Source organism: Oceanobacillus luteolus (assembly GCF_023715655.1).
GTDB classification, from domain to species: domain Bacteria; phylum Bacillota; class Bacilli; order Bacillales; family Amphibacillaceae; genus Oceanobacillus; species Oceanobacillus luteolus.
In genome coordinates this window covers 1-57,671 of record NZ_JAMBON010000011.1, presented here as the reverse complement: position 1 = coordinate 57,671, position 57,671 = coordinate 1, and the positions used below count along the sequence as shown (strand labels likewise).

At 39.3% G+C, this 57,671-nt stretch carries 53 protein-coding genes and 1 pseudogene; 30 read left to right on the top strand and 24 right to left on the bottom strand.

Features of this window, described 5'->3' with window-relative positions:
- The first annotated feature begins 127 nt into the window (after positions 1 to 127).
- Together M3210_RS20410 and M3210_RS09045 are read left to right on the top strand one after the other, a co-directional pair.
- Positions 128 to 253 (top strand): hypothetical protein, encoded by a 126-nt coding sequence (locus M3210_RS20410; protein ID WP_285853682.1) that lies wholly within the window; start codon positions 128 to 130, stop codon positions 251 to 253.
- Between the two features lie 210 nt (positions 254 to 463).
- The gene (locus M3210_RS09045; protein ID WP_251513504.1) at positions 464 to 1,957 is read left to right on the top strand and encodes a peptide MFS transporter; all 1,494 of its coding nucleotides are present in this window, start codon (positions 464 to 466) and stop codon (positions 1,955 to 1,957) included.
- A 148-nt stretch (positions 1,958 to 2,105) separates the two neighbouring features.
- On the opposite strand, the gene M3210_RS09040 is transcribed toward M3210_RS09045, so the two are convergent.
- Both M3210_RS09040 and M3210_RS09035 read right to left on the bottom strand, forming a co-directional pair.
- Positions 2,106 to 2,438, bottom strand: a complete 333-nt coding sequence (locus tag M3210_RS09040; protein WP_251513500.1) for a DMT family transporter — start codon at positions 2,436 to 2,438, stop codon at positions 2,106 to 2,108.
- A 36-nt stretch (positions 2,439 to 2,474) separates the two neighbouring features.
- Positions 2,475 to 2,786 carry a DMT family transporter gene (locus M3210_RS09035; RefSeq protein ID WP_251513496.1) on the bottom strand — a complete coding sequence of 104 codons (312 nt, stop codon included), beginning with the start codon at positions 2,784 to 2,786 and terminating at the stop codon, positions 2,475 to 2,477.
- 235 nt (positions 2,787 to 3,021) lie between these two features.
- On the opposite strand from M3210_RS09035, the gene modA reads away from it, so the two are divergent.
- The 7 genes from modA to M3210_RS09000 all read left to right on the top strand — a co-directional run bounded on the left by modA (position 3,022) and on the right by M3210_RS09000 (position 8,023).
- Entirely contained in the window at positions 3,022 to 3,717 is a 696-nt protein-coding gene (gene modA / locus M3210_RS09030; RefSeq protein ID WP_251513492.1) for a molybdate ABC transporter substrate-binding protein, read from the top strand.
- Between the two features lie 5 nt (positions 3,718 to 3,722).
- A complete protein-coding gene (gene modB, locus M3210_RS09025) occupies positions 3,723 to 4,394 on the top strand; it encodes a molybdate ABC transporter permease subunit (protein WP_251513624.1) in 672 nt (223 codons plus the stop codon).
- A gap of 14 nt (positions 4,395 to 4,408) precedes the next feature.
- On the top strand, positions 4,409 to 5,023 hold the full coding sequence (locus tag M3210_RS09020) for an ATP-binding cassette domain-containing protein (protein ID WP_251513489.1): 615 nt from the start codon (positions 4,409 to 4,411) through the stop codon (positions 5,021 to 5,023).
- 124 nt (positions 5,024 to 5,147) lie between these two features.
- Complete coding sequence (locus M3210_RS09015) at positions 5,148 to 5,291, top strand: hypothetical protein (protein ID WP_251513486.1); 144 nt, start codon at positions 5,148 to 5,150, stop codon at positions 5,289 to 5,291.
- Positions 5,292 to 5,302: 11 nt separating this feature from the next.
- Complete coding sequence (locus M3210_RS09010) at positions 5,303 to 5,971, top strand: uracil-DNA glycosylase (RefSeq protein ID WP_251513483.1); 669 nt, start codon at positions 5,303 to 5,305, stop codon at positions 5,969 to 5,971.
- A 146-nt stretch (positions 5,972 to 6,117) separates the two neighbouring features.
- Complete coding sequence (gene serC / locus M3210_RS09005; protein WP_251513479.1) at positions 6,118 to 7,206, top strand: 3-phosphoserine/phosphohydroxythreonine transaminase; 1,089 nt, start codon at positions 6,118 to 6,120, stop codon at positions 7,204 to 7,206.
- A gap of 211 nt (positions 7,207 to 7,417) precedes the next feature.
- Positions 7,418 to 8,023, top strand: coding sequence for a class I SAM-dependent methyltransferase (locus tag M3210_RS09000; protein ID WP_251513475.1), 606 nt, complete (start codon positions 7,418 to 7,420; stop codon positions 8,021 to 8,023).
- Between the two features lie 45 nt (positions 8,024 to 8,068).
- Here M3210_RS09000 and M3210_RS08995 read toward each other — a convergent pair whose 3' ends face one another.
- The 3 genes from M3210_RS08995 to pulA all read right to left on the bottom strand — a co-directional run bounded on the left by M3210_RS08995 (position 8,069) and on the right by pulA (position 12,381).
- A complete protein-coding gene (locus tag M3210_RS08995) occupies positions 8,069 to 9,055 on the bottom strand; it encodes a diaminopimelate dehydrogenase (RefSeq protein WP_251513472.1) in 987 nt (328 codons plus the stop codon).
- A gap of 55 nt (positions 9,056 to 9,110) precedes the next feature.
- Complete coding sequence (locus tag M3210_RS08990; protein ID WP_251513470.1) at positions 9,111 to 10,061, bottom strand: ketopantoate reductase family protein; 951 nt, start codon at positions 10,059 to 10,061, stop codon at positions 9,111 to 9,113.
- A gap of 220 nt (positions 10,062 to 10,281) precedes the next feature.
- Entirely contained in the window at positions 10,282 to 12,381 is a 2,100-nt protein-coding gene (gene pulA, locus M3210_RS08985; protein WP_251513469.1) for a type I pullulanase, read from the bottom strand.
- A gap of 426 nt (positions 12,382 to 12,807) precedes the next feature.
- Between pulA and glgB the strand changes: the two genes are divergently transcribed.
- The 6 genes and pseudogenes from glgB to brnQ all read left to right on the top strand — a co-directional run bounded on the left by glgB (position 12,808) and on the right by brnQ (position 22,519).
- Positions 12,808 to 14,709, top strand: coding sequence for a 1,4-alpha-glucan branching protein GlgB (glgB, locus tag M3210_RS08980; protein WP_251513468.1), 1,902 nt, complete (start codon positions 12,808 to 12,810; stop codon positions 14,707 to 14,709).
- A complete protein-coding gene (locus tag M3210_RS08975) occupies positions 14,706 to 15,872 on the top strand; it encodes a glucose-1-phosphate adenylyltransferase (RefSeq protein ID WP_251513467.1) in 1,167 nt (388 codons plus the stop codon). The genes glgB and M3210_RS08975 overlap by 4 nt, the downstream gene beginning before the upstream one ends.
- Complete coding sequence (glgD, locus tag M3210_RS08970) at positions 15,872 to 16,975, top strand: glucose-1-phosphate adenylyltransferase subunit GlgD (protein WP_251513466.1); 1,104 nt, start codon at positions 15,872 to 15,874, stop codon at positions 16,973 to 16,975. The genes M3210_RS08975 and glgD overlap by 1 nt, the downstream gene beginning before the upstream one ends.
- A gap of 67 nt (positions 16,976 to 17,042) precedes the next feature.
- Entirely contained in the window at positions 17,043 to 18,497 is a 1,455-nt protein-coding gene (glgA, locus tag M3210_RS08965) for a glycogen synthase GlgA (protein WP_251513464.1), read from the top strand.
- Positions 18,494 to 20,920: pseudogene (locus tag M3210_RS08960) on the top strand (glycogen/starch/alpha-glucan phosphorylase). The gene glgA and the pseudogene M3210_RS08960 overlap by 4 nt, the downstream one beginning before the upstream one ends.
- Before the next feature lie 240 nt (positions 20,921 to 21,160).
- Entirely contained in the window at positions 21,161 to 22,519 is a 1,359-nt protein-coding gene (gene brnQ, locus M3210_RS08955) for a branched-chain amino acid transport system II carrier protein (protein ID WP_251513462.1), read from the top strand.
- A gap of 60 nt (positions 22,520 to 22,579) precedes the next feature.
- Here brnQ and M3210_RS08950 read toward each other — a convergent pair whose 3' ends face one another.
- Positions 22,580 to 23,230 carry a GntR family transcriptional regulator gene (locus M3210_RS08950; protein ID WP_251513461.1) on the bottom strand — a complete coding sequence of 217 codons (651 nt, stop codon included), beginning with the start codon at positions 23,228 to 23,230 and terminating at the stop codon, positions 22,580 to 22,582.
- A gap of 323 nt (positions 23,231 to 23,553) precedes the next feature.
- On the opposite strand from M3210_RS08950, the gene aroD reads away from it, so the two are divergent.
- The 4 genes from aroD (at position 23,554) to M3210_RS08930 (ending at position 27,599) form a co-directional block, all read left to right on the top strand.
- A complete protein-coding gene (gene aroD, locus M3210_RS08945) occupies positions 23,554 to 24,318 on the top strand; it encodes a type I 3-dehydroquinate dehydratase (RefSeq protein WP_251513459.1) in 765 nt (254 codons plus the stop codon).
- A gap of 155 nt (positions 24,319 to 24,473) precedes the next feature.
- Positions 24,474 to 25,586, top strand: coding sequence for a mechanosensitive ion channel family protein (locus M3210_RS08940; RefSeq protein ID WP_251513458.1), 1,113 nt, complete (start codon positions 24,474 to 24,476; stop codon positions 25,584 to 25,586).
- A 365-nt stretch (positions 25,587 to 25,951) separates the two neighbouring features.
- Positions 25,952 to 26,545 carry a lysophospholipid acyltransferase family protein gene (locus M3210_RS08935; protein ID WP_251513457.1) on the top strand — a complete coding sequence of 198 codons (594 nt, stop codon included), beginning with the start codon at positions 25,952 to 25,954 and terminating at the stop codon, positions 26,543 to 26,545.
- Positions 26,546 to 26,738: 193 nt separating this feature from the next.
- Positions 26,739 to 27,599: a VOC family protein gene (locus tag M3210_RS08930; RefSeq protein WP_251513456.1), complete on the top strand. Its 861-nt coding sequence runs from the start codon at positions 26,739 to 26,741 to the stop codon at positions 27,597 to 27,599.
- 62 nt (positions 27,600 to 27,661) lie between these two features.
- On the opposite strand, the gene M3210_RS08925 is transcribed toward M3210_RS08930, so the two are convergent.
- From M3210_RS08925 to M3210_RS08905, 5 genes are all read right to left on the bottom strand, one after another.
- Positions 27,662 to 28,258: an alpha/beta hydrolase gene (locus M3210_RS08925; RefSeq protein ID WP_251513455.1), complete on the bottom strand. Its 597-nt coding sequence runs from the start codon at positions 28,256 to 28,258 to the stop codon at positions 27,662 to 27,664.
- Between the two features lie 14 nt (positions 28,259 to 28,272).
- Positions 28,273 to 28,881: a flavin reductase family protein gene (locus M3210_RS08920; protein ID WP_251513454.1), complete on the bottom strand. Its 609-nt coding sequence runs from the start codon at positions 28,879 to 28,881 to the stop codon at positions 28,273 to 28,275.
- Between the two features lie 25 nt (positions 28,882 to 28,906).
- The gene (locus tag M3210_RS08915; RefSeq protein WP_251513453.1) at positions 28,907 to 29,341 is read right to left on the bottom strand and encodes a MarR family winged helix-turn-helix transcriptional regulator; all 435 of its coding nucleotides are present in this window, start codon (positions 29,339 to 29,341) and stop codon (positions 28,907 to 28,909) included.
- 157 nt (positions 29,342 to 29,498) lie between these two features.
- Positions 29,499 to 30,245 (bottom strand): ABC transporter permease, encoded by a 747-nt coding sequence (locus tag M3210_RS08910; protein WP_251513452.1) that lies wholly within the window; start codon positions 30,243 to 30,245, stop codon positions 29,499 to 29,501.
- On the bottom strand, positions 30,242 to 30,973 hold the full coding sequence (locus M3210_RS08905) for an ABC transporter ATP-binding protein (protein WP_251513451.1): 732 nt from the start codon (positions 30,971 to 30,973) through the stop codon (positions 30,242 to 30,244). The genes M3210_RS08910 and M3210_RS08905 overlap by 4 nt, the downstream gene beginning before the upstream one ends.
- A 203-nt stretch (positions 30,974 to 31,176) precedes the next feature.
- Here M3210_RS08905 and M3210_RS08900 point away from each other — a divergent pair, with 203 nt between their 5' ends.
- Positions 31,177 to 31,947, top strand: a complete 771-nt coding sequence (locus tag M3210_RS08900; protein ID WP_251513450.1) for an SDR family NAD(P)-dependent oxidoreductase — start codon at positions 31,177 to 31,179, stop codon at positions 31,945 to 31,947.
- Between the two features lie 172 nt (positions 31,948 to 32,119).
- The gene (locus tag M3210_RS08895) at positions 32,120 to 32,770 is read left to right on the top strand and encodes an SIMPL domain-containing protein (protein ID WP_251513449.1); all 651 of its coding nucleotides are present in this window, start codon (positions 32,120 to 32,122) and stop codon (positions 32,768 to 32,770) included.
- Positions 32,771 to 32,803: 33 nt separating this feature from the next.
- On the opposite strand, the gene M3210_RS08890 is transcribed toward M3210_RS08895, so the two are convergent.
- Positions 32,804 to 34,378, bottom strand: coding sequence for a Vga family ABC-F type ribosomal protection protein (locus M3210_RS08890; RefSeq protein ID WP_251513620.1), 1,575 nt, complete (start codon positions 34,376 to 34,378; stop codon positions 32,804 to 32,806).
- A gap of 773 nt (positions 34,379 to 35,151) precedes the next feature.
- Here M3210_RS08890 and M3210_RS08885 point away from each other — a divergent pair.
- From M3210_RS08885 to uppS, 4 genes are all read left to right on the top strand, one after another.
- A complete protein-coding gene (locus M3210_RS08885) occupies positions 35,152 to 35,484 on the top strand; it encodes a PadR family transcriptional regulator (protein ID WP_251513448.1) in 333 nt (110 codons plus the stop codon).
- Complete coding sequence (locus tag M3210_RS08880) at positions 35,481 to 36,107, top strand: HAAS signaling domain-containing protein (protein WP_251513447.1); 627 nt, start codon at positions 35,481 to 35,483, stop codon at positions 36,105 to 36,107. The genes M3210_RS08885 and M3210_RS08880 overlap by 4 nt, the downstream gene beginning before the upstream one ends.
- Before the next feature lie 113 nt (positions 36,108 to 36,220).
- On the top strand, positions 36,221 to 37,675 hold the full coding sequence (locus tag M3210_RS08875; protein WP_251513446.1) for a DUF4153 domain-containing protein: 1,455 nt from the start codon (positions 36,221 to 36,223) through the stop codon (positions 37,673 to 37,675).
- A 19-nt stretch (positions 37,676 to 37,694) separates the two neighbouring features.
- The gene (gene uppS, locus M3210_RS08870; protein ID WP_251513445.1) at positions 37,695 to 38,411 is read left to right on the top strand and encodes a polyprenyl diphosphate synthase; all 717 of its coding nucleotides are present in this window, start codon (positions 37,695 to 37,697) and stop codon (positions 38,409 to 38,411) included.
- Between the two features lie 38 nt (positions 38,412 to 38,449).
- On the opposite strand, the gene M3210_RS08865 is transcribed toward uppS, so the two are convergent.
- The 3 genes from M3210_RS08865 to M3210_RS08855 form a co-directional block, all read right to left on the bottom strand.
- The gene (locus M3210_RS08865; protein ID WP_251513444.1) at positions 38,450 to 38,893 is read right to left on the bottom strand and encodes a YaiI/YqxD family protein; all 444 of its coding nucleotides are present in this window, start codon (positions 38,891 to 38,893) and stop codon (positions 38,450 to 38,452) included.
- Between the two features lie 231 nt (positions 38,894 to 39,124).
- Positions 39,125 to 40,243: an ethanolamine utilization protein EutH gene (eutH, locus tag M3210_RS08860; protein ID WP_251513442.1), complete on the bottom strand. Its 1,119-nt coding sequence runs from the start codon at positions 40,241 to 40,243 to the stop codon at positions 39,125 to 39,127.
- 141 nt (positions 40,244 to 40,384) lie between these two features.
- A complete protein-coding gene (locus tag M3210_RS08855; RefSeq protein ID WP_251513440.1) occupies positions 40,385 to 41,761 on the bottom strand; it encodes an FAD-dependent oxidoreductase in 1,377 nt (458 codons plus the stop codon).
- 211 nt (positions 41,762 to 41,972) lie between these two features.
- On the opposite strand from M3210_RS08855, the gene argF reads away from it, so the two are divergent.
- Positions 41,973 to 42,938 (top strand): ornithine carbamoyltransferase, encoded by a 966-nt coding sequence (gene argF, locus M3210_RS08850; RefSeq protein WP_251513437.1) that lies wholly within the window; start codon positions 41,973 to 41,975, stop codon positions 42,936 to 42,938.
- Positions 42,939 to 43,018: 80 nt separating this feature from the next.
- On the opposite strand, the gene thrB is transcribed toward argF, so the two are convergent.
- Genes thrB through M3210_RS08835 form a run of 3 tightly spaced genes read right to left on the bottom strand, consistent with a single transcriptional unit; the run spans position 43,019 to position 46,261 of the window.
- Complete coding sequence (gene thrB / locus M3210_RS08845; RefSeq protein WP_251513435.1) at positions 43,019 to 43,906, bottom strand: homoserine kinase; 888 nt, start codon at positions 43,904 to 43,906, stop codon at positions 43,019 to 43,021.
- Complete coding sequence (gene thrC / locus M3210_RS08840; protein WP_251513433.1) at positions 43,899 to 44,963, bottom strand: threonine synthase; 1,065 nt, start codon at positions 44,961 to 44,963, stop codon at positions 43,899 to 43,901. Before thrC ends, thrB begins: the two co-directional genes overlap by 8 nt.
- Entirely contained in the window at positions 44,960 to 46,261 is a 1,302-nt protein-coding gene (locus M3210_RS08835) for a homoserine dehydrogenase (protein ID WP_251513430.1), read from the bottom strand. Before M3210_RS08835 ends, thrC begins: the two co-directional genes overlap by 4 nt.
- A gap of 195 nt (positions 46,262 to 46,456) precedes the next feature.
- On the opposite strand from M3210_RS08835, the gene M3210_RS08830 reads away from it, so the two are divergent.
- On the top strand, positions 46,457 to 46,609 hold the full coding sequence (locus M3210_RS08830) for a hypothetical protein (protein WP_251513427.1): 153 nt from the start codon (positions 46,457 to 46,459) through the stop codon (positions 46,607 to 46,609).
- Between the two features lie 49 nt (positions 46,610 to 46,658).
- Here the strand turns inward: M3210_RS08830 and M3210_RS08825 are convergent, their stop codons facing one another.
- From M3210_RS08825 to M3210_RS08815, 3 genes are all read right to left on the bottom strand, one after another.
- Entirely contained in the window at positions 46,659 to 47,192 is a 534-nt protein-coding gene (locus M3210_RS08825; RefSeq protein WP_251513424.1) for a methylated-DNA--[protein]-cysteine S-methyltransferase, read from the bottom strand.
- Positions 47,193 to 47,205: 13 nt separating this feature from the next.
- Positions 47,206 to 48,375 (bottom strand): AI-2E family transporter, encoded by a 1,170-nt coding sequence (locus tag M3210_RS08820; RefSeq protein ID WP_251513422.1) that lies wholly within the window; start codon positions 48,373 to 48,375, stop codon positions 47,206 to 47,208.
- An 85-nt stretch (positions 48,376 to 48,460) separates the two neighbouring features.
- Positions 48,461 to 49,624 (bottom strand): MFS transporter, encoded by a 1,164-nt coding sequence (locus M3210_RS08815; RefSeq protein WP_251513419.1) that lies wholly within the window; start codon positions 49,622 to 49,624, stop codon positions 48,461 to 48,463.
- 185 nt (positions 49,625 to 49,809) lie between these two features.
- Here M3210_RS08815 and M3210_RS08810 point away from each other — a divergent pair, with 185 nt between their 5' ends.
- The gene (locus tag M3210_RS08810) at positions 49,810 to 50,637 is read left to right on the top strand and encodes a squalene/phytoene synthase family protein (RefSeq protein WP_251513417.1); all 828 of its coding nucleotides are present in this window, start codon (positions 49,810 to 49,812) and stop codon (positions 50,635 to 50,637) included.
- Between the two features lie 38 nt (positions 50,638 to 50,675).
- On the opposite strand, the gene M3210_RS08805 is transcribed toward M3210_RS08810, so the two are convergent.
- The 3 genes from M3210_RS08805 to M3210_RS08795 form a co-directional block, all read right to left on the bottom strand.
- Positions 50,676 to 51,356 (bottom strand): DUF4956 domain-containing protein, encoded by a 681-nt coding sequence (locus M3210_RS08805; RefSeq protein WP_251513415.1) that lies wholly within the window; start codon positions 51,354 to 51,356, stop codon positions 50,676 to 50,678.
- A gap of 1 nt (position 51,357) precedes the next feature.
- A complete protein-coding gene (locus M3210_RS08800; protein ID WP_251513412.1) occupies positions 51,358 to 52,116 on the bottom strand; it encodes a polyphosphate polymerase domain-containing protein in 759 nt (252 codons plus the stop codon).
- Between the two features lie 182 nt (positions 52,117 to 52,298).
- Complete coding sequence (locus M3210_RS08795) at positions 52,299 to 52,841, bottom strand: hypothetical protein (RefSeq protein WP_251513616.1); 543 nt, start codon at positions 52,839 to 52,841, stop codon at positions 52,299 to 52,301.
- Between the two features lie 159 nt (positions 52,842 to 53,000).
- Here M3210_RS08795 and M3210_RS08790 point away from each other — a divergent pair, with 159 nt between their 5' ends.
- Complete coding sequence (locus M3210_RS08790; protein ID WP_251513410.1) at positions 53,001 to 53,747, top strand: MerR family transcriptional regulator; 747 nt, start codon at positions 53,001 to 53,003, stop codon at positions 53,745 to 53,747.
- 222 nt (positions 53,748 to 53,969) lie between these two features.
- Positions 53,970 to 56,720, top strand: a complete 2,751-nt coding sequence (ppc, locus tag M3210_RS08785; protein WP_251513408.1) for a phosphoenolpyruvate carboxylase — start codon at positions 53,970 to 53,972, stop codon at positions 56,718 to 56,720.
- Positions 56,721 to 57,671 lie beyond the last annotated feature (951 nt).

Sequence of the window (57,671 nt, the reverse complement as noted above, 5' to 3'; positions counted from 1 at the left end):
TCACACTGGGTTCGTCCTAACCATACAGGTTTGTTTACATAAGAGATAAAGATGGTAAAATGGTATCATTAAAAGGAAAAGCCGGTTTAGAAATACACCATCGTGGTAAGAAGAAAGGTTGTCAAAATTGAATCAAAAGAAATCGAATCTAGTTGTAATTGCTGTGGTTGGTCTTATTTTTGCCTTACTGTTGGATATTAAATATAAAGGATTGGTTTATCAAATATTACAACCGAAAAAGGTACAGTCCTGACAAAGGGAATACGGATTCAGAGAATGCGGCAAAATAGATGCATACTCTGCTACCGTATTCTTTTTTTTCTAGATATTGGTTTTGTTGGTTTTCAAATTATCTTTACAATGTTCCTACTTTGGATAAAATATTGAATGTTGTTCTTTTTTTAGGCAACAGCGTTGTCAGTTAAATAGTCACAACTTTACAACTTAGAGGAGGCTTACATCAATGGACTCGAAAGAGCGGGATGCCATACTGAAAACTGTGCCACAAAAAGGTTTCTTTGGACATCCTAAAGGTTTATCTACACTGTTTTTTACAGAGTTTTGGGAGCGATTCTCTTATTACGGGATGCGCGCCATATTACTCTACTATATGTATTATGAAATTTATCAAGGAGGACTAGGAATCGAGCTAACTACAGCTAACTCGATTATGGCGATATACGGTTCCTTAGTATATATGTCAGGTATTATTGGCGGATGGATTGCCGACCGAGTACTTGGAATGAACCAGACGGTATTTTATGGCGGCGTATTGATCATGATTGGTCATATTATTTTAGCGTTGCCAGGTGGTTTCACTGCATTATTAATTTCCATGCTTTTCATCATCATTGGGACAGGCTTACTAAAGCCGAATGTTGGTGGAATGGTTGGAGAACTATATACGAAGACAGATCCACGTCGTGATTCCGGATTCAGCATCTATTACATGGGTATCAACATGGGTGGTTTTCTTGCACCTTTAATTGTTGGTACGATTGGTGAGAAGTATAGCTTCCATCTTGGTTTCGGTATTGCGGCAGTAGGTATGTTTGCTGGGTTAGTTGTATACTTATTCACTCGTAAAAAATTTATGGGTCTTGCAGGGATGCAGGTGCCGAACCCACTCTCTGCGCGAGATAAGGGCTTATACGGTAGAATCTTTATTTTTGGTGCTTTAATAATTGGTCTACTTGGATGGGTAGGTTTTTCTATTGGCATACTAACTATTGAGCGTGTCATCTTCTCTATCAGTATTCTAGGAATTATTATTCCAGCTGCTTACTTCATTGTAATGTATCGCAGTAAAAAGACTACAGATGATGAGCGTTCACGTTTAATAGCCTATATACCTTTGTTTATTGCTGCAATGATGTTCTGGGCGATTGCGGAACAAGGTTCAAACATCCTTGCAACATATGCGAATACACGGGTAGAACTTAGTTTTCTAGGCTTTGAAATACAATCTTCATGGTTCCAATCGTTGAATCCATTGTTTATTATTACGCTTGCACCGGTATTCGCTTGGCTATGGGTTAAATTAGGAGATCGTCAGCCTAGTACTCCACAGAAGTTCTCGTTAGCTTTGATTTTCGCGGGTCTTTCATTTATTATTATGATCTTCCCGGCGGTATTTGCTGGAGCGGAAGCCTTGGTTAGCCCTCTATGGCTTGTAATGAGCTTCTTCTTGGTTGTTCTTGGTGAGTTACTATTATCTCCTGTTGGATTATCCGCTTCAACTAAACTTGCTCCCGCTGCGTTTGCGGCTCAAATGATGAGTCTTTGGAATCTATCCAACGCATCTGCGCAAGCGATCAACGCACAAGTGGTACGTTTCTATTCTGCTGAAACGGAAGCTGTTTATTTTGGTGCCATTGGTGGATTTGCAATCCTGTTAGGGATTGGATTAATGCTTCTTGCACCGAAGTTGAAGAAATATATGCGTGGTATCAACTAATATAATAAAAAGCCAACCAGTTCAAATTGGTTGGCTTTTTATTTATATTTAAGGCTTTTATTGTAATAAAAAAAAGGAATATGTTTGAGAGCCGTTCGATTGTAGAAGGCTATCTCCAGATGAACAACTTCCTATATTTAGCCCGGTATCAGTCTTTTACAGGGGAATCACTTGTGTTTAAAGCGATGATGCCACCGATGATAAGCGCGATACCAAGTAACTTCACAAGGTCTAGTGCTTCATTCCAAAACATAAAACCGACTAATGCAGTTAATGCCGTCCCAGCTCCCGACCAAATGGCGTATACGAGGCTTAGAGGAAGGGTACGGAGGCACAGGGATAATAAGTAAAATGAAACACCATAGCCGACAGCAACCCCGATAGACGGAGCGAGTACTGTAAAACCATCGGATAACTTCAACATGGAGGTGCCGAAAACTTCTGCTATAATTGAAATGATGAGTAAAGCAAAACCTTTCATGACAAAAGATCAACCTCTTTTCATCCTGTCTATACTTTAAATGTTTAGTAAAACAACCCCTGCGATAATAAGAAAGATTCCAGTTAATTTTTTCATATTAAAAATCTCTTTATAGACTAAAACACCTACTAATGAGGTTAGTGCTGTCCCTACTCCTGCCCAGATAGCATAAACCATACCTATCGGCAATTCTGTGAGTGTCAAGGATAGACTATAAAAAGCGATTGAATACCCAATGATGACTCCTAGAGTCGGGATTATTCGCTTAAAACCATTTGTTAGTTTCAGTAAAGAACTGCCAAATACTTCACCTAAGATGGAAATGATAAGCAGTACGTATGCATTCAACTGTATACACCTTCCAATACTTGCTGTTCTAAACAATTATAGCTTTTTCATATGCATTCTGCAGTGTTGACGCTCCTCTTTGGCTCTATGATTTTTACAACAATTAGAAAAAATCTTATAATGAAAGTATATAAATAATGAAGCGACGATGGTGATGGAGTTGAAGAGACTAAATATATGGTTGCTGTTCTTTGCAATTTTTTTAACAAGTTGCTCCCAAGCGGGGGAGGGGAAGGTGCAGACAACATTGAATGTTGCGGCTGCCGTTAGTTTACAAGATGCATTAATGGAATTAAAGGAGATTTATGAAAAGGAAAGCGATGTCGAAGTTCTTTTTCAGTTGGGTGGGTCGGGCACACTTGCCCGTCAGTTGGAACAAGGGATGGATGCAGATGTTTTTTTATCGAGTAATATCACCTGGATGGATAACTTAGAAGAAAAAGACCTCATTATAAAAGAAACCCGAAAAGACATCCTACAAAATCGTTTAGTACTGGTGACGAATAAGGATGATGTTCCTTCTATTGATAATCTAATATATTTTAATTGGGAAGATGTAAATCGAATTGCGATAGGAAACCCGGAAAGTGTCCCTGCCGGAGAATATGCTAAGGAAGCGTTGATGGAACTGGAGATATGGGATGAGTGGGAGAACCAATTTGTATTTGCAAAGGATGTCCGACAGGTAATGGCATATGTTGAATCGGGAAATGCAGACTATGGGCTTGTATACGGTAGTGATATAGTAGTGTCAGAACAATTACACGTGGTGGCCACAATAGATTCTAGCCTACATACACAAATTATTTATCCTGGAGCAGTAATAAAGAATTCGGAACATGTAGAAGAAGCTACAGGTTTTTTACAGTTTCTGCAAACTGATGTGGCACAGGAAGTGTTCAAACATTATGGCTTTGGAGGTAATCCCTAATGGATATGGATCTTTTTCCTTTATGGATATCTCTGAAAACAGCAAGTGTTGCCACGATAATTGTATTTTTGCTCGGTGTTTTCCTTGCTTGGACTTTTTCTAGGCGGAATTTTTTGGGGAAGACGGTTGTAGAAGCATTGTTTTTATTACCTATGGTCTTACCGCCAACGGTTGTTGGATTTGGTTTATTATATCTTTTTGGCAGAAATGCTTTTTTAGGGAACATCTTGAGTGAATTCTTTGGCATACAAATTGTATTCACTTGGTATGCTGTCGTCTTGGCAGCCATTGTTGTATCCTTTCCGTTGATGTTTCAGAGCGCAAAAGCGGCATTTCAACAATATGACTCCAATTTAGAAAGGGTTGCTTATACAATGGGGGCTTCTCGTATCCGTGTATTTTGGACGATATCTTTACCGCTTGCTTGGCCAGGTTTATTGGCGGGTCTTGTTTTGACATTTGCGCGTGCCCTAGGTGAGTTCGGTGCAACGTTGATGGTGGCTGGTTTTGTTCCCGGAGTGACCGAAACCATACCTTTAGCCATTTACTTTGCAGTTGAGAGCGGGGACATGGCAACCGCGGGAATTTGGGTTACAATCATTAGTATGGTAGGATTTGTTGCACTACTCTGGCTGAATTGGTGGAATAAACGGAGCATGCAGCGATTTCATAAGTGATGGGTGGAAATAATATGTTGCAAGTTGATATAAATAAACGTTTGTTTCATTTTGAATTGGAAGCTAAATTCGTTCTCCAGAGTCAAATCATGGTACTTGTCGGGAAATCGGGCTCTGGAAAAACAAGTCTTTTAAATTGTATTGCAGGAATTATACAACCGGATTCAGGAAATATTTTATTAAATGAACAAACATTCTTTTCCTCTGCCGGTTCCCTCCCGATTCAAAGGCGGAAAATCGGTTATCTTTTTCAAGATTATGCTTTATTTCCTCATATGACTGTAGGAAAAAATATCATATATGGAATGAAAGACGAAAAGCTCACCCGCAGACTTATGAAGGAGCTGCAAATAGAGCATTTGGAAGAATATTATCCCCATGAGATTTCAGGAGGGGAAAAACAACGGGTTGCATTAGTGCGGGCGCTCGCAACGGAACCGAGGTTGCTTATGTTGGACGAGCCGTTTGCTGCACTTGATGATGACACGAGAGATCTTGCTCATCAACAACTTCTCGAGCTCCATACTCAATGGAAGATACCTATAATTCTCGTAACGCATAGTAAACGTGAAGCTGAAAAGTTAGGAGATGTGATATATACAATGGAGGATGGGAAGTTGGTGATTTGAACCGGATTGCTTCTATTGAATAGTATTAGAGGCATGTTTGAAATTTAGGTGTAATGATTCGGTCAGGAACTGGTTTTCTGTAAACGCACAGTTTTACACTACTCTCAGGAATGGAGGGAATATATTGGGAGCAAGGAAGCAAAAGAGGAAACGAAAAATAGAGGACCGTATCGAAAGGTTTGATTGGATTCTTACAATTGGGGAAATCATTTTATATCTGCCCCGGATATTTGGCCGTTCGATTCGGAAGCTATTTGATTGGTTTTAGGAGGTATTGTGATGACGGTGTTAAACAATGATTGGGCTCCGTTACTGGAAGAGGAGTTTTCAAAAGAGTATTATCAGAATTTGAGACAATTTCTGAAGGAGGAATACTGCAGCAGGACAATTTATCCTGGAATGGACGACATATTCAATGCGTTACATTATACAGGCTATAAAGAGACGAAGGTTGTGATTCTTGGGCAAGATCCTTATCATGGTCCTAATCAAGCCCATGGCTTAAGTTTCTCCGTTCAAAAGGGTGTGGCGGTTCCTCCTTCTTTAAGGAATATTTATAAAGAAATTCAAGATGATTTAGGTATCGAACCCCCTGACCATGGTTATCTAAAGAAATGGGCTGATGAGGGTGTACTCTTATTAAATACTGTTCTGACCGTCAGGGAGAAGCAACCCGCTTCCCATCGGGGGAAAGGTTGGGAGAACTTCACAAATAAAGTGATAGGACTTGTAAATGAAAAATCGGATCCGGTTGTCTTTATTCTTTGGGGCCGTCACGCTCAGGAAAAAGAGACCTTACTGACAAATCCGCAGCATCTTATTATTAAATCTCCACACCCAAGCCCGTTCTCTGCAAATCGGGGCTTTTTTGGAAGCAAGCCTTTTTCAAGAGCGAATGATTTTCTGAAAGCGAATGGTCGTCATCCGGTTAATTGGAATTTGACATAGACATGGTGTACATTTTGTAATGTAGGCGAAGGATGTATAGAAATAATGGATATTAAGCTGCATTGCAACTAGTCTTTATATTACTTATAATAGTTGATAATTATCATAATTTAATCATATTACTTCATCTAAAGGGGCGAGAATGAATGGACCGTGTCTACAACTTTTCAGCAGGGCCTTCTGTTTTACCACAGTCTGTGCTGGCAAAGGCGCAAGCGGAACTATTGAATTATGCAGATTCTGGAATGTCAGTAATGGAGCTTAGTCATCGATCTAGTCTATTTAACGACATTATTGAAAAAGCAGAGAAGGACTTACGTGATTTGATGGATATTCCTGATAATTATCAAATCCTATTTCTACAAGGTGGAGCAACACTTCAATTTTCCATGATACCATTGAATTTGATGGTAAAGGGGAAGGCTGGATATATCCATACGGGCTCTTGGTCGAAAAAAGCGATACAAGAAGCAAAGAAATATGGAGAAATTGATGTTATTGCCTCTAGTGAGGATAAAGGATTCACATACATACCAAAGCTGGATCAAGTACAATTCGACCAAGTTTACGATTATATCCATATAACAACAAATAATACGATTGAAGGTACTGCTTATTCCGATATACCTGACACAGGTGATATTCCACTTGTTGCAGACATGTCCTCGAATATTCTTTCAGAGGTTATTGATGTGAAGAAATTTGGAGTCATTTATGCAGGTGCTCAGAAAAATATAGGACCTGCAGGACTGACCCTTGTTATTATCCGGGAAGATTTGATTGGGAAAGCTAAAAAAAATTGCCCGGTCATGTTGGATTATAAGACTCACAGTGATAGCAATTCTCTATACAATACTCCGCCAACCTTTGCTATTTATATGGCTTCCCTTGTTTTCGAATGGTTAAAGGAGCTTGGCGGTGTGAAGAAAATGGAAGAACTCAATCGTGAGAAAGCGGCTATATTGTATGGTTATCTTGAACAGTCGAAGCTATTCTCAAGTCCGGTAGAAAAAGAAAGCCGTTCGCTCATGAATATTCCTTTTGCAACTTCGACTGCAGCACTTGATGCGGAGTTTTTAGCAAAAGCACAAGCTGCAGGACTTGTGACGTTGAAAGGGCACCGTTCGGTTGGTGGAATGCGTGCGAGCATTTATAATGCGATGCCGGTTGAAGGTGTGAAAAGACTCGTTGAAGTAATGGAAATTTTCGAGAACAGCCATAAAGTAAATGTGTAATGAGGATTATGTGATGGGACTTGCGGTAACAGTGACTGCGAATTTAAGGTATTTTCTACCCATGTATCTTCACCGATGAATACCGAGTTGTTGATGACTGGGATAAAGATTCTTTGACTTTATGATAATTAGTGTTCCGCTTCGAATACGATTGTTTGTTGTCTTGAATCTCTGTATTTCCCATTATAGATTGATGAAAAGAGACGATGTAATGAAGCAATATAAATATGATAAGTTACTAGGGATACGGACGGGGGAGGACCGTTTCGTCTCCCCATCGTTCAATACCCATTATAATCCGTATGAACCAACATCCTATGAAACATTGGAAACGTTAATAGAACACTACCCTATTGATAAAAACGATCATATCGTTGATTTTGGGTGTGGCAAAGGTAGAGTTAATTTCTTTCTCCATCATTTCACTGGAGCATCGGTAAAAGGTATTGAGATGAAGGATGAATTTTTTGAAGGCGCTCAGATCAATTTAGAGAAATATAAAAAAAATTTCCCTGACAGTACCAGCACCATAGAGTTTCTAGTTTGTTTAGCGGAAGAATATCGAATTACGGAAAGAGACAATCGATTTTATTTCTTCAATCCGTTTTCTGTACAAATCTTTCAAAAGGTCGTAAATAATATACTTCATTCTGTTGAGGAATACCCACGTTCCGTAGATATTATTCTTTATTATCCACATGAAGATTATATCTATTACCTTGAGAAAAACACTGCCTTTGAATTGATACAAGAAATTAAGATTGATTGTTTTTATAAAAATGATTCTGATGAGCGGATATTAATCTATCGAAAATAGAAGTACCCGTGTCATATTTACATGACACGGGTACTTGATTTTGTTCTATAGAAGATCTCTTCTTAAATCACTTGCTGAACGTGGAGATAAGTAACCTGGTGCAATGTCAAAAACGGTCTTGGCACCAACTGCCCCTTCTTTACTTAAACGATGTGCCGCTCGAGCATACGCGACGAGCACGCTGGAAGTGAATTCTGGATTACTTTCCAATTTGAGGGAGAACTCAATGAGCTGTTTATTATCCTCACCTGTTTTTCCAGAGCGAATCACAAATCCTCCATGAGGTGCTTTAGAATGCTCTTTTTTCAGTTCTTCTTCCGTAATGAAATGAACTTCTGTCTGATAGTCGGCAAAGTAGTTAGGCATTGTTTTAATCGTATTTTCAATTTCGTTTGTATCCGCGCCTTCTTCAGGAACGATATAACAAACACGGCGATGCTTTTCTGCTGTTTCTAATGTTGGGTTTTCTCCGCTGCGAACCCGTTCCATCGCTTCATCTGATGGAATCGTATATTGGACTCCGGCTTTAACACCTTCAACACGACGGACTGCATCAGAGTGTCCTTGGCTTAATCCTTTACCCCAGAATGTGTATGTTTCTCCGTTAGGGATAATCGCTTCACTGACTAAGCGGTTAATGGAAAACAACCCCGGATCCCAACCGACAGCAATAATGGAAATATTTCCACCTTGCTTGGCAGCTTCATCGACTGCTTCAAAGTATTCTGGAATCTTTGCATGTGTATCATAGCTGTCAATGGTATTAAAGAGTTTAGTATATTTCGGTCCTTGTCCTGGTAAATCTGTTGCCGAACCACCACATAGAATCATAACGTCGATCTTATCTTTATAACTTTCAACTTCATCGATATGTACTGCTTTAATAGATGGATCCTCCAGTTCAAGAGAAGCAGGATCTCTTCTGGTGAAGACGGCAACGATCTCCATATCGGAGGTTTGTTTCACAGCCTTTACCGTACCTTTTCCTAAGTTACCATATCCTAAAATACCTACTTTTATTGGATTGCTCATGAAAAATCCTCCTTGTTATTTTATGGGTTCATTCTACAGAAAAATAAACGATTCCTCAAATGTTAACACTAGAAGCTTTTACGTCCAGGGCATTCATTTTTTCCATGATTGTGATCATGCGAAGCAGCTGTTCATTAATTGGAGTTGGAACATGATACTTCTTTCCCAGCTCAACTACCGTACCAGCAAAATATTCCACCTCGGTCTTCCTGTTTCCTTCTATATCTTGGAGCATTGAAGTTTTCCCCTTAGGAGATAGCGCGTGCAGTATTGGACGAAAGTTTTTAACATCCTCATCCGTAAGACCGACACCAGCCTTTTTCGAAATTTCCACGACTTCATACATCGCGTCCTCCATCCAGCTGTATAGGGAAGGGACTTTATGAAAGTATTCATATGGTGCGCGCATTACTGCAGAAACCTGATTCACACCAACGTTAAGCATGAATTTGGCCCAAATTGCATGCCAAATGTCTTGAGGAATTTCATAAGGTATCGCAGCTGCATCAAATAGTGTTTTGACTGCCTGCGCATCTTCTTCTGTCCCAAAATCCTCTCGGTAACCGAAACATATCTTACCTAAGCTGGAGAATCGGATCTGTTGATTTTCACGTACAGCATCGATTCCTACACACATACTATGAAGGATATGTGCATTTTCAGTTGCTTCGTATATCTCCTCTTCGCTGGAAATCCCATTCAGTAGCGATAATATTATTGTGTCAGGGCCGATATGGTGCTTTATTTCTTGAATAGCTTGCTTTAATTCTGCATTTTTCACTGAAAAAATTACTAAGTCGCGTGGTCCACTGTCTGTTTCAGGTGTTTCGTAACGAAAATTATATGTTTCCTCCAATACTTTTATTCCGCTTTGTTGATAGCGGGAAATTCTTTCCTCGTTCGCAACAACAGTAAAATCATCACCAAGATATTGATGTAACTTGCTTCCGTATGCAGCTCCAATTGCACCTAAGCCAATTAAAGAGACGGTACGAATTTTTTTCATTTTTAGAATCCCCCCAAATCTTATAAAGAAGAGCCATGATAAGATGTACTCAAAAAAACTAATGAATATATTAAAGTATTATATCAAAAAAGAGACGCATTCTAAAATATTCAGAAATATGAATAGGTAATGATAGAGTGATAATTATACTAATAGAATGAAATAACAACGATGAGCCGATAGTTGCTTACATCGGCCCATCGTTGTTATTGATTCTATCTTAGCGATTTTTTTCAAACACTACTGCTTCATAACCTAATACAGTAATAAATTCTCCGCTAATTTCCGAGTGATTGGTTCTTTCTTTTGAAAGGTTTGATACGGAAATTTTCCAATTCCCTGGTGCTGGTAATTTGACCCGTTTTTCAAGAGCTGTAGGGTTGATGAATATGGCAAAGTCCTTCTTATCCCCTAGAAGAGTGAAGTTGAATAGGGGCTCATTCTCATTGGATGGATGAAAACGTCTAGAAATTTCTTCCTTCGTGCGCAAACGGAATTCAGGATTCTCTTTTCTTAATAGAATCAGCTTTTTAACAAACTGAACATTATCATCTTCCAGCTCACGACGGCTCCAATCCAACTGATTAATCGCATCTCCTGAAATATAACTGTTTTCAACTCCGTATTTTGTCCGGAAAAATTCCTGTCCGGCGTGTAGGAATGGAACTCCTTGGCTTAAAATAGTAAGAGCAGTTGCGAGTTGGTGCATCTTTTTTCGGGTATCAGAATCTTCCTTATTTGTAAGTGCCAAGCGATCCCATAGGGTGTGGTTGTCATGGCATTCTACATAATTAATCGTCTGACCAATGTCATGCTGGTCCATTCCTTCCACTAAAGTTCCACCGCTTAGCAGTGCTGGAAGTCGTTCATAATTATGACCGTTCCCATTTACATAACCGGTATCGTGGGCATCAAATAACTTCCCCTTTAACGTGTCCCGGAAATAATCGTTAAAGAAACCAATTCCTTTTACTCGGTCCGCATGAGCGGAAATTGCTTTATCATTTCGAGGAATAGCAGTAGCTAGATCCCAGCCTTCACCGAACAGCAGAATTGTACGCTTCTCTTTGAGGCAACGTTTTTTTATTTGCTGCATAGTCTCTATATCCATATTTCCCATTAAATCAAAACGAAAGCCATCTACTTTATATTCTCTTAACCAAAAATCAATTGTATCGAGAATAAATTTACGGACCATTTTGCGTTCCGTTGCCAAATCATTTCCTACACCAGTGCCATTACTGAGAGTTCCATTTTCATGATAGCGGAAAAAGTATCCTGGGACGAGCTTCTCAAAAACTGATTCCTCCATAATAAATACATGATTAAGGACGACATCTTGAATTATCCCCAATTCTTCGTCATGAAATGCCTGAATCACTTTCTTCAGCTCATTTATTCTTGCGGTTGCCCTATCAGGGAGAACAGAGTAACTTCCTTCAGGAACTTGAAAAAATAGTGGGTCATATCCCCAGTTATAGTCGGATTCGGACTCTAAATCGGATACTCGAGCAAAATCATTGATGGGAAGCAGTTGGATGTGTGTGACACTTAGCTCTTTTATATAAGTTAAACCAGTCGAATAGCCGTTTTTAGTAGTCGTATTTTTCTCAGTCAAACCTAAATATTTTCCTTTGTTGACTATTCCACTGTTTGGATGGATAGTAGCATCACGTACATGAAGTTCATAAATAACGGCATCCACTGGATGTTCGATCGGAGTTTGAAATTCATCAAGCTGCATGGTACGCGAAAAGTCAACAAGTATGGAAGTTTCACTATTGGCCGACAAGCCTTTTGCATAGGGGTCATGAACGTTTATCTTTTTACCATGAATGATGGCCTCAAAATGATAACTGCAGCCATGCCAGTCCCCCGCTAGAGAAAGCGTCCATACTCCCTTTTCAGAACGATTCATTGGATAGAGGTTTCCTTCGACATTGACTTCAACACTGGTCGCAATTGGGGTCCATACGCGAAAGACCGCTTCTTGCTCCGTGCATAATGGACCTAATTCAACATCCAGTACTGCAAACCTTTCGTCGAACTCCTTCGTACGGACGATATTTCTTGGATGGATCGGTATTTGTTTTTCACCCCAAAGCAATACCAAATCTTCCCCGATTGGGAGCTCTTCATGATGTTTTACTTGCACTGCGTGGCTGTATGTCTCCTCGATAAACTCTGTTTGAAAATAGGTTTGCTTTTTCTCCCAATAGATAATGGGAGGATTATTGGTTTGTTTCCTCAAAGGGTCCAATTCATCAATTGGAATGGTGATGAGATGATAATCATCCATCCATGCCGTGTATTCGCTCATGAAACTATCTCCTTTTATGACTATAATTACCGAATTGTCATCTAAACAAAGTAATAGCCCTCTTTGTTCACATTTAAACCAATTGCTTCCTAATCATATTTACCTGTTCTTAATAGTATAGACGCTACGTTCTGATTGGTTTCTTACAAGGTTGTTAAGTTTTCTATAAGATTAGAGAAATAAACAGAAATGACAATTTATTTGTAATATATTTATAATATAGTTCTTTACGTCTGGATTATAGGTTCATCACAATGTTCAAAACTTAAGGAAAGACTAGGTTTAACCTCAAATTTGGCTACTTCTTGAACTTTCCTATGCAATCGACAAAAAGCTACAATAAAGTATAAAAAATATTCAAAATTCACCTTGCATTTATCTTGAAATGGTGATAATGTTTTTTGGTATATAAGGGAGGGAATCTAGTTGTACCGCATCGCTGAAGAAGATATTTTTTTATTTCATCAAGGAACAAATTACCAGAGTTATCAGCTGCTTGGCTGTCATTTTATTGATTGGGAAGAGGAGCAGGGTTACCGATTCGTTGTATGGGCTCCTCATGCCAAGCATGTCGCTATTGCGAGTGAATTAAATGGTTGGCAAGGGAATACACATGAACTAAAACGATGGAATGAGGAAGGATTATGGGTTGGTTTTTTCACTGATATACCTCCTTGTACCGCTTATAAATATCAAATTACTACAGTTGATAACGAAAGGATTTTAAAAGCAGATCCATATGCGACTCAAGCTGAAATTCGTCCACAAACCGCCTCTATGACCCCTTCACTTCAATCTTATGAGTGGAACGATGATGCTTGGCAAGAGCAAATGAAAATATATAATCCTTATACTTCTCCGATAACCATCTATGAAGTCCACCTCGGTTCCTGGAGAATCAAGGATAATGGAGATTTTTACACTTACACAGAGCTTGCACAAATACTAATCCCCTATGTAAAAGATTTAGGTTATACCCATATTGAGCTATTGCCGATTGCAGAGCATCCCCTTGATTTATCTTGGGGCTATCAAATCACTGGGTATTATGCCGTTACATCAAGATATGGCACACCAGAAGAATTTAAATATTTTATTGATTGCTGTCATCAGGCAGGAATTGGCGTCATTATGGATTGGGTTCCTGGTCACTTCTGTAAAGACGATTTTGGTCTGCGTGAGTTTGATGGAAGGCCGCTCTATGAATATCAAGATCCGAAAAAAGCCGAAAAAAGAAACTGGGGAACGCTGGCCTTCGATTTTGGTCGCCCGGAAGTCCAAAGTTTCCTAGTGTCAAATGCTATTTATTGGCTTAAAGAATTCCATATTGACGGTCTTCGTGTAGATGCTGTTGCCAGCATGTTGTATTTGAATTTTGATCGTCCTGATGATGAAGAAAAGATTTTCAATTCCTACGGTGGAGAAGAGAATCTAGAAGCCAGTGCGTTTTTGCAGAAGTTGAATGAAACGGTTTTTCGCTATCGACCCAATGCATTAGTAATGGCTGAAGATAGTTCTGATCTTCCGATGATCACGTCGCCAACTTATCTTGGTGGGTTAGGTTTCAATTTCAAATGGAATATGGGATGGATGAACGACATGCTGGAATTCATGAAGTTGGATCCAATTCATCGGAAATGGCATCACAATTTAGTAACCTTTTCATTTATGTATACGTTCGCGGAGAATTTTTTGTTACCACTGTCCCATGATGAAGTGGTACATGGAAAAAAATCATTACTCGATAAGATGCCGGGAGATCAATGGCAGCAATTTGCGAGTCTACGTTTATTAATCGGCTATATGTACACACATCCCGGAAAAAAGTTGTTATTCATGGGAACGGAGCTCGCACTTTATTCCGAGTGGAAAGACCAGGAACAATTAGACTGGCATCTATTGGATTACCCACTACATAAAGGAATTTTTCATTATGTTAAAAAGTTAAATCACTTTTTAAAGGACCAACCAGCTTTATATGAATTGGATCATGAATCATCTGGTTTTGAATGGATTGATCCACATAATATCGATCAAAGCATTATTGCATTTAGAAGACGAGCAAGAAACAAACAGGAGGAGTTGATTATTGTTTGTAACTTCACGCCAAAGGTTTATTACGACTATAAAGTCGGGGTACCAGAACCCGGAGTACATGAAGAAATCTTCAATTCGGATCACGAATCGTTTGGAGGTTCCGGCCAATTGAATGGGATGCATTTTAGCTTCCCTGATAAATGGCATGGAATGAAACAACACATCAAAGTAAAAATTGCTCCATTAGCTGTAATGATTTTTAAAAGAAGAGTTGAGGAGGATGCGAAGTGAAAGAATGTCTTGGAATGTTACTGGCTGGAGGAGAAGGAAAGCGATTAGGTCCATTGACGAGTGAAAATGCTAAGCCTGCTGTCCCTTTTGGCGGGAAATATCGAATCATCGATTTTACATTAAGTAATTGTGCAAATTCTTCCATTCCGACACTCGGTGTTTTGACGCAGTATTCACCAATCATGCTAAATCGTCACATAGGAACTGGAAAACCATGGGATATGGATCGACGGGATGGTGGTGTAACGACACTTTCTCCAGCGATTGGGAAGCATGGGGGAGATTGGTATTCTGGAACGGCTGATGCGATTTATCAAAATATACATTTTATCGATCAATATAATCCGAAATACGTCCTCGTAATCTCTGGTGATCATATTTATCAAATGAACTATCAATCCATTCTTAGACAGCATAAGGAAACAGCAGCTGATGCAACGATTTCAGTAATTGAAGTTCCCTGGGATGAGGCATCCCGCTTTGGAATTTTAAATACAGAAGATGGTTTAAGAATCTATGAATTTGATGAAAAGCCGGCTGAACCGAAAAATAATCTGGCATCAATGGGGATTTATATGTTTACCTGGTCTACACTACGCAAATATTTAATCGAGGATGCTGAGAATAAGAATTCGAGTCATGACTTCGGTAAAGATATTATACCGGCAATGCTTGAAGATAATAAGCCGCTATTTGGTTATCAGTTCGATGGTTACTGGAAGGATGTCGGGACCATCCGAAGTTATTGGGAAGCGACAATGGATTTGCTGGATGAGAATTCCGGTTCTCCGATTTCCGTTGCAAGAGAGGATATGAGTAAGCAAATTTATACAAATGAAGCTAATTTGCCACCTCATTTCATAGGAACTTCAGGGACAGTAATAAATTCATTAATCAATTCAGGTTGCTTTATCTATGGGCATATTTTGAATTCTGTGATCTTCCAAAAAGTGCTTGTAAAGAAAAACGCATATATAAATGAATCGATTTTACATCCAGGTGTATGTGTTGGCGAGGATGTCCACCTTGAACGGGTGATTGTGATGGAAAATACGGAGATTGCTGACGGGGTAAGAATACATGCATTAGAGGAAGAAGAGCCGATTGTGATTAATCAGGAAAATCTCTCAGAGTATGTTGCTGTAAGGGAGGAGATTGTGTAATGGAGCGAATGATGGGACTGATTAATTTGGAACATGAACACCATGTGTTTAATGAGTTGACCTATTTTCGGAACAATGCATCGCTTCCATTTGCCGGACGTTATCGTCTGATTGATTTTGCTTTATCGAATATGACGAATTCAGGTATTGAAGAAGTTGCTGTATTTGTACGGAATAAGTACCGCTCGTTACTTGATCATCTGGGAACAGGTGATAGTTGGGATTTGGACCGAAGACATGGGGGGTTGTTCATTTTACCTCCTGACTGGAATGATCCCACTGATCGATCTCTAGGTGATTTAAGCTTCTTCCATAATAATCGGGATTATTTTTATAGAGGAAAGGCAAATCATGTTTTGGTGAGTGGTAGTCAGTTTATCGCTAATACAGATTATAAAGATGCTTTCAAACGGCATCTCATCCACGATGCAGATGTGACAGTCATCTACACTGATGTTGATACCATCGGACCTGAACATCAAGCATACTATCGAGTCGAGACGGATCAGGATGGTTGGGTAACCCAGATGACGAATGACCACCGGAACCCGAATGTATTTACTGGGGTTTATATTATTAAAAAGGAACTTCTACTAGATATTGTGGATTATTGTATTGCCTATAACTATGACAATTTGTTTATGAATGGAATTAAGGAGCGGCTTCAGGAATTAAAAGTATATTCGTACCGTTTTGAGGGATACCACGCGTTTATCAATACAACTGAAAGTTATTATCGGGAAAATATGAAACTCTTGCAAGAACAGAATTTTTTAAGGTTATTTCAAAAACCATTTATCCGGACCAAGGTTTCGAGCAACCCGCCGGTGAAATATCAGGCACAAGCGGTGGTGAATAATTCAATTATAGCGAATGGTTGCATAATCAACGGTGACGTGGAGAACAGTATTCTTTTCCGTGGAGTGGAGGTAAGTGAACACTCACAAATAAGGAACTCCATTATTATGCAGCGCTGCAAAATTGAGGAAGATGTGTATTTGGAAAATGTCATTTTAGATAAAGATGTGCATGTAAAAAGTGGCCAGCGGATCATCGGCACAAAAGAGAAACCATATATCGTGGCAAAACGTCAGGTCGTATAGTTGTGAATAAGATTGTGGCAACTGGTAAACAACACACTATGTAAAATCAAGTTGAGGAGAGGTAGTAATGGAAAAAGTATTATTCGTCGCTTCGGAGGGAACACCATTCATTAAAACAGGAGGTCTTGCCGACGTCATCGGGTCCCTTCCGCAAGCTCTAAAGACATTTGAAGATCTGGACGTACGTGTCATGCTTCCATACTACGATGAAATCAGTGAGGAATGGAAAGATAACATGACCTATCTTACTTCCCTGGATGTGCAAGTAGGCTGGAGAAATCAAGAAGCAACGATTTATACGCTCAACTATCAAGATTGTATCTATTACTTTATTGAAAATGACTATTATTTTACAAGGAAAGGGATTTATGGTTATTACGATGATGGAGAAAGATTTGTTTTCTTTTGTCATGCCGTCATCGAAGCGTTGAAGCATCTTGATTTTCAACCGGATATTCTCCATGCGCATGATTGGCAAGCGGCACTTTCTGTGATGCTGGCGAAGATTACACAGCCGGTACCTAATTTAAAAACGGTGTTGACTATCCATAATTTGAAATATCAAGGACTCATGCCTGTCGATATTTACGATGATTTTTTCCAATTAGGGCGTGAACACATAGCTGGTATGGAGTGGAACGGGATGTTGAATAGTTTGAAAGGCGGGCTTTTCCATGCAGATAAAATTACAACAGTGAGTCCGACTTATGCGGTGGAAATTAAGGATCCTTATTATGGAGAAAATTTGGATCGCATTATTAAAGACCGTGAGAAAGATTTGATTGGTATCCTGAATGGAATTGACACAAAGGAATACAATCCAATGACAGACACACATCTACCCGTCAATTATCGTACCGCCCGAAGTAAAAAGCAGGAGAATCGTCTGCTTTTGCATGAAGAACTTAATTTTACGTATCAACCAGAAGCTCCGTTATATATTATGGTAACGAGATTAGTCGAGCAAAAAGGGCTTCATCTTGTGCAGCATATTTTGGAGGATTTTTTGCAGGAGGATATTCAATTCATCGTTCTTGGAACAGGTGAGCAAGAATTTGAAGACTACTTCCGTTATTTGGAGGACAAATATCCGGAAAAGGTGAAATCATTGCTGACATTTAGCGAAGCATTAGCTCGTCGTCTCTATGCAAGTGCAGACTTTTTAGTCATGCCGTCCCAATTTGAACCATGTGGTCTCTCGCAATTAATTGCCCTGCAATATAAAACAGTTCCAATTGTAAGGGAAACTGGCGGACTTAAGGATACAGTCACCGCTTTTAATGAGGAAACCGGTGAGGGGAATGGTTTTAGTTTCACTAATTATAATGCACATGAATTATTACATGTATTACACTATTCCTTATCCACTTACAAGGACGAGGAGAAGTGGAAGCAGCTCATAAAAAATGTGAATAAAGGTGCGTTTACTTGGAAACAATCAGCAAAGCAATATAGCAAACTATATCAAGAACTTACCGGTTCAGTGAAACAATTAGTAAGTGCAGGGAGCGATTCTTTTTGAAACGATTAACGGCCAAAGAGCTGGCAGCGCAAATAACCCAATTTATAAATACTAGCTATAACGTCGAGGTCCAAGAAGCAACGAATGAAGAAATATTCTATTCATTAGCTGCGGTTGTAAATGAACAAATAAAGCCTCTTTGGTTTGATACGAAAAATCGGTATAAATCTGAGCAGGCAAAGCAGGTTTACTATCTCTCTATGGAGTTTTTAATTGGCCGGTTAATAAAAAGCAATTTATTGAATACCGGAATGTTGGACGTTGCGAACCAAGCATTAGCGGAGCTTGGGTTTGATGCTGAAGAAGTTTACGCAGTGGAACATGACGCAGGACTGGGGAATGGGGGACTTGGCCGGCTTGCTGCTTGTTTTCTTGATTCTCTCGCATCGCTTGGTCTTCCAGGTCATGGCTATGGTATCCGCTATCGCTACGGATTATTTGAACAGCGGATCATTCATGGCAATCAAGTGGAGCTGCCGGACTATTGGCTGAAAAAACCGTATGCTTGGGAAGTGCGCAGAGAAGATGAAATCTGTGTTGTCCAATTTCAAGGTAACGTATTGATGCATCAACGGAACGATGGATCACTTGAGTTCAAATATGAACATACGGATAAAGTTTTAGCTGTACCCTATGATATCCCTATCATTGGATATGAAAATGAGACGGTAAATACATTGCGATTGTGGAGTGCAGAACCTATAACAGAAGAGCCGAATCATTCGACAGATCAGGATGAATTTTACCGTCATCTTGATTTTGAACACTCAATTGAACAACTATCGGGATTTCTCTATCCAGATGACTCAAGCTACGAGGGTAAAGAATTACGGTTGAAACAACAATACTTCCTTGTTTCAGCAAGTATACAAAACATTATGAAGCAGTTTAAGAAAAATTATCGTTTATCCCTGAAACATTTACCGGAAAAGGTTGTCATTCAGATTAACGATACGCATCCGAGTCTAAGCATCCCGGAACTGATGCGGATTCTAATGGATGAAGAGAGACTGGGTTGGGATGAAGCTTGGGACATAACGACGAAGGTGTTTGCGTATACCAATCATACGACGTTGAGTGAAGCCCTCGAAACATGGCCAAAACAAATGATGCAAAGTCTGCTTCCGAGGATTTACATGATCATTGAGGAAATAAATGAAAGGTTCTGTCAGGGGATTTGGTTTGAACACAAGGAACTGCGCGATAAGATTCCCGAGCTTGCGGTAATCGCCGATGATCAGGTCCATATGGCCCGCCTTGCAATCGTCGGCAGTTTCAGTGTTAATGGCGTAGCGAATATCCATACAGAAATTCTAAAGAAAAAAGAAATGAAAAATTTTTATTCACTTTATCCGGAACGATTTAATAATAAAACAAATGGCATTACCCACCGCCGCTGGTTAATGCAGGTAAACCCAAAGCTCACAACATTAATTAATGAGATGATTGGTGACTAATGGGTGAAAAGGCCGAAACAGTTGATCAATTTATTGCGATTTCAAAATGATAGGAACGTACTTGAAGAATTTGCCAAAGTGAAGCGTGAAAATAAAATTCTACTTGCTAATTTTATCCATGATCAAATGGGGATTACTATCGATGACCAATCCATTTTTGACGTGCAGATCAAGCGGCTGCATGAATATAAAAGGCAACTGTTAAATGTCTTTCATATCATTTATCTATATAATGAGCTGAAAGAAAATCCGAATTTAGATATGACTCCACGCACTTTCATTTTTGGTGCAAAAGCAGCACCAAGCTATCATTTAGCAAAAGAGACGATTAAGCTTATTAATACCGTTGCATCCATCATTAATTATGATAAAAGTATCCATGGTAAATTAAAAGTAATATTTATGGAGAATTATAATGTAAGCTTGGCAGAGAAGATTATTCCTGCCACAGATATAAGCGAGCAAATCTCAACTGCCAGTAAAGAAGCTTCTGGAACTGGAAATATGAAGCTTATGATGAATGGTGCCCTTACGATGGGGACAATGGATGGCGCTAATGTAGAAATTCATGATTTGGTTGGTCCACAAAATATGTTCATATTTGGCTTGCGTGCAGATGAAGTGTTGCATTATTATCAACATGGTGGATACAATGCTCGTGAAATCTATAATAACGATGATCGAGTGAAAAGAATCTTGGACCAGCTGCAAAAAGGTGAATTTGGTACACAAGATATAGAGTTTAAGGATATCTATTATAACATCCTGTATCATAATGACCCGTATTTCGTATTAAAGGATTTTGAGCCGTATATCGAAGCTCATGAATATGCAGAAAGTGTCTATCGTGACGAATATAAATGGCAGCAAATGAGTTTGATCAACATTGCCCACTCCGGTAAATTTTCAAGTGATCGTACGATAAGAGAGTACGTCAGTGATATATGGCAGATTAAACCGATATAATATATAGCGAAAGAAGCATTATTCGAATGCTTCTTTTTTTTGGCGAAAATAGTAGGCGTATCATGTCGAAATGAAAACGCTTTATGGAAAAAATCAAAAAATTTGTAGTTTAGCTATTGTTTTTTAATTTAAAAGATAGTATAGTAGGTCTCAGCTAATATATTGCATATGACATATTAGATTAAATTATTTGATAATTCAATAAAAAACACGAAGAAATCTCATCTGGGGGTAATGACAATGAAAGAAAAAGTATCGAAGTCGGCATATGTAGCAATAGGCTTTATGTTATTTGCACTATTTTTTGGAGCAGGGAACCTAATCTTCCCAGCACAGCTTGGCCAGTACGCAGGAGAAAATCTATGGCCGGCAATCATTGGATTTCTAGTAACAGGAGTAGGACTTCCATTATTAGGGGTTATTGCTATCGCGTTCTCTGGAAGTTCAAACTTACAGGAGTTGGCCAGTAGGGTTCATCCCGCATACGGCGTGTTTTTCACAGCTTTACTTTACTTAACAATAGGACCGTTCTTTGCAGCACCAAGAACAGGTACCGTTGCATACGAAGTAGGAATTTTGACGTTCGTTCCTGAAGGATCAGAGCAACTTGGCTTATTAATTTTTACTATTCTTTTCTTTGCTGTTGCGTTACTATTTTCGCTCTATCCTACAAAGATCGTAGATACTGTCGGTAAACTCTTGGCACCAGCTCTAGTATTGTTAATTGTTGTTCTACTAGCTGCTGCGTTTATCAACCCAATGAGTTCAGCTGGGGAAGCTCAGGAAGGCTATTCAAGCGGTGCATTTGTAACAGGATTCTTGGAAGGCTATAATACGATGGATGCACTGGCATCACTTGTGTTCGCAATTATTGTTATTAATGCAATTAAAGCATTGGGCATTAAAGACAAAGGTAGTATTCTATCTGCTGCCTCAAAATCAGGTATTATTGCTATTACACTACTTGGAGTTATTTATATCGGAATTGCATATTTGGGGTCTACATCAGTTGGAGCGTTAGGGCTGTTTGACAACGGTGGCCCTGTTCTAAGTGGAGCAGCAGCTCATTACTTTGGAAATGTAGGTTCTATTTTGTTGGCTGTTATGATCATCTTAGCTTGTTTGACAACAGCAATTGGATTGATTACAGCAAACGCAGAGTATTTCCATACTCTATTCCCTAAAATCAGCTATAAGAAATTGGTTGTATTCTTTGCAACGATTACGTTTATTATCGCTAATTTCGGACTAACAAATATTATCTCGTTCTCTATTCCAGTATTAATGTTCTTATATCCATTAGCAATCGTGTTAATGCTATTGACGTTTGCATCACCGTTATTTAATAACGCACGCCTCGTCTATGTAGCAACCATTGGAGTTACATTCTTGATTGCTATCGTTGATGGAATAACAACACTTTCTGGAACAATTGGAGTTGAATTTGGATTCATTGCACCAGTAGTTGATTTCTATGATGCAGCTTTACCTCTTTATAATCAAGGTTTAGGCTGGCTCGTACCGGCACTTGTAGTAATGATCATCACTGGTATAATCTCTAGAGTTTCAGGTGGCTCAACAGCTGCAGAAACAAACTGATTAGTATAAAGAAACCCCGTATGAAATAGTTTCATACGGGGTTTTTATAATTGCTGATGACTAGGATACTAGTGCATCCAGCGTACGAATCCAGTTTTTCTCCATAACTTCAGCAGCAGATTCTGCTTTACCTTCTTTTAAAAACTGAATGATTGCGTGATGTTCCGAGATTGATTCTTCTGTAAGGTCGATTGCATTGTGAAAGAAATGCCTTCTTACATGGGCTTGCAGCATGCGAAGAATCTGTTTAATATATGCGTTTTCCGCAGCGTCTACAATAAGTTGGTGAAAGGACTCATCAATTTTTAAAGCAGAATAATAGCTCTTTGAATTAATTGCTTGCTCAAATTTCTGATTCACTTCTTCCAACTCTTCTATAACGGATGAATCTATTTGCTCAGTTGCTATTTTTGTAGCAAGTGCTTGTAAAACGGCAAGAGGTGGTAGTAAGTCATTAATGGATTCACGTTCTATTTCTGTGACTTGTGTAGCTTTTCCAGGATACATTCTTACAAACCCTTCCATCTGAAGGAGCTGCAATGCTTCTCTGACAGGAGTACGACTGACTCCGAGCGATTCTGCAAGTTCGGAATCATTTAGTTTTTCGCCAGGAAGGAGGGTGCCGTCTATAATCCATTGTTGGATTTGGTTGTAGGCATGATCCTTGGCAGTCAATCTTGTAGTTGTGGAATGATTCTCAGGAATCGGCATCCTTTAACCCCCTTATTTTCCTAATACTTCTAGTATATACTAAGTGAAATGGAAAAGAAATATGTAGTATATCGCAAACTGAAAATGAACGGTATGACCCAAACCAAGTTTACTATATGGAAAAAATAGGAAGTATAATTACCTAAATATGTAAAATACATATCGGCTGTTTCTCAAAAAACGCAGAATTACTTTGCCTAAGCTTCTATTGTTTGTTTCTTTGGTTTGGATAATTTAGAATGATAGTAATATAGGTAAGGAAGGCATTGGGGAAGTAGTCGTAATATAATGACAGGCAATGTTGAGAATTGGAGGAACTAACTTTGACACAGACATATAAAGTTGGAAATGTATCTATCGGGGAAGGGATGCCTAAAATTTGTGCTCCATTGACGGGTACCAATGTGGATGAAATATTGGAAGAATGCAAGATGATTCGTGCATCAGCTGTTGATCTTGTAGAATGGCGTGTAGATTTCTTCGATGATGCTCTTCTTACGGACCGTGTACTGGCTACGTTACCAAAGATAAAAGAAGTTCTGGAAGATTTACCGCTTATCTTCAGCTTCCGCACTGCGGAGGAAGGTGGAGAAAAGAAGATTACTGATAAGCAATATGTTTCGCTTAATAAAGCCGTTGCAGTATCTGGTCATGTTCATATCATCGATATCGAATTGTTCCGTGGAAAGAATGTAGTGGAAGAACTAGTGACAGCTGCTAAGGAGAGCCAAATATACACGATCATTTCGAATCATGATTTTAATAGAACGCCTGAAATGGAAGAACTCATACGAAGGGTAACAAGCGCGATAGAGTTAGGAGGAGACTTCCCTAAATTAGCCGTTATGCCGCAGAGAGAAGAAGATCTTCTCACTGTGCTTAAGGCGAGCTTACAAATGAAACGTACATATCCAGAACAAGCTATTATTATGATTGCTATGGGGTCTTTAGGAATGATTTCACGGTTGAGTGGGGAAATATTTGGCTCAGCTATTACCTTTGCTTCTGTGAGAAATGCTTCAGCACCAGGTCAAATTTCCGTGACGGATATGAAATCAATTTTACAGCTCATTCATGATGCAAAGTAGATAAAAGTCGACTACATATTGTAGAGTGATTATCTGTTTAGAACATTAGTTATAAAAGTTCTTTATAAATGGAGTCTCACTTTACAATTGAAAAAATCAGTTGTAAAATGACCTACATTGCTTCATGTAGCTTTAATGGAGTTGGAGGTTTTATCATGTTTACAAGAAAAACGTTAGAATTTCTTATATCATCGGAACACTTGCAGAACTTAGGAATCGCCATCGGGATCTTTTTGTTATTTTTGCTTTTTCGCGGGCTGTTTACAAAGTATGTTTTTCGCCTCATCATGCGAATGATCAATAAGACAAAAATTAATTTTCTAGCGAACATATTCAAATCTTTTCAAAAGCCGATGGAATGGCTGTTCACAATTGTTGGATTGTATTTAGCCGTTCGTTTTTATCCTTACATCGATATTGCTGCTGATGGACTGTTCATGCGATTGATTAGAGTATCGTTCATTGTATTATTCACTTGGGGAATGTTAAATCTATCTTCATCTTCTTCCAATCTATTTCATAAAATTAATGAACGCACGAATTTGAGGATTGACGAAATTCTTATTCCGTTATTATCTAGGACCGTTCAAGTAGTTATTGTTGCCATCAGTTTGACGATTATTTTACAAGCGTTCGGGTACAATATTGAAGGTTTAATTGCTGGTTTAGGACTGGGTGGACTTGCAATTTCCCTTGCTGCTAGAGATGCGCTCGCTAATATTTTAGGTGGAATAGTAATTATTTCGGAAAAACCATTTGATCTTGGAGATTGGATTTTAACACCGTCTGTTGAAGGAACTGTAGAGGATATCAGTTTCCGAAGTACTAGAGTCCGAACTTTTGCCCATGCACTTGTCACCGTTCCTAACAATACGTTGGCGAATGAAAATATAACAAACTGGAGTAAAATGGGTAAACGAAGGATTAATTTCACCATACGTATTATTTATGGTACCCCTCCAGAGAAAATCAAACGTGTTATTGAACGGATCAAAACGTTGCTTCAAGAACATAAAGAGGTCCATCCGGAAACGATTATGGTGAATTGGGAACAATATAGAGAAGATGGTTTGGAAATTATGCTATATTTCTTTACCAATACAACGGTTTGGGCAGAACATTTAGATGTTCGTGAAGAGATCAATTTCAAAATCCTTGAGATTCTTGAAGAAGAGAACGTAGAGATTGCTATACCATCGCGACGCCTTATGATGGAAGGGGAAGCGGGGGAAATTATACAAAAAGAGAAACAAAGAGGTACAGAGTAAATCCTTCCGGAGACGGAGAAGCCCTACTACAATGGTAGGGCATTTTTTTGTTCAAAAATCAATCGCTTATCCGATTTCAATCATTAACATTTCCTTTATGATTAACTTAACAGCAATCGAAAGGGGAAATGAATGATGCAGTTGATCGATCGCTCGTTATATCGTTGTCTTATGGAAGAGCGCTTAGAGAACATAAGAACTTCTACGGTGAAAGCCAGCAGGAGAAGAAAAAGGAAGTAATTTATAAATATGGGGAAGTAGTTGATAGCCCAGTGAACCTCCCGCATTGCTGCAAATAAACAATTCCAGTTCTAAAAGCTTTATGATAAAATAAAGTAGATTGCAGGAGTGTAGGAGGAAGAACGATGTATAATTTTGCGGCAAATGTAGTAAAAATTATTTTAAGCATATTTGGCAGAATTAAAGTTTATCAAAAAGATAAGTTACCAGAAAAGGGTGGGTATATTATTGCCTGTACTCATACTGGTTGGGTAGATATTTTATGGCTCGGAGTAGCTTTGTTGCCAAATCAAATTCATTATATGGCGAAAAAGGAATTGTTCCAAACTAAATTTACAAAATGGTTGATGACCGTTCTTAATGCATTTCCGGTTGATCGGGAAAACCCGGGGCCAAGTACAATAAAAATACCTCGTAAACTATTGAAGGAAAAGAAAATCATCGGTATATTCCCTAGTGGAACGAGAACGACAGAAGAAGTTCCATTGAAACGTGGTGCGGTCACTATCGCAGCTTATGGAAAAGCGCCGATTGTGCCAGCGGCGTATGTCGGACCGAATAATTTTAAAGACTTGCTAAAATTTCAGAAGCCGAAATTGATTTTTGGTGATCCAATATACTTGCCTGAAGGGCAAGACAGAAGAGAAGCCATGGATATCATGATGAACGAATTAAATGATACAATGTATGGTTTGCAGAAACAATTGGCGGATAAATAAATGAGTGGAGAGACCTTATGAAAAACATGGAAGATGTTTATCATAAGGTCTTTTATATATGTATAGTCAGGGTATATGAAGCTTTCACGAGGGGAAACTAGAAGAAATGATTGACAATTATTATAATATGTATTAAACTTACATAAAGTAACTTAGTTTATAATTGTAATATATCCAGAAGGGATGAATATAAATGGAAAAGAAATTCTTTCAAGATCCGACGATTTATGTGGGAGAAGTAAATATCAATGTCACAAATATAGAAAGATCATTGGATTTCTATCGTGATTTTCTTGGATTTAAAGTTCTTGAACAAACAGAAACAAAAGCAAAATTAACAGCTGATGGCAAAAATACATTGCTGACTATCGTTCAACCAGAAGGTGTACAGCCAAAAGCTCCAAGAACATCTGGTTTGTATCACTTTGCAATTCTGCTTCCAAACCGCAGTGACCTTGCTTCACTACTTCAACACATTGCAGAGAAGTCAGGAGGAAATATGCGTTTAGGAGCTTCTGATCACTTTGTAAGTGAGGCACTATACTTTGACGATCCAGACGGAAATGGAATTGAAGTGGCTGTGGACCGCGATTCTTCTATCTGGAAGTGGCAGGGAGACAAGGTGGACATGGGTACGGTCGCTCTGGATGCTCAAGGACTAATGGCTGAATTGAAAGGGCCATGGCAAGGGATGCCAGAGGATACCATTATGGGTCATATTCATCTACATGTAGCAGATATTGAAGAATCCCGTAACTTTTACGTGAATGGTATTGGCTATGATATTGTAACAGAGATGCCGAGTGCCCTATTTGCTTCTCATAATGGATACCACCACCATATCGGGATGAACGTTTGGAACGGTGTGGGTGCTCCTCAGCCCCCGGAAAACAGTGTTGGATTAAATTGGTTCTCACTCGTATTCCCTAATGAATCAGTTCGTGAATCAACGGTGGAAAAGGTCCGCAACTTGGATGCACCTGTTCGGGAAGCAGATGGAGATTACTTTGTAGATGACCCTGCAGGAAATACCATCCGTTTTGTAATTGGATAAGAAATAACATTAAACAAAGTAAAAGCAGATCAACCAGATGAAAATCTGACTGATCTGCTTTATTATTTATACCAAGCAGTGGCAGCTTGCACTTCGCTCATGGTTAATTGGTGACCACGATTTTCCCAGTGTAATTCCACATCCGCACCAGCATTGGCTAATAGTTCATTTAATTCCTCAGATTCCTGTGGAGCACAAATTGGATCGTTCGTTCCTGCAGCGATAAACACACGTTTACCTGACAAGTCTGGAAGCTCAATACCTCTTCTAGGAACCATCGGATGGTGGAGGATTGCTGTTTTGAGAGCATCTTCATAATGGAACATCAAACTTGCAGCAATATTTGCGCCATTGGAGTACCCGACTGCAGTAATATTATTTCGGTCAAAACCGTATTTTTCAGCAGCTTCATCAAGGAATTCATTTAATTCCTTAGTGCGAAAAACTAAATCCTCTTCATCGAATACACCCTCAGCTAATCTCTTGAAAAAGCGTGGCATTCCGTTTTCAGATACATTTCCGCGTACGCTCAGCACATTTGCTTCTTTATCGATAATTTCCGCAAGTGGCAGCAAATCTTGTTCGTTGCCACCAGTTCCGTGGAGTAAAAGTATAGTAGGTCTTGATTCATCTGTGCCTTTCTGGAAAATATGCTTCATAAAATTCTTCCTCTCTATTTTGGTCTCTTGATGGTGAATATGTCTCCGATGTTTGCATAGTCATGTCCAGCAAGACGGCTTACCGCTCGGAGGTTTTCATAATTTATTTTTCCAGCTTCATAGATTTCTTCCGCAATATGAAACCTTTCTATTTTGCCGATAATCAAATCTGTTGTGATATGTTGTCCGTTACCGAGTTCAACTGTCTTTTCTAAAGAGCATTCATATCTTGCTTTTGCTTGTTTAATGGCAGGAGTCTGAACGATCTGACTGGCCACTACATCCAGGTCGGTCAAATCAATTTCACTTTCATCTGGTGGCAAAGTAGCAGCTGTTTTGTTGATTTCGGCCACATTATCAGCATCTACAATATGAATGACAAATTCACCAGTATCGAGGATATTTTTTGCTGTATCCTTTTGCTCGCCATTCTTGCGTTGAATCGAAACAGAAAGCATAGGTGGGTCTATGGCGGCGATATTAAAATAGCTGAAAGGAGCTGCGTTTACAATCCCGTCTTTAGACTTACTAGTTATAAAAGCAATTGGGCGCGGAATGACCGTACCGATCATCAACTTATAATTTTCTCTTTCTGTATTATCTTTTGGATCAAAGGAAAGCATAAAGCACCTCCATTTCGTCATAGAACTAGATAATTCTTCCAGCTTTCTTCCCGATTGTTTTTACTGTTTCAATGAGGATGCGTTTATGCTCATCGGGGACATCGGAGAAGATTTCCTCGATTCTAGCTTGGTGTTTTGGAAAAATTTCATTCATTACCTGATTCCCTTTTTCCGTGATTTCAATATAAATGACACGGCGGTCGTCTTTACAATTAGAACGGCGTAATAAATCATTTTTTTCTAACTTGTCAATTACATAAGTTATCGATCCAGTATTAATGAGAACGGCTTCAGATATTTGCTTGATTGTTTGTCTACCTTTGTGGTATAGTGCTTCCAGAATAGCAAAATCAGATGTTTTCATCCCATGATCGGCAATGTCTTGTTTTACTAATTCTTCTAACGTTTTAGATGCCTTCATGACAACGACAAAAGCTTTCAACGATAAGTTTTCACTCATGACTCTTTCTCCTTCATTACATATACTGAATTAAGATATATTTAATTAATTGTATTATAGATGTAAAAGTTCATACTGTCAAGGAATCTATTGGGTTTCCTGAGAAACAAGTTCCCCACCTAGATCATGTTTTAGGTGGGGAAACTGCATAATTGGCTCACTTCAGCAATTGCATTCTGGTATTAAACAGTGTCGGGTAAGATAGAAAGCCGAGCATGATACTTGTTACAGCTGCAGTTGTCAAAAGAAGAAAGAGAATGAGCAACTGGAACTGCACAGCTTGAATCGGGTCAGCTCCGGCGATGATTTGACCGCTCATCATTCCTGGCAATTGTACAAGTCCTATCGTCTTTTGACTTTCCACTATAGGAATTAAACTTGCCTTAATTGCTGTAATAAGTGAATAGTGGATAGCTTGTTTTGGTGTACCTCCCAAAGAAAGAATGAGCTCCGTTTCGTCTCGTCTTGATTCGATTTCAGCTGTGAAGCGATTTAGAAACAAAATGGATAAAACCATGGAATTTCCAATAACCATCCCACTGATTGGGATGATATATTGTGCCTCAGCCGGTGTGATTTTAAATCCAATAAGTATTCCTTGAGTCAAAGCTTCAACAAATACAAAGGTAATTACAAGCTTCCAAGTGATTCCTCGGATGGTAGCCCCCTTTTTCCTCGCGTTATGGGTTGCAGCGGTAATCATAAGAATAATCATAAGCAGGATATAGATAAAATGATCAGCAGCGAAAACAAATGTTAAAACATAACCAACAGCAAGCAGCTGAATAATGGAACGAATGGTTGCGATTATGGTGTCCTTTTCCAAGCCGAGCTTTAAAGTCTTAGATAGAAAAAGGGGGATGAGGACGAATACGAGTGCCAAAGATAAAGTCAGGAAACTCATTTAATTTCCCCCTCTACAAATTGTTTTACCCTCTGATCTTTCGGTTCCAGCAGCAGACTGCTTGGTCCGTATTCCACAAGTTCACCTTTCATCATAACCCACGTATCATCTCCAATTTGAATAGCTTGATTTAAATTATGGGTGATCCAAATGATTGTTACGCCAAACTCTTTATTTATTCTTTCTATTAATTTCTCTATATCATCTCTAGAAACTCGATCAAGAGAAGAGGTGATTTCATCCAATAGCAAGATTTCCGGTCGGTTGACAAGTGTTCTGGCAATGGATACCTTTTGCCTTTGGCCACCGGAAAGGTCGGTGACTTTTCTCTTTAACATGTCTTTATCAAGGCCCACTTTAGTGAGCAATATTTCAGCCTCCTCTTCGGTTAACATTTCTCCAGCTAGAGTGCGTGGCAACTTTAAATTGTCATAAACCGTGCCGGATAACATAGTCGCACTTTGCAATGCCAAACCTACATTTCTTCTTAATTCTGTAGGATCATATTGATTGATATCTTTCGCATTGACGGTAATGTTACCCTGTGTTGGTGAAATTAATCCGTTACACAGCCGGAAAAGTGTTGTTTTCCCCGCACCAGAAGGACCGACAAGTGTGGTAATCTTACCTTTTCTGAAAAAGCCGGTAATATTTTTTAATATTTGAAGTGAGCCGTCGTAATAAGACACTTGACTAAATTCAATTGCTTTATCTATTTGCTGATTCACAGTTCTACCTCTTTTCACAAGGGGAAGAATAGATTAACATCCCCATTTCCTGTTAATAGTTTACCCCAAATTACAGTTCTGCAATGATAATTCGCTTACTTATGTTTATTGCCGTATCATAAGTGGAATCGTTTGAATCGGAAAGATGCCGTTGCCTATAATAAAAGTAGTCGGCTGTTAACACATGGAAAGGGATGATTGAAATGATATTTCCTGTATTGGAAGGTAAAGTAGCAATCGTAACCGGAGCAGCAATGGGGATGGGGAAGGCAACTGCAGAACTGTTTTCGAAAGCAGGAGCTAAAGTAGTTGTAGCAGATTTTAACGAAGAAAAAGGTGCTGAAACTGTTGAAGAGATTAAAGCAGCAGGTGGAGAAGCAGCCTTTGTAAAAGTGGATATTTCTAATTCTGAGCAAGTACAAAGCATGGTGAAGTTCACGGTGGATACGTATGGAAAGCTGGATGTTGCTGTAAACAACGCCGCATTGACGCCAGATGATAAACCCGCAGATGAATTTGATGAAGATTATTGGGACCGTTTAATGGCTGTTGACCTTAAGGGTACAGCATTATGTCAAAAATATGAATTGCAACAAATGAAAAAACAAGGACATGGTGGGTCGATTATTAACATTTCTTCTGTAAGTGGCTTCCGTCCACAGCCGAATAATATTGCCTATGTAGCTGCCAAGCATGGGGTGGTTGGGATGACAAAAGTTGCCGCCTTAGAAAATGGTCCATACAATATTAGAGTCAACTCGGTTGCACCAGGAGCAATTGACACACCGATGCTACGTGGAGCCTTAGAGCAGTTTGGTTTAGATGAAGAAAGCTATGCACCACAACTGAGTTTATTAAACCGCTTCGGACAAGCTGAAGAAATCGCTGAAGCAAGTCTATGGTTGGCATCTGATGCATCTTCTTATGTAACAGGAACAACTATTCATGCCGATGCGGGATATGTAAATCGTTAATGATTAATCATTCCAAAGCCTTGGCGTTTGCCGGGGCTTTTTTGTTGCCTTCTTATCGATAGGGTTGAAATTGAAACAGAGATTTTGTAATGAAGTAGATTCTTGCTCCATCATTTTTTAACATGATTATGCATAGTTATTACAAAGCTTATAGAAGGGTGGAGGGGGAAGGATGTACTACCCGTATGTTCCTCAACAAGTATACAGGCAACCTGAGCGACGGCGTATGACTGTAACAGGTGAAGGAAGTGTATCAGCACAGCCGGATACAGTCTCCATACAGTTAGGGGTCCGGACGGAAAGTGAATCTGTCTTACAGGCTGAACAGGAGAATGCATCGGTAATGAATCAGGTGATCGATGCATTAATCGGAACCGGTATACCGAGAGAGAACATAAAGACCGCAAGTTTTACGATTTCCCCATTGTATGACTTTGTTGAAGGGGAGCAGGTCTTTAGAGGCTATCAAGTAATCAACAGTATAACAGTGGAATTGAATGATGTTTCCAAAGCAGGACTTGTTATTGACACTGCTGTTCAGAATGGGGTGAATCAGGTGTCGTCTCTTCAATTTTCGCTACAGAATCCAGAGATTTATTACAATGATGCTTTGGATAAAGCTTTGAAAAATGCAATTAGTAAAGCAACTTCCATTGCCCAAAGTCTACAGGTGAATCTTGATCCTACCCCTGTAAAAATTACAGAACAAGTAGCTGAACTGCAACCGCGTTTCCAGACGTTTGCAGCGCTCGAAAGCACCACTCCTATAGAGCCAGGACAATTGAAGATACGGGCCACGGTTAAAGCTATATTTCAATATTAAAACAGGAAGCGTAAAATTTACGCTTCCTGTTCTTTATTTTTCCCTTAATAGTTTATTTTTCGTTTTCAACAGATCTTGAAACTCCTGCTCCAGTTCATTGGTTGGTTCGATACTAAGTTTGCTCAAGACTTCAGAAATTTTTGTGTCTAATAAGAGCAACTCTTGTTCCAACGTATCAACTTCCATTTCAACATCGCGATTATTAAATTGTGCATAGCTTCCTTGGAAATCAATTAAAGTTTGATTTTCAATGGCTAGAATCCGTTCGGCCACATGATCGATGAACATTCGGTCATGAGAGATGAATAGAATTGTTCCCTCATACTCCTTCAGTAGTTCTTCCAATGCTTCCATTGCATATATATCAAGGAAGTTCGTCGGTTCGTCTAGAATCAGTGTATTACAGTCGTTCACCAACAGCTTTGCTAAAGCGACTTTAACCCGTTCACCGCCGCTCAGTACGTCGATTGGTTTGTAAACAGTATCTCCAAAAAAGTGTAATCGTGCCAGAATGGTTCGGGCCATGGATTCATCTTGGATAGAAGTGCTCATCACGTTATCAAGTATTGTTTTCTCCGTCTCCAAGACGTCCAAGTTTTGGCTGAAGTAACCGATTCGTACAGCTGGTGAAATGGTGATACCGGAATTATTCTTGATCAGTTGTCGAACTAAAGTTGTTTTGCCGGACCCGTTTTTCCCGATGATGGCAACCTTTTCACCGCCTTTAATTTGAAAGCTGGTCTTTTGCCAGAGTATACGGTTGCCTATTTTACCTTGAACATCTTCTGCACGAAGGATAATCCTTCCATGTAAGTTTTCCTGGTTTGGTAATTCCATTTTAATTTTTGGCAGTTCTTTAATTTTCTCTACTTTCTCAAGCTTTTCCAGTCGAGTTTCAATTGATTTCGCAACTTGTTGCAGCTTTTTTTGTTTTTTAGCGAAGTAAGGTTTGGCTCCAGTAATTTTGGCTTCTGATCTGCTGAGTTGTTTAGGCTTTTTCGTTGCCTTGTTCGCTTTCTGTTGTTTGAGAACGATAGCTTCTTCAAGCTGCTGCTTTTTTTGCACGTAGTTTTCGTAGGCTTTTTCCTGTTCTTTCAGTTTTATTTCCTTTTGCACCGTATAGTCTGAGTAATTTCCTTTATAAACAGTTATCTTGCCCTCTTCAATTTCCCAGATGGTTCCACAAATCGCATCTAGAAAAGCACGATCATGTGAGACGAGGACAATAGCCCCTTGATAACGCTCAAAAGCCTTTTCCAATTTTATTATTCTTTCTGTATCTAAATTGGTTGTAGGTTCATCAGCAAGAAGCAATTCAGCTTTTTCTCCAAGTGCGCGGTCGATGTATTGTTGAGTTACTTCACCACCGCTTTTTACGGTGTCAGTATTTTTTAATTGAGGAAGCAAGGTACAGTCGGCTTTTCCAGTAATATTTCCACTATGTGCAGTTCTATTACCTGCGATGATTTCCAGCAATGTCGTCTTTCCAGAACCATTTCTACCGACAAGTCCTATCCTTTCCTTCGCGCGTATTTGTAAATGATCGATGTCAAAAAGCATCCGATCACCAATATCATAAGTCAAATTCGTAATTTCTTTGATGACCAAGTATATCAACTCCATTCCAGGCATGAAAAAAGCCCCTATAGTTAATCAGAATAGGAGTCAGGAAAAAAGGGTCAATCGAACCCTAATAACGTACATTTTAATCCAATCCTATTCCGAAACAAAATTGCATGAGAAATAAGCAGGTAGTTTCTGCTTCTCAACCAAAATTGATACGTTTCGTGTGTAATAGGATTAGTTTTTCATGTTCTCTTGGTTCACCCTTTCCATATTGGTTATTTTTATTATACTATAATGTTCAATAATTGGAACTGATTCCATAAAAAAAAGACAGCCTCCACCCCGGAGGCTGCCTTTTCCCAAACCGTAAAGGCTTAGGAATGCGGAAAATTCATTTCCTTTCATGAGGACGGACTTGTTCAACCCCGTCTTACTCTTTTCATCTTACCGTTAAAACCAAAACAGCAGTTGTTTTCAGTTGCACTTTTCACAAAAAATCACTTTGCTCAAACACTTTAGAGAATTTGACTCTTAAATTGTTGCCGACGGGATGGTTCCGTCTTGAAGTAAATTTTCCGCCAAGGCGTGCATTTCCCTATTAGAATTTGCTTTTTGATAAGTTGCTAGTTACACATACAAGTTACCAATTTGCTAAATTCCAATAGTAGTTCGCCTTGTCATTTACTATACCCGTTTCCAAAGGAATAAAACGTATCTTTTGTAAATTTTACAGTATGAAATGAAAAAAACACCTTTACAAGAAAAACAGATTCACTTATAGTAAAAGTACCTAATTATTCTAGGTAGGTGAAATTATGTTTAATCGAGAACTTGTTAAAGGGAGTACATCCTTACTTGTGCTTCAGCTTCTTAATGAACGCGATATGTATGGCTATGAGTTAGTCAAGGAAATGGCTAAACGAAGTGATGACCGTCTGCAAATGAAGGAAGGGACGTTATATCCTGCTCTTCATAAAATGGAAAGGCAAGCTTATATCCAACATTATTGGAAGCATCAAGAAAAGGGGCCAGCCCGCAAATACTACCGAATTACAGAAGAAGGAAAAGAAATTCTTGCAGAACGTACATCTGAATGGAAATTGTATGTTCAGGTAATGAATAACCTTATTGGAAGAAATGAAGCATGAATGCAGAGGCACAACGGTTTCTCGATGACCTGGAGAAAGCACTTGGGAATGATCCGAAATGTGCAGAAATCATGGCGGAATATCGCCTGCATGTTGAAGAGGTACTGTATGAACTGTCAGAGGAAGGAACTTACGATGCGCTTGTAAGTAGACTTGGCTCCCCAAAAGAATTAGCGGAACTTTGGAAAACAGAGAAATCGGTAACCCCTAGGAAAATGCAGCAACTGTTCGTTTTCTTGAATATTGCATTGTTTATCCTTGGTGCCATACTTACGGTTGGATACAATGTGTTCGGATGGCAGTGGCTAGGAATCCTTTGGGGAAATCTAACAGAATCAACAACCATTATCATCTTTATTTATATGTTCTTCTGGGGATTATTGGGCTATGAAATTGGGAAAGCGTTCGGCGCCCGTGGAAAAAAGATACTGAGGCGCACGTTTATCATTTGTATCATACCTAATCTAATTCTCATGTACTTAATCGTATTCCGTCTCATCCCTTATGAATGGTTTGACCCACTTTTGGATGGGAAGTTTATTTTACTATGTATTTTCTGTACGTTTGCTTTATATCCGATCAGCTGGTTAGGTTACCGTTGGGGAAGAAAAGCATCAGTTTAATGGACTGGATCACTTGCATTATTCAGTCCGATTTATGTTCATGATTTTTTACCTATGTACATAGAATATCTATATACATAGGAATTCTATGTAATAGAATGAGGCGTTGAATTATGAAAACGAAACAAAGAGAGTGGATGTTCTTATTCGTCTGTATATTTTTAGGGATACTTGCAGAACTAAGCTTCCTTCATGGCGAGATTGGAATATCTTATATCATTTTTATCGCAGTCTTTTATTCGGTCGTGTTTATCCGTTTTCGTTTTTCTTTTGAACACCGAAGAATTGGTTTATTGCTGATGGCTGGGATTTGGATATTGGCGGGAAGCTATGTGCTTTATGACAGTACGGTGTTTTATTTGTTGAATACCCTTGTCATTCCTGCTGTAGTGTTTTTCCATATCGTGTTAATTACTAGTCCAGGCAGCTTAAACTGGAGTAAACTTTCTTTTATTAAACTTGTTTCTGGAAAATTGCTGGACACCTTTAATTTCCTCACGAACTATTTAAGTTACGTTGGTCGGACATTATCGAGGAATGGAAAGCAAGGGAAGAATGATACACCTCGCCATATCCTTTTAGGATTCATTATTGCGATACCTTTATTATTTATTGTTATTCATTTATTGATGTCTGCTGATGTGGCCTTCAAGGAATTTGTTCAACGATTGTTCTTTTTTGAATTGCGGATGAATATAGTGGAGATTGGTTTTAGAATTGGTTTTATACTGATTATGAGTCTCTTTTTCTTTTGTGTATTTAAAGTGCTTGGCAAACGAACAAACCGCGAGATTGAAATGAATCAAACTAACAATATAAAAATTTGGCCGGGGACGATGGCTGTAACGATTCTAGTATTATTGAATGCTGTATATGTCTTGTTTCTAGTTATACAATTCCAGTATTTATTTAGCGGTGGACTACATGAAGGTTTTACGTATGCGGATTATGCAAGACAAGGTTTTTTTGAACTGTTGCTGGTAACCTTGATCAATTGGACGGTATTGCTTGTATGTATGAAGCACGTAAAGCGGGAAAGCAGAAGTTTGAATCGAACCTTGCAAATTTTATATTCCATCTTAATTGGTGTCAGTGGTGCACTGTTACTTTCTGCTTGGCAGCGGCTCATGCTTTATGAAGAAATGTATGGGTATACAATGGAACGGTTGCTTGCTCAATCTTTTATGATGTTTTTAATGGTGATTTTCGCCTATACGCTCATTCGAGTATGGTTGGAAAATCTGCCTATTTTACATTTTTACTTAATTAGTTCGTTTATATTTTATGCACTTCTGAATGTCGTCAATTTAGAAGAAACCATAGTAGAAAATAATATAGAGCGTTATGAGGAAACAGGTAAAATTGACTTGTATTACTTAAATCGTCTTGGTGGAGAAGGGTTAAAAGGACTGATTTATTTATATGAACAAGACCCGGACATTCCTGAATTGAAAGAAATATTAGCGGAAAACCAGGAACGGTTCACAAGGGATGAAACACCATCCTGGCAATCATTTAATTTTACAAGAAATGAAGCAAGAAGTTTATTGAAGGAGCTTGAGCTCTAACCAAACTGGAGGTGGGACCATGACGGTCAATATACCGAGACATGTTGGTATTATTATGGACGGTAACGGAAGATGGGGGAAATCACGCGGACTCACAAGAAGTGAAGGCCATTATGCCGGAGTTCAAGCAATGGAAAAAGTAATCGATGCGAGTATTGAAGTAGGAATTCAAGCATTGACTTTATACGCCTTTTCGTCTGAAAACTGGTCACGATCCAAAGAAGAAGTTAATTATTTAATGCGTCTGCCTATCCGATTTTTTAAACAAAAGCTTCCAGATTTTATGAGGCGTAATGTGAGAATCCTTGTATCGGGGGATATGGATGGGCTACCGAAGGCGACAAAGAAAGTGCTTGCTCAATCGATGGAAAAAACGAAAAATAATAGCGGATTGATTGTCAACTTTGCATTTAATTATGGCGGCAGAGGCGAAATTGTGCAAGCCGCCCGACGGATGATTCAAGAGCTGCAAGAGAGCGGTCAAGGTTTGAATGAAGATGCACTCCAGAAATACTTATACACGAGTGAATTGCCGCAATTGGATTTAGTAATCCGTACCGGCGGAGAACAACGCTTAAGTAATTTCTTGCTGTGGCAATGTGCGGATGCGGAATTATACTTTACGGATGTATATTTCCCGGACTTTGATGAAAAACATCTAAAAGAAGCGGTATACGATTTCCAAGAACGTACATCAGAATATAGCTTTGCGGAAATTTATAGTAAAGCAAAATAAATAATGATACTGAGCATATTAATTTATGTTCAGTACCATTATTTTTTTTCAAGAAGGCGTATGAACCGTTCACGAAAAATATTTTTATCTTCTTGCGTAAATGGTTTCGGACCTTTCGTCCGTTTTCCAGCTTTTCGGGCTTGAGCACTCAAGTAGCGTGCCTGGAGCAAGTCATCGATATTCTTATTTGTATACATAAACCCCTTATGGTGCATCACTAAACACCCTTTTGCTAAAGCGAGAGATGCAAGACCATAATCTTGTGTAATGACGAGATCACCTTTAGACGCAAGTTTCATGATCCGATAATCCGCTTCATCTCTTCCGTGGTCCACGTAAACCGTACCCACTCCAAGAGGATACTCTTGCATGGAAAAGTGCGAAATGCTCGTTACAAGAGTCACTTCATAGTTTCTCTTCGTTGCTTCATCAATAATAATATCTTTCACTGGACAAGCATCTGCATCTATATATATCTGCATAAAATCACCTCGTTTATTGTCTTTCTCTAGCATACCAAAGTTTTGTGAAAATAGTCCTTTATATATGATGAATGGTTTAGAAATTGTTATGAAAATTGGCTTCGATCCTTTTAGTAAAGAAGTTTTTTTATATCCCACCGGATATGGATGTATATCAAATAAATTGAAAAAAGTCGGCTCAATTAGCCGACTTTTTTGAGTAGATCATTATTAAAGTATTGGAGGTATTTTTTACGACCTAGGAAGCGTAGTTTGTACTTCGCTATACGGTTGCTTCCGCTTCTGTTGCTGATTTAAAATAATGACCGCTAGAATGACTGCACTGATTCCGCCGAATAATTTACTGACAATCATCGGGAACACCATTCCTGGTTCGATTCCCGCGACAAATCCTAAATGGCCACCGAATACGAATCCAGCGCTCACGCTGAAGGCAATATTAATTACTTTGCCACGTGTGTCCATTTCTTTTAACAGTGCCAGCATGGGAATAATATGGGCAAGGGTTGCAATTAATCCTGCAGTTGCCGTTTGATTGATGCCAAGCATGGAACCGAGTATCCTCAAAGGCTTTTTAAAAGTCTTTGAAATAAAGAGTACCATTGGGAAGGCTCCGGCTAAAAAGATTGCAATCGTACCGACAATTTGAATACCTTCAGATAACGGGGCGAGGCCGGGTATAATAACAATCCCTGTCAATGTTTCCATCACTATTGCAATTAGTCCTATAATCGCGAGGGCCTCGATGAATTTTCCGAAGATGGAAAAGCCCCGAACCATCATAACTGGTATTTTCCATAGCCCAACCACAATCAATAGAGAAATAAGAATAGTCGGTATTAGATTCCTAATCAACATCTCCATTTCGAAGCCAGCTACTAGTCCACCAATGAACGTACTAAGTGGTATGGTTACGATACCAATAAGAATTCCTTGCGCTAAGAAATGACGATCTTCTTTTTCAATGATGCCTAATGAAACTGGTAGAATAAAAACGATTGTAACTCCAATCGATGTTCCGAGGAATACCCATGCAAAGAGTCCGGCTTCAGGATTGAGAGCCATCGTTTCGGCCAGTGCATAACCCCCCATGTCAATTGCAAGTATAGTATTGGCAAATATTGCAGGATCTGCTCCCACCAGACCGTAAATTGGTGTAATGATTGGTAGTAGTATTTCAGCAATGACCGGTGCTAAAGAAATGATTCCAATCATGACAACGGCAAGCGAACCCATAGTCATCAATCCATCCATAAAACGCTCACCAAAACCAAAACGATTGCCTATGATTTTATCAATTGCACCGATGATAAAGAAGAAAACAACAATATATATGATTATTTCATTCATTCGACGTTCTCCGTTTCAAAGTATGTATTTCCGTTATGAACCTATTATGCGACTTGTTTGCTTGGCGTGCAAGTACTGTATGTATGGAAAGGAAACAGAAACAAAGACAGTGCAGCTTGGATTATTCAGCTGCACTGTCTTCTAAGAAATTTTAGCATCAATCTTCTTGAATAAATCATTCAGTCCCTCACTCATCGTCGGATGGGTGAAAATATTATCTCGTAAAGCTGTATATGATAGCTTTGCTTCCATTGCTAGACGGACAGTATTAATGATTTCACTAGATTCTGCACAAAATAGAGTGCAGCCAAGGATTTCTTTCGTTTCGGGATCAACTAATGCTTTTAATAAACCTGTTGATTGTTTATTGATTTTTGTATAAGGAATGTTTGCAGCTGGCATGCTAGCCACTACATAATCTATATTTTTTTCCTTTGCTTTCTTTTCATTTAAACCAACATGAGACAGCACTGGATCAAGGAATACACTGTAAGGGACATTTTTTCGGTAGGCTAACGAGTAGGTCCCTTCGCTTATTAGTTGGTCCCTGATAATCCGATAATCATCAAGTGAAATATAAGTGAATTGTGGTCCGCCGTTTACATCTCCGATTGCCCAAATATGTTTCTGTGAGGTTCTAAGGTAATCATCAACAATGACAGCTCCTTTATTATCAATCTCTACACCTGCTTTGTTTAAATTGAGACCTTCTGTATTCGGCTTTCTACCGGTTGCAAGAAGGAGGGCAGATGCTGTCTCTTCTGCTTTTTCACCTGCTTCATTCTCAACAATGGCTTTAATTCCATCTGAATGATTTGATACAGCGGTCAATTTACAACCTTGTAGGAAAGAGATATTTTTCGCTTGTAGTGTCTTTTTAATTTCTTCTGCAATATCTCTATCTTCCTGTGGCATGAATTCCGTGGAGCTATCGATTACAGTCACATTTGAACCGAAATTGGCATACATCGATGCAAATTCAAGGCCAATATAGCCGCCACCAGCAATAAGCAACTCTTCCGGAAGCTCGGATACTTGTTGTAATTCGGTTGAGGTATAGACGTGATTTGTTTCATTTAATCCTGTAATGGGTGGAATATTTGGTTGGGAACCAGTATTGATGATAAAGTAATCTGCGGTGAGGTCAAGGGATTCTGTTTCAGATTCCAAATGAACTTGCTTGTCAGAAATAAAGCTAGCTTTGGCAGTATAGACCATCACCGTTTCTTGGTCAGCCAGATTGTTGTAGTTTTTCTCTCTTAATGCAGCTGTCACTTTATTTTTATCCTCAATAGAACTTCTATAGAAATTTTGTTTATCTTCCTTCAGGTCTTCTTCTTTCTTTCCATGATGAATAAGTATTTTTGTTGGAATACAAGCGATATTAATACAAGTTCCTCCATACATTTCGGCTGATTGCTCCACCATAGCTACGTTTTTTCCTTTTGCTGCAAGATCAGCGGCAAGTGTTTTTCCCCCTTTGCCGAAGCCGATGATGATATAGTCATAATGTTTCATACGATCGTCTCCTTTCATAAAAACTATTACCTGTTTTTGACTTTTTAAACGGACAGCATATTTCTGCAATATTAGGGTAAATCATTAAATAGTCTTTACCTTTATTCTTTAGGTGTAAATTTATTTTAAATGTTTGAAGAAAAATATTGCATGTTTATAAAATTTATTGCATAATAATACAAAACAAAGATTACTGGGAGGAATTTAATTTATGCTATCTGTGGCGAAGGATATGAAAATTAACAACGATGGTTTCTTTGGAAGAGATTTATTAAGCCTTGAAGATTATACTCCAGACGAAATTAATTATTTACTGGAACTTGCTTATTATATAAAAGAACAACGTAAAAAGGGAATTGCATTTGAACCGCTGAAAGGAAAGATCCTTGGAATGATTTTCGAGAAATCTTCCACAAGAACCCGTGTCTCGTTTGAAGCGGGGATGATGCAATTAGGCGGCCAGGCAATCTTTTTGAGCTCAAGGGATATCCAACTTGGACGTGGTGAAACCATAGCAGATACCGCACGTGTATTATCCGGATATTTGGACGGCATCATGATTCGGACATTTTCACATGATAGCGTGGAAGAACTTGCGAAATATGCTTCCATCCCAGTCATTAATGGACTAACGGATCTTCATCACCCATGTCAGGTACTAGCAGACTTACAAACGATTCTTGAAATCAAAGGTACATTAAAAGGGCAAAAGCTTGTCTATATCGGAGACGGAAACAATATGGCCCATTCATTAATGATTGGTGCTGCGAAGACAGGTATGGAAATGGTAGTGGCAGCTCCTGAGAAATATTTACCAGATGAAAAAGTCACTAACAAGGCGCAAGACATTGCCAAAGAAACAGGTGCGATAATTTCTGTCACGACGGATGCAGCGGAAGCAGTACAGAATGCTGATTTCATCTATACGGATGTATGGGCGAGCATGGGGCAAGAAGAGGAGCAGGAAGTACGGAAAGCAATTTTTGCTGAATATCAAGTGAATGACGAACTATTGGCTAAGGCGAAATCTGACGTCACTTTCCTACACTGTCTCCCCGCACACCGTGGAGAAGAAGTGACAGAAAGTGTCTTGGAAGGAAAACATTCTGTCGTATTCCAACAAGCGGAGAATCGTCTGCATGCACAGAAGGCGCTTTTGACAGCGTTGATGAGTTAACGATAGCAAAACACCCTACATGAAAATGTTCATGTAGGGTGTTTTTTACTGTCCAAAATTCATGATGAGTTCCGAATGAACTATATCTGCTCAACCTTTAATCCGTCAGCGTCCATCTTTAAAGGGATTACTTGATAATCTGGTAAAACATCTTTGAACTGCTGGACTAGATGTTCACTTTTTCCATTGGGGACGAACGATACCATCGTTGGTCCGGCTCCGCTGATAACCGACCCATATGCACCATGTTCTTTTGCCTGACGTTTAATCAAATCATAATTTGGAATAAGAGATTTTCTATATGGTTCATGGAATAGATCCTTTTCCATCATCTTACCGGCTAGTCCATAATTGCCTTGTAAAAGTGCTGCGATGGTTAAATTGCTGATTCCACTTGCCAGGGCTGCATCATGGTTAAGGTATTGTTCAGGCAAGACATTCCTTGCAGCCTCTGTTTTCAACTCAACTTTCGGAATATAAGCGACAAGTTCCAAATCTAAATCCGAGATTTTTAACCAATCCACTTCATTATCTACATAAGTCGAAACGATAAGTCCTCCTAGCAAAGCAGGGGCGACATTATCTGGATGGCCTTCTATTGCTGTAGCGTATCCTAATTTCTCTTCAGATGTTAATTTTAACTCTCCTAATTGGTCGGCAATTTCTATTCCAGCAATAATCGCAGCCGCACTGCTGCCCAGCCCCCTGGCAAGTGGTACACTTGTTGTTTCCTTAACGAGACAGGGGGAGAGGGTTTTCCCATGCTGATCAGCCACTTGTTTCGCAATTTTGTATATGAAATGCTCTTCAAAGGGAGTACCAGGAGCAAAACTTGGGGAGATAAACTCCCATTTGTCCTGCTTCGTAACTTCCAATGTCAAGTATAAATTGACCGCCAAACCTAGAGAGTCAAAACCAGGTCCAATATTGGCGGAACTGGCTGGGACACGAATCATAAAACTAGTCATTGTTAGTCAACTCTTCGATATAGTTTTTAATTGCTGTTGCATCATTAGGCAGGGAAACAGTCTCAATCTCTTGATTATCCTGGACGGTTTGCGGGTCCTTCAATCCGTTGCCGGTCAGAACCGCAACGACCTTACTTCCTTGTGGAATATTCCCTGCTTTACATTGTTGAATAACGCCAGCAATGGAAGCGTTGGAACCTGGTTCTGCGAAAACACCCTCTGACTTAGGGAGATGTTTGAACGCAGATAAAATCTCTTCGTCACTAACAGATGTTATCATCCCATTGGACTCATCGCGGGCTGCTGTAGCCAGTGCCCAACTAGCTGGGTTACCAATCCGAATTGCTGTTGCAATTGTTTCTGGTTGTGTAATGATTTCATCCTTTGTAATAGCCGCAGCGCCTTCAGCCTCAAAACCAAACATTTTCGGCAGGCCTGTTTGTTTTTCTTCATTGTACTCTTTAAAGCCTTTCCAATAGGCACTGATATTTCCGGCGTTACCGACTGGAATAGCTAGAATATCAGGTGCACTTCCTAAAGCATCGCAAATTTCAAAAGCAGCTGTTTTTTGACCTTCTATACGGTAAGGGTTTACTGAGTTTACAAGGGTAACCGGTGTTGTTTCACTGATTTCCCGAACCATACTTAATGCCTCATCAAAATTTCCATCAATTTCAATGATTTCTGCACCATATATAACGGCTTGAGCTAATTTTCCGAGTGCCACTTTACCCTTAGGAATAACAATGATTGCACGCATCCCTGCACGAGCTGCATAAGCTGCAGCAGCTGCTGATGTATTACCAGTAGATGCGCAAATCACGGACCTGCTGCCTGCTTCTTTTGCTTTTGCTACAGCCATAACCATTCCGCGATCTTTAAAGGAACCAGTTGGATTCGCTCCTTCAATCTTTCCATACAATTCAATTCCTAACTCCTTAGACAAAGTTGGGAAATGAAGGAGAGGTGTATTTCCCTCGTTTAATGAAATATTAGGTGTGTTCTCTGTGACTGGTAAATAGTCACTGTATTGTTTGAGCAATCCTTGCCAAGTCATTCGACTCCATCTCCTTCAACGCGATAATAACTCGAAATTTCCTTTAAGACAGGTAAATTCTGAACCTTATCTAGTAATTTTGTAAAGTTTTCTTCTGATGTCTGATGTGTGATGACAATAATCTCTGCTGATTTTTCCTTTTTATTAGGTCGCTGGATAATCCGTTTTAAACTAATTTCTTGCTCATGGAAAATTTTAGATAATTGCGAGAAAACTCCAGCCTCATCTTTTACGTTTAAGCGTAAGTAATATTGCGAAAAACGTTCACTCGGTGTTTTTAAAGCTTTGTTATGATAGTTTTTGACAACCTGTTCGCCGGTTACTCCAAGACGGATATTTTTAACGACATTTACCAAGTCGGAAACGATAGCTGTAGCCGTTGGGAGACTCCCTGCTCCTGGTCCATAGAACATAGTTTCACCGACGGCTTTACCATATACATATACCGCATTGTATTCATTTTTTACGGAAGCTAGCGGGTGATCATTGGATAAAAATGTCGGCATGACATGAACCTCCAATTGCCCATCTTCAAAATCGGCATATCCAATGAGTTTCATCGTATAGCCGAGTTCACTGCCATTTTTAATATCCTCGGTAGAAACTTGAGAGATTCCAGTAACAGTAACATCTTTAAGGTCAACCGGAGTAGAAAAAGCGAGACGTCCCAGGATTGCCATTTTCCGTGCCGCATCCAATCCTTCCACATCCGCAGTCGGATCAGCTTCTGCAAAGCCTAATTCCTGTGCCTGTTTTAAAGCATCCCCATAACTTGTACCTTCTTCTGCCATCTTTGTTAATATGTAATTTGTCGTTCCATTGACAATTCCCATGACTCTTTCAATACGATCAGAGGCTAAGCCGTCCGTAATCCCTCTTAAAATAGGAATACCTCCTGCAACACTAGCTTCATAGTAAAAGTCGCATTTATTCTTTTCAGCTGCTGCATGAAGTTCAGGTCCATGTAACGCGACTAAATCTTTATTTGCAGAAACCACATGTTTCCCTGCGGAGAATGCTTGTAAAATATATTCCTTAGTAATATCCACTCCACCCATTACTTCGATGACAACATTAATGTCAGGATCATTCAATACATCATCAGGATTTGAAGTTAACAAAGCAGGATTTACATCCACTTCGCGGGCTTTTTCCAAGTTACGGACGAGAACGCGTTTTACTTCGATTGGTACTCCAAGTTGGTGTTTTAGCTTCTCTTGGTGGTTATTAATGATATGGACCACACCTGATCCGACTACTCCTAGGCCTAATAAACCGATTGATACTTTTTTTACCATCTCATCACCTCATCACTGCAGAGTATTGCAGTATTATTTTATATATTTAATCAATTTAAACATGAAAAGCAAATGATATCAATATCCTAATGACTAGTATTATTATGTTAAGCGCTTACTTTTTTTAAAAATGAATAACATATTTAAATTTCTATTAATATCATATAGTAGCCCGTACGGTAAAGGGGGAGTTTTATGCGAAATGAGATTATCGGCAGCATTTTTTTCATTTTATTAATTCTTGGTTTGCTCATCGGCATGTTATTTGATCGGGTAGAATTATTTGGGTTTCTTGGTTTAATGTTAGGGTTGGGTGTAGTCCTCTTATTCAGGAAAAAATATTTTTGAAAAAAAGCAGGCCCAACCTCGGTATGGGAACCTGCTTTCGTTTGTTGTATTAAAGGGGAATTTTGGTTTGGGATTTTTCACTCTCCAATTGGAGAAGAAATTCTTTTAATGAAAGACCTGCCCGGAAGCCTCCAAGCGCACCATTCTTCTGGATGACTCGATGGCATGGAATAGCGATGAGCACTGGATTTCTTCCAATTGCTGTTCCAACAGCTCTAACGCTTTGCGGATTACCGATGTCATTGGCGATGTCCGAGTAGGTTCTTGTTTCACCGTAAGGTATATGCTGTAAAACTTTCCATACCGCAAGTTGAAAGGGTGTCCCTCTGAGGTCAAGAGGGATGTCGAACGTACGGAGATCTCCTGAAAAGTATCTTTCCATAGCTTCTATATATATCCGAAGTTTTTGTTCATCTTTTTGAAATGTGCGATGCGGTTCCTGCTTTAGCAGCCAAGATTGCATCTGCTGTTCGTCTTCATTGAATCCGCCGGCCCAGCATAAGCCCTTTTCCGTAGCAGCTAAAATCATCCTTTTATCATCCCGCTCAAAACTGTCATAATAGACAATTCTTCCGTTTCCCATATCAAAACAACTCCTATTTGTTTTCTGTTTCATCTTCAACGGCTGGATAAAAACCATGGGATTCACCAAAATATTTATTGTACCTTTGTTTAAACTTATAGAATAAATATTGCACCAGCACTTTCAAAATCGCATAACCAGGAATACCTAAAATTACTCCGATGATACCAAATAGATTTCCTGCTACAAGTAAGACAATGATAATCGTGAGTGGATGAACCTGCATTGTGCGTCCCATGACATTTGGTGAAACAAAGTTACCCTCAAGGAATTGCACAGCCATCCAAACAATTGCCAATTTGAGTAGCATGATCGGCGAATCTACAATAGAAATGATGATCGCCGGCAGAATGGCTATCATTGGTCCGAGGTATGGTACAACGGAAGTGACTGCGGCGATAATCGCTAGAGTCAACGCATATGGCATCCCGATAATTAAATATCCGATATATAGGAGGAGCCCAATACATGACGCAACAATAATCTGTCCTTGGATATAAGAACCGACTTGCGTATCCATATTATCCAGAATTTGATTTGCATCTTTACGAAATGCAGGTGGTAAAAGAGTAAGGAAGTATTCTTTAAATCTTGTACCGTCCTTTAATAGGAAAAAGAGAATAATAGGAAATGTTACGATGGCTACCACGATATTCGTAACTGTAGATGCGATATTTTGCACACTTTCAAATGCATTTAATAAGTAGCCGCCAATGATTCCAGGCAAATCACTGAAATTATCGACAATCCAATTATATCCCTCCTCGTAATAAGGAGCGAGAAAGGAGTTTTGAACCCATTCGGTAATACCAGCTCCAAGCTGAGCTAAGTAGTTAGGGAAGTTTTTAATTAAATCTTGGATTTGAGTTTCAATCAACGGTGCTGTAAGAAGAACAACACCCGTTAATATCCCGGCAATGGCAAGGATGAGAATGATGATTCCCCAAATTCGTTTGATCCGGATCTTTTCTAAAAGATTTACGACTGGATTTAACAAATAAAAAGCAATGAACGCCAGAATTATCGGTGGAGTTATCGTTGAAACAATGACGATAACCGGATAAAACACAAATGATACACGGTCGTAGATAAAAATGGTGATACCAATTAAAGACAGTAATGCAAATAGAAAAAATAGATTTTTTCCACCAAGAAATTTAATAAATCGACTTGTCTGATTCATACGTAACCCCTTTTTCCTATAGTTTTCTATTTTACTTACAGTATAAGGTAAGATATGAACAAAAAACAATTACAATAGTTAACATCTAGTAGCTGTTAATTTCTTTTTGTTTCTCTTTCTGCATCAAAGATATGGACATCGTAGCGAGGGCGATTACAACAAATAACCCGCCGATAAAGGGGTTGATTTCAACTCCAGACCGGTCTATCGTTACCCCGCCTATAAAGGAACCGAAAGCGATGCCGAAGTGTAAAGCAGAATTGCTGATGCTGATCTGCATATCTGCTGTTTCTGGATCAATAGCCATCAGGTAAGTTTGCATGGCTGGAGTAACTGACCAGCTCATCAACCCCCATAATGCTAGAACAATCATGAATAACGGCAGATAAGCAGTACTATAGGATGTTGCAAAAATCATCGCTGCATAGATAATGATGAAAATTGGGATAATGCGGGTACTGCCAAATTTATCTGACATGGTACCACCAAATGCTCCCCCACAAACTGCGGCTATCCCGAAAATGAGATAAACGATACTGATCATATGCTCTTCCAGCCCCATAGTCGTTTGACTAAATGGAGTTAAATATGCATACAATACAGCATGTCCCGACATCATCATAAAGATGGTCAAATGCGCAAATAGAATTTTGTTGTTTTTGAGTGACTGGACTTGTGATTTAATGGAACTTACAGGTCTTGGAGGTACACGTTCCATAAAGAAGTGAACACCGAGCATACTGATGACAGTTAGAATCACAATCAATATAAAGGGGGCTCTCCAACCGAAGAGGTTTCCTAAGCTTAGGCCAATCGGTACGCCTAATACGAGGGAGGCACTTACTCCCATACTTACAACGCCAATTGCCCGACCACGATATTTTGGTTCGACAATATTGGCTGCTAAAACGATACAAAGAATGATTAAAATGGAGCCGCTGATTGCAGAGATGATTCTTCCCACAAATAGCACACTATAAACCGGGCTTATAGCCGCGATAATATTACCGACCAGAAAGACGGATAAGGAAATTAATGTCAAACGTTTCCTTTCCATTTTAGCAGTAAGGACGAGCAGGACCGGAGCGGCTATCCCAAATGTAAGGGAAAAGACAGTGATCAACATGCCGGCTAGTCCGAGGCTGACATTCAAATCTTCAGCAATGAGGTCTAATATTCCTCCAATAAGCAGTTCAACCATTCCGACAACAAAAGAGACGGTCATTAGAAAATATACACGTTTATTCATGGTGTGACACCTTTCTATTATGAGTACAATTACCATCTTACGTGGTATGGCTTAAAATCACAAGAACAAGCATGCCAGATAGGCTAAGTAAGTTGGGAAAACTAGGGAAATGAGCACAAAGAGGAAAAAACTCAGTTGTTTTGTTATAATTGAACTACCTCAATGTGCAAAGGGAGGACTTAGTGTTGAGCGCAAAAGCAAACTTGCAAAAAGAAGCAATGCATATGTTAAAGCTGACAAGCAGAACATTTTACATACCGATTAAACTGTTGAAACCGAAGCTGCAAAAAACAGTGGGTGCAGCTTATTTATGTATGCGGGCAATTGATGAAATTGAAGATCATGAAACGTTGGCTAAAGAGATTAAAACACAACTGTTGCGGGATACGAGTAAACTTTTACAGTCCAAGACAGGATTTGATCGGGAAGCATATGAAGCATTGACAAAACCATATGATGAGCTCCCTGAAGTGACTCACCGCCTTGCAGATTGGATTGAATTTTGTCCAGAAGACATTCGCGATAAAGTGTTGGAGTCAACAAGCGAAATGGCTGATGGAATGGCGAAATGGGTTGAGAAAGACTTTGATGTCCGAACGAAAGAAGAACTGGATGAGTATACGTACTATGTAGCAGGTCTTGTTGGTGTCATGTTATCCGATATTTGGAGATGGTATGATGGCACAGAAACTGACTACGACTTGGCGGTAGGCTATGGACGTGGATTACAAGCTGTCAACATGCTCCGTAATCAAGATGAGGACGCGGAGCGGGGAGTAGGCTTTTTGCCAGATGGTTGGACACGTGCCGATATGTTTGAATATGCTTGGGGAAATTTAGCCAAAGCAGACGAGTATATGAAGGATCTTAAAACAAGAAATATTGTTTTATTCTGTAAGATTCCTTTAGCCTTAGCGAAAAAGACACTCAAGGCGATGGATGAAGGGCATGAAAAAATGACTCGTGCAGAAGTAGAAGCAACGGTTAATGAGATTATAGATGAGAAAGCATAACAAAGCTGCCTGTCAAATTGGATAGGCAGCTTTTATATTTATTTTGCTTCCGATTGCAGATAGGATAAAGAAACTTTCAAATTCGCATTCTTTTCCCGGATACGATCGAGCAGTACCTTGTCTTTTGTTTCAATTTTTGTCCGAATCGCATAAGTGTATAGTATCATTGTTCCAAGGTTCGTAGTCTCCACTTGACGCAATTGATGGGAGAGTGTGAATTCGTCGAACACATCATCGAGCAGATTTTCATGATTTAAATTTTCAGGCACAGTCACTTTAAGGATTTGTGTATCTTTACCTTTTCCATAGTTGACTTTGTATAGAACATAAAATAGGATACTAGCAAAAAACGTCAAGATGATTGCTAATGTAAACTCATACAAACCGCATGTCATACCAACAGAAAGACCGAAGAATATATACGCAATATCTTTAGCATCCGTTACAGCACTACGGAATCGAATAAGTGAGAACACCGCAAATAAACCAAATGCCACTCCAGCATTACCACTGACTACATTCATAATGACCGAGACCACTACACTCATGATGATAATCGTATGTACAAAGTTTTGTGAGTACCGTTCTCCTGTGAAGGTGAGCTGGTAGACCAAAGTAATAATTATACTCAACACCGTAGAGAGTGTCATTGCCGCTAAACTTAGCATTAAGGTAGATTCCTCCCCATTCACTGAAAAAAATTGTTGAATTGCTTCCATTTTAAAATCCTCCTATACTTACTAATTCTTTATTTGTTCCAACTGGCGGGTGCATGTCATAGAGTAACTCCATGCTCGTGCAAAACTTTGAGGCACTCCGCTGTTCACAGTTCAATTCTTGCAGGATACGTGCGAGCCATAACGGAACACTATCGTCCACTTTCACCTCAAGAACGACTAAATTTGGATCAATGAACAGTTCACCGTATGATCCGTTTTCCAACTGTAAATCATGGTTTCTGCATCGCAAGTTAAAATCAAATGTCATTCTTAAGTTCGCGTCCTCCCGATGGTGAAGGGCATGTCGATCGTAACTGACGACCATTTCGGGCTTTAAATTATAGAGCTTCTTGAAATAATCAATTTCACGTAAAACTTGCTGGTTAGAGGTCTCGATATTGTTCAAGTCCTCATCCAATGCATGGATATAGCGGTATGCTTCCGACAATGGCAGCAGCATTCTGCGTTTGTTCACTACTTTTTTATGTTTTTGTTTTACTTCAAAAAATGCTGTGCTGTCTAAATTTGCATCGTTATATACTCGCAATCTGAGTTTTTGCCGATACATTAGTTTGTTTTTTGTTTCATAGTAGATTTTTTTATCCGTGCTTTCAAAATATAGACTAGTAACGGTGTATTTACCGTCTTCACCAAATTTATCCGGTCTCATAAATGGATAAATTTTTTCAATTAATGATTCGTATTGATTCATGGTGATTAAATATTTTTGTTCTTTTCTTCTAAAAATCTCAATAGCCATGACTCATCCTCCTTGCAAACTAATATTAGCCGGCCGGAGTAAGACCTCCATGTGAGAAAGATGAGAAATTGATTAGAAATCAATGAAGAAATATTAATTTAATGTAAATCCGAGATTAAAGTTATGTAAAAAAGGTGTATCTAGGCTTTGTACCTAAATACACCTTTGTTTGTCGATGTTCTTTAAAAGCACTGGAATGACTGGATTTGGTTAAGGTCGATTCCGAAGTATACCCAGCGATTACCTCTCCAGCGGTAGCCAGCGATGGAGTTTCTTCCGACGAAGACTGGATAGAACCAGAATTGATCTCTTCTTAGCCAAATATAAGTGAAACGGAATAAACAACGGCGGATTCCGCCTGGATCAATTGCAAAGGTTTGGAATTGGCTTTCCTGTGGTGTAAAGCTTGGTGGTGGAGAAGTTGGTGGTCCCCCTTGCTGTTGTCCAGGGAATCCTCCAGGCCCACCTGGTCCTCCAGGGAACCCTCCCGGTCCGCCAGGTCCTCCAGGAAATCCGCCTCCTCCAGGAAATCCCCCTCCGCCTGGGAATCCTCCGGGACCACCGGGGAATCCTGGTGGTCCAAATGGAGGTGGTCCTTGTTGTTGTCCTCCTCCAAAGAATTGACCTAAACCAGGGAAATTAAATAGTCTTTCCTCCTCATCCTGGTAATCATAAGGGTTATATGATTCATAGTTTTCATATGGATTATGTGGATAATGATTCATCACTTTTCTAGCCTCCTAAACTTCTTTTCTCTCCAATATATGGTGAAAACGTCTAGGTGGGATTAAATTGCCCAAGAATGGGCTATAGCTGAGATGTAAAATTAGTGTTGACTCTAACGTTACGTCATAGTTTATATTGAGATGGAAGGAGGGTTTTGGATGAAAATAAAAGAAGTTGCTGATCTAGTCGGAATCAGTGTGCGCACACTCCACCATTACGACGAAATTGGTTTACTCACGCCTGAGAAAACAACGGAAGCTGGTTATCGGATTTATTCGAAGGAGAATCTTGAGTTGCTTCAGCAAATCCTATTTTTTCGAGAACTTGGCTTTCCATTGAAAAAGATAAAAGAAATCATCCATGCTCCGACCTTCGATAAGGAAGAGGCTTTAAAGATGCATCGAAGCAGGTTGTTGAATAAGAAAGATCAGATTGATCAACTGATCAGTACGATTGATAAGACATTATTAACCATGAAAGGAGAGATGGATATGTCGGATAAAGAGAAGTTTTCCGGCTTTGATTTTAGCAATAACCCATACGAAGAGGAAGCGAGGCAGCGTTGGGGAGACAAAGCTCTAGATGATGCCAACGAAAAGCTAAAGAGCAAATCTACCGAGGAATTAAAAGAGTTTCAGGATAAATTCAATGATATATATCGTAAATTAGCTGAAATCCGTCATGAAGCTCCAGATTCAGACATTGCCCAAGCGAGGATTCATGATTGGTTTGTTTTTCTTAACGCTTTTGGAAATTATTCTAAAGAAGCGTTTAAGGGACTCGGCGAGATGTATGTTTACGATGAACGGTTCACCAAGAATATTGACCAATTTGGGGAAGGGCTGGCAGTGTTTATGCGCGATGCCATGGCTATTTATGCAGATCGTTTAGGCGAAGAGGAATAAACAATTCTGCCAGGTAGTTTATTAAAATTCTATTATTGCTTCATTGGACTCTTGTACGGAAATCAATCCGACTAGGGTCCATTTTTTATGATGAATAACTCTTAATTGGTACTTTTACTGTATGGAAATTTTGGTAAAATCAAGATATTTGCACAAAATACTTTATTAATTTTTAGGAAAGATGATATGATACAGAGAAATAAACTTAAGGAGGCTGACATAATGACTGTACAAACAACTTATAAAACTTCATTGCAACAGGATGTCAACATGCTTGGAAACATCTTAGGTGAGATACTTGTCCTCCATGGCGGTAAAGAGTTACTTGATAAGGTCGAAACCATTCGGAAAATGACGAAAAGTATTCGAACTGAGTTTGATAGAGTGACATACAACAAACTTAAAGAAGAAATCAGCAGCTTAAAGCCACCAATGAGAAAACAAGTGATCCGTGCTTTTTCTATTTATTTTCATTTAGTGAATGTCGCTGAACAAAATCACCGTATCCGACGCAGGCGCCAATACTTGCTGGAAGAAGGTACAAGTCAGCCGTTCTCACTGGAACAAACGGTCCGTAAAGTGAAAAGTTATTCACTTAATGATGAAGAAATCCAGAATGTATTAAATGATTTATCCATTGAGCTGATTATGACAGCGCACCCGACAGAAGCAACGAAACGAACTGTTCTGGAAACGCAGAAGCGGATATCAGAGAACCTTCGTAAATTGGATAATCCACTAATAACGAAAAGAGAGAGGGCAGCGGTAAAGGATAGCTTGTTCAATGAAGTGATCACATTATGGCATACCGATGAACTCAGACATAGAAAACCTGAGGTATTGGATGAAGTGAAAAACGGACTTTATTACTTTAATCAAGTCTTATTCGATACATTGCCTGATGTTTTCTGGGAATTGGAAATGCAACTTCAAGAACAAATCTCGGAAAAGGAATGGCAAGTGCCGAACTTCATCCGTTTTGGATCTTGGATTGGAGGTGACAGGGATGGGAATCCGAATGTCACACCAGAAATCACGTGGACAACATTAGAAATGCAGCAAAAGCTAATCTTGAAAAAGTATGAAGCTTCCCTTATTGAATTGATGAAAAGGTTTAGCCAATCTACTGAACGTCAATCTATTAATCAAGAATTAATAGATAAGGTGGAAAAAGAGGAAGAACTTTACTTAAAAGATTCGGAAAAGTGGCGCATAAAATCTGAAATATACAGACGGAAATTTGCAGTGATCTTGAAACGTTTGCGTGAAAAGGGAAAATCATCCCATGGTTATCAGTATGCAGAAGAATTGGCTGCTGATTTGAAAGAAATTCAAACAAATGCAGAGAAAAACTTACCGGAAAATAAAAAGCTTAAATCGATTCGAAAATTAATCCGACAAGTGGAGCTATTCGGTTTCCACCTGGCAACACTTGATATAAGAAATCATAGTGGGGAACATGAAGCAGCGATCACTGAGATTTTGAAAACGGTGCATCTCGCAGATGATTATTCAGCTCTTCCAGAATCTGAAAAACAAAAATTATTATTCGACATTCTGGCAAATCCAAGACCATTATTGCTTACAGATGATCGATATACCGAAGCGACTCAAGAAATGTTGAGCGTTTTCCGGTTGATTAAGCGAGCACATGAGGAGTTTGGAAAACGAGCCATCGAAGTTTATATCATCAGTATGACAGAAGCTCCGAGTGATTTGTTGGAAGTCCTTGTTCTTGCTAAAGAGACAGGACTATACCGGATTAATCAAGATGGATCAGTTGAAAGTGATCTGAATGTTGCACCGCTGCTCGAAACGATTGACGATTTAAAAGCAGGTCCTGAAATTATGAAGACATTATTTGAAACAGATATTTATCGTAACCAGCTGCGGGCACGTAATGATCACCAAGAAATCATGCTTGGCTATTCCGATGGAAGTAAAGATGGCGGTACATTGAGTGCAAACTGGGAGCTATTCAAAGCGCAGAAAGATATTCATCGGATGGCGAGGGAATATAATATTCGATTGAAATACTTCCATGGAAGAGGGGGATCCTTGGGACGTGGAGGCGGTTCATTGCACACCAGTATTCTTTCGCAACCAGTAGAGACACTTGGAGATGGTGTGAAAATTACGGAGCAGGGAGAAGTGCTTTCGTCCCGATATTTATTAGAAGATATCGCCTATCGAAACTTGGAGCAGGCTGCTTCCGCATTATTTGAATCAAGTGCCCGAGTCGCCAGTGCTCCTGACCGAATGCAGTTGCGGAAAGAAGAATGGGAAAGAGCAATGGAAGTCATGTCCGAGAAATCATTGGAAAAATACCAGTCACTCGTTTTCGGAGACCCAGACTTTCTGACGTATTTCAACGAGGCAACTCCTTTAACAGAATTGGATGCGTTAAACATCGGTTCTCGTCCAATGAGCAGAAAGAACAGCAAGCGTTTTGAGAACCTACGTGCAATTCCATGGGTGTTTGCTTGGACACAGTCGAGACACTTGCTGCCGGCATGGTATGCGGCAGGTACAGGATTACAAGCATTCATCGAGCAGGACGATCGTAATGTGGAAATCTTGCAGACTATGTATAACGAGTGGTCATTCTTCCATGCAACAATTAATAACCTGCAAAAGGCACTATTGACAGCAGATATGGGAAGTGCAAAAGAATACTTGGACTTGGTGGAAGATCCAGAAATAGCAGAGAGGATCTTTAATAATATTCTCGACGAATATAAACGAACAAAAGCGGCATTATTGCAGATTACAGGCAATGAAGCATTACTTAGCCATTCACCGAATATCCGCGAATCTATTCATTTGCGGAATCCATATGTTGATCCACTCAATATCATGCAAGTGGACTTGATTAAAAAACTAAGAGATACAACAAACCCTTCAGTAGAATTGGAGATTGATGTATTGCTGACAATCAATGGAGTTGCAGCAGGCTTAGTTAATACAGGCTGATTATAAAAAGAGCGAACTCGTTTCGCTCTTTTTTTCTGTATATAGAATTACCTTCTAAATCGAACGTGAGGGCTTCTTAAGTGCTGTATGTTGCTAAAATTACAGTCTAATCGTACGCGAGAGGTTCTTACGTGCTGCAAGTACATAAAACACCTTTCCTAATCGGACATGAGAGGTTCTAACGTGTTACGAGCACATAAAAAACTTACCTAATCAAACGTGAGAGCTTCTTGCGTGCTACGAGTGCATAAAATACCTTTCCTAATCGGACGTGAGAGGCTCTAACGTTCTACGAGTGCATAAAACACCTTCCCTAATCGAACGTGAGAGGTTCTCACGTGCTACGAGCACATAAAAAACTTACCTAATCAAACGTGAGAGGTTCTAGCGTGCTACGAGTGCATAAAACACTCTTCCTAATCGAACGTGAGAGGCTCTAACGTGCTACGAGTGCATAAAACACCTTCCCTAATCGAACGTGAGAGGTTCTCACGTGCTACGAGCACATAAAAAACTTACCTAATCAAACGTGAGAGCTTCTTGCATGCTACAAGTGCATAAAATACTCTTCCTAATCGAACGTGAGAGGCTCTAACGTTCTACGAGTACATAAAACACCTTCCCTAATCGAACGTGAGAGGCTCTAACGTGCTACGAGTACATAAAACACCTTCCCTAATCAAACATGAGAGGTTCTCACGTGCTACGAGTTCATGATGATACCTTCTAATCGACAATTACTCCAAATATTAGAATGTGGTTTAGTCAAGTCCATAATTCTGTGTAAAAGCATATTTTCGACCAGTAGTAATATTATTTGAAACCATAGTGTGAGAGCAGCCACAGCTTTGCTGCTTGCCATTGACTGTAGTGCCCGATTCTTAGTATTTGCTGGAAGGGGTCGGGGCCCCACCGGCAAATGCTTAGAATCGGTTTATCCGTGTTACAATT

Excerpts from the sequence above, each read along its gene's own strand:
- M3210_RS08880 (WP_251513447.1), top strand. The coding sequence starts at position 35,481 with ATGAATGCAGAGGCACAACGGTTTCTCGATGACCTGGAGAAAGCACTT.
- thrC (WP_251513433.1), bottom strand. The coding sequence starts at position 44,963 with ATGACTTGGCAAGGATTGCTCAAACAATACAGTGACTATTTACCAGTC.
- brnQ (WP_251513462.1), top strand. The coding sequence starts at position 21,161 with ATGAAAGAAAAAGTATCGAAGTCGGCATATGTAGCAATAGGCTTTATG.
- M3210_RS08855 (WP_251513440.1), bottom strand. The coding sequence starts at position 41,761 with ATGAAACATTATGACTATATCATCATCGGCTTCGGCAAAGGGGGAAAA.
- M3210_RS08790 (WP_251513410.1), top strand. The coding sequence starts at position 53,001 with ATGAAAATAAAAGAAGTTGCTGATCTAGTCGGAATCAGTGTGCGCACA.
- glgD (WP_251513466.1), top strand. The coding sequence starts at position 15,872 with ATGGAGCGAATGATGGGACTGATTAATTTGGAACATGAACACCATGTG.
- M3210_RS08795 (WP_251513616.1), bottom strand. The coding sequence starts at position 52,841 with ATGAATCATTATCCACATAATCCATATGAAAACTATGAATCATATAAC.
- M3210_RS08995 (WP_251513472.1), bottom strand. The coding sequence starts at position 9,055 with ATGAGCAATCCAATAAAAGTAGGTATTTTAGGATATGGTAACTTAGGA.
- M3210_RS09020 (WP_251513489.1), top strand. The coding sequence starts at position 4,409 with ATGTTGCAAGTTGATATAAATAAACGTTTGTTTCATTTTGAATTGGAA.
- M3210_RS09000 (WP_251513475.1), top strand. The coding sequence starts at position 7,418 with ATGAAGCAATATAAATATGATAAGTTACTAGGGATACGGACGGGGGAG.
- M3210_RS09045 (WP_251513504.1), top strand. The coding sequence starts at position 464 with ATGGACTCGAAAGAGCGGGATGCCATACTGAAAACTGTGCCACAAAAA.
- M3210_RS08895 (WP_251513449.1), top strand. The coding sequence starts at position 32,120 with ATGTACTACCCGTATGTTCCTCAACAAGTATACAGGCAACCTGAGCGA.
- M3210_RS08825 (WP_251513424.1), bottom strand. The coding sequence starts at position 47,192 with ATGGGAAACGGAAGAATTGTCTATTATGACAGTTTTGAGCGGGATGAT.
- M3210_RS08830 (WP_251513427.1), top strand. The coding sequence starts at position 46,457 with ATGCGAAATGAGATTATCGGCAGCATTTTTTTCATTTTATTAATTCTT.
- M3210_RS08930 (WP_251513456.1), top strand. The coding sequence starts at position 26,739 with ATGGAAAAGAAATTCTTTCAAGATCCGACGATTTATGTGGGAGAAGTA.
- M3210_RS08885 (WP_251513448.1), top strand. The coding sequence starts at position 35,152 with ATGTTTAATCGAGAACTTGTTAAAGGGAGTACATCCTTACTTGTGCTT.
- M3210_RS08820 (WP_251513422.1), bottom strand. The coding sequence starts at position 48,375 with ATGAATCAGACAAGTCGATTTATTAAATTTCTTGGTGGAAAAAATCTA.
- M3210_RS08875 (WP_251513446.1), top strand. The coding sequence starts at position 36,221 with ATGAAAACGAAACAAAGAGAGTGGATGTTCTTATTCGTCTGTATATTT.
- M3210_RS09040 (WP_251513500.1), bottom strand. The coding sequence starts at position 2,438 with ATGAAAGGTTTTGCTTTACTCATCATTTCAATTATAGCAGAAGTTTTC.
- M3210_RS08900 (WP_251513450.1), top strand. The coding sequence starts at position 31,177 with ATGATATTTCCTGTATTGGAAGGTAAAGTAGCAATCGTAACCGGAGCA.
- M3210_RS08925 (WP_251513455.1), bottom strand. The coding sequence starts at position 28,258 with ATGAAGCATATTTTCCAGAAAGGCACAGATGAATCAAGACCTACTATA.
- M3210_RS09010 (WP_251513483.1), top strand. The coding sequence starts at position 5,303 with ATGACGGTGTTAAACAATGATTGGGCTCCGTTACTGGAAGAGGAGTTT.
- M3210_RS08835 (WP_251513430.1), bottom strand. The coding sequence starts at position 46,261 with ATGGTAAAAAAAGTATCAATCGGTTTATTAGGCCTAGGAGTAGTCGGA.
- M3210_RS08805 (WP_251513415.1), bottom strand. The coding sequence starts at position 51,356 with ATGGAAGCAATTCAACAATTTTTTTCAGTGAATGGGGAGGAATCTACC.
- modB (WP_251513624.1), top strand. The coding sequence starts at position 3,723 with ATGGATCTTTTTCCTTTATGGATATCTCTGAAAACAGCAAGTGTTGCC.
- M3210_RS08910 (WP_251513452.1), bottom strand. The coding sequence starts at position 30,245 with ATGAGTTTCCTGACTTTATCTTTGGCACTCGTATTCGTCCTCATCCCC.
- M3210_RS08800 (WP_251513412.1), bottom strand. The coding sequence starts at position 52,116 with ATGGCTATTGAGATTTTTAGAAGAAAAGAACAAAAATATTTAATCACC.
- M3210_RS08950 (WP_251513461.1), bottom strand. The coding sequence starts at position 23,230 with ATGCCGATTCCTGAGAATCATTCCACAACTACAAGATTGACTGCCAAG.
- M3210_RS08940 (WP_251513458.1), top strand. The coding sequence starts at position 24,474 with ATGTTTACAAGAAAAACGTTAGAATTTCTTATATCATCGGAACACTTG.
- M3210_RS08915 (WP_251513453.1), bottom strand. The coding sequence starts at position 29,341 with ATGAGTGAAAACTTATCGTTGAAAGCTTTTGTCGTTGTCATGAAGGCA.
- M3210_RS08815 (WP_251513419.1), bottom strand. The coding sequence starts at position 49,624 with ATGAATAAACGTGTATATTTTCTAATGACCGTCTCTTTTGTTGTCGGA.
- eutH (WP_251513442.1), bottom strand. The coding sequence starts at position 40,243 with ATGAATGAAATAATCATATATATTGTTGTTTTCTTCTTTATCATCGGT.
- argF (WP_251513437.1), top strand. The coding sequence starts at position 41,973 with ATGCTATCTGTGGCGAAGGATATGAAAATTAACAACGATGGTTTCTTT.
- M3210_RS08920 (WP_251513454.1), bottom strand. The coding sequence starts at position 28,881 with ATGCTTTCCTTTGATCCAAAAGATAATACAGAAAGAGAAAATTATAAG.
- M3210_RS08935 (WP_251513457.1), top strand. The coding sequence starts at position 25,952 with ATGTATAATTTTGCGGCAAATGTAGTAAAAATTATTTTAAGCATATTT.
- serC (WP_251513479.1), top strand. The coding sequence starts at position 6,118 with ATGGACCGTGTCTACAACTTTTCAGCAGGGCCTTCTGTTTTACCACAG.
- ppc (WP_251513408.1), top strand. The coding sequence starts at position 53,970 with ATGACTGTACAAACAACTTATAAAACTTCATTGCAACAGGATGTCAAC.
- M3210_RS08990 (WP_251513470.1), bottom strand. The coding sequence starts at position 10,061 with ATGAAAAAAATTCGTACCGTCTCTTTAATTGGCTTAGGTGCAATTGGA.
- M3210_RS08865 (WP_251513444.1), bottom strand. The coding sequence starts at position 38,893 with ATGCAGATATATATAGATGCAGATGCTTGTCCAGTGAAAGATATTATT.
- thrB (WP_251513435.1), bottom strand. The coding sequence starts at position 43,906 with ATGACTAGTTTTATGATTCGTGTCCCAGCCAGTTCCGCCAATATTGGA.
- glgA (WP_251513464.1), top strand. The coding sequence starts at position 17,043 with ATGGAAAAAGTATTATTCGTCGCTTCGGAGGGAACACCATTCATTAAA.
- uppS (WP_251513445.1), top strand. The coding sequence starts at position 37,695 with ATGACGGTCAATATACCGAGACATGTTGGTATTATTATGGACGGTAAC.
- pulA (WP_251513469.1), bottom strand. The coding sequence starts at position 12,381 with ATGAGCGAATACACGGCATGGATGGATGATTATCATCTCATCACCATT.